At 75.1% G+C, this 50,070-nt stretch carries 27 protein-coding genes; 14 read left to right on the top strand and 13 right to left on the bottom strand.

Annotation, left to right across the window (positions count from 1 at the left end; all coding sequences use genetic code 11):
- Together SNR22_RS03360 and SNR22_RS03355 are read right to left on the bottom strand one after the other, a co-directional pair.
- Nucleotides 1-1,125 (bottom strand): beta-ketoacyl synthase N-terminal-like domain-containing protein (locus tag SNR22_RS03360; protein WP_413775580.1); only part of this gene is annotated, 1,125 nt, incomplete at its 3' end.
- Nucleotides 1,126-1,142: 17 nt separating this feature from the next.
- Nucleotides 1,143-6,701 carry an SDR family NAD(P)-dependent oxidoreductase gene (locus SNR22_RS03355; protein WP_413775579.1) on the bottom strand — a complete coding sequence of 1,853 codons (5,559 nt, stop codon included), beginning with the start codon at nucleotides 6,699-6,701 and terminating at the stop codon, nucleotides 1,143-1,145.
- 279 nt (nucleotides 6,702-6,980) lie between these two features.
- Here SNR22_RS03355 and SNR22_RS03350 point away from each other — a divergent pair, with 279 nt between their 5' ends.
- The gene (locus SNR22_RS03350; protein WP_320064922.1) at nucleotides 6,981-7,739 is read left to right on the top strand and encodes a thioesterase II family protein; all 759 of its coding nucleotides are present in this window, start codon (nucleotides 6,981-6,983) and stop codon (nucleotides 7,737-7,739) included.
- A 75-nt stretch (nucleotides 7,740-7,814) separates the two neighbouring features.
- On the opposite strand, the gene SNR22_RS03345 is transcribed toward SNR22_RS03350, so the two are convergent.
- The 3 genes from SNR22_RS03345 to SNR22_RS03335 are packed head-to-tail and all read right to left on the bottom strand — an operon-like array spanning nucleotide 7,815 to nucleotide 25,312.
- Nucleotides 7,815-8,702, bottom strand: a complete 888-nt coding sequence (locus SNR22_RS03345; RefSeq protein WP_320064921.1) for an SAM-dependent methyltransferase — start codon at nucleotides 8,700-8,702, stop codon at nucleotides 7,815-7,817.
- A gap of 27 nt (nucleotides 8,703-8,729) precedes the next feature.
- A complete protein-coding gene (locus tag SNR22_RS03340; protein ID WP_320064920.1) occupies nucleotides 8,730-10,319 on the bottom strand; it encodes a bifunctional 3-(3-hydroxy-phenyl)propionate/3-hydroxycinnamic acid hydroxylase in 1,590 nt (529 codons plus the stop codon).
- Nucleotides 10,316-25,312, bottom strand: a complete 14,997-nt coding sequence (locus SNR22_RS03335; RefSeq protein ID WP_320064919.1) for an SDR family NAD(P)-dependent oxidoreductase — start codon at nucleotides 25,310-25,312, stop codon at nucleotides 10,316-10,318. Before SNR22_RS03335 ends, SNR22_RS03340 begins: the two co-directional genes overlap by 4 nt.
- A gap of 223 nt (nucleotides 25,313-25,535) precedes the next feature.
- Here SNR22_RS03335 and SNR22_RS03330 point away from each other — a divergent pair, with 223 nt between their 5' ends.
- The 3 genes from SNR22_RS03330 to SNR22_RS03320 are packed head-to-tail and all read left to right on the top strand — an operon-like array spanning nucleotide 25,536 to nucleotide 28,029.
- Nucleotides 25,536-26,378, top strand: a complete 843-nt coding sequence (locus SNR22_RS03330) for a hypothetical protein (protein ID WP_320064918.1) — start codon at nucleotides 25,536-25,538, stop codon at nucleotides 26,376-26,378.
- Nucleotides 26,359-27,414, top strand: coding sequence for a 3-dehydroquinate synthase family protein (locus SNR22_RS03325; RefSeq protein ID WP_320064917.1), 1,056 nt, complete (start codon nucleotides 26,359-26,361; stop codon nucleotides 27,412-27,414). Before SNR22_RS03330 ends, SNR22_RS03325 begins: the two co-directional genes overlap by 20 nt.
- A gap of 54 nt (nucleotides 27,415-27,468) precedes the next feature.
- Nucleotides 27,469-28,029 carry an SMI1/KNR4 family protein gene (locus SNR22_RS03320; protein WP_320064916.1) on the top strand — a complete coding sequence of 187 codons (561 nt, stop codon included), beginning with the start codon at nucleotides 27,469-27,471 and terminating at the stop codon, nucleotides 28,027-28,029.
- 252 nt (nucleotides 28,030-28,281) lie between these two features.
- On the opposite strand, the gene SNR22_RS03315 is transcribed toward SNR22_RS03320, so the two are convergent.
- The 3 genes from SNR22_RS03315 to SNR22_RS03305 are packed head-to-tail and all read right to left on the bottom strand — an operon-like array spanning nucleotide 28,282 to nucleotide 31,311.
- Nucleotides 28,282-28,980, bottom strand: coding sequence for an HAD-IA family hydrolase (locus tag SNR22_RS03315; RefSeq protein WP_320064915.1), 699 nt, complete (start codon nucleotides 28,978-28,980; stop codon nucleotides 28,282-28,284).
- Between the two features lie 37 nt (nucleotides 28,981-29,017).
- On the bottom strand, nucleotides 29,018-30,151 hold the full coding sequence (locus tag SNR22_RS03310) for a Gfo/Idh/MocA family oxidoreductase (RefSeq protein ID WP_320064914.1): 1,134 nt from the start codon (nucleotides 30,149-30,151) through the stop codon (nucleotides 29,018-29,020).
- The gene (locus SNR22_RS03305) at nucleotides 30,148-31,311 is read right to left on the bottom strand and encodes a DegT/DnrJ/EryC1/StrS family aminotransferase (RefSeq protein ID WP_320064913.1); all 1,164 of its coding nucleotides are present in this window, start codon (nucleotides 31,309-31,311) and stop codon (nucleotides 30,148-30,150) included. The genes SNR22_RS03310 and SNR22_RS03305 overlap by 4 nt, the downstream gene beginning before the upstream one ends.
- 352 nt (nucleotides 31,312-31,663) lie before the next feature.
- On the opposite strand from SNR22_RS03305, the gene SNR22_RS03300 reads away from it, so the two are divergent.
- The 10 genes from SNR22_RS03300 to SNR22_RS03255 all read left to right on the top strand — a co-directional run bounded on the left by SNR22_RS03300 (nucleotide 31,664) and on the right by SNR22_RS03255 (nucleotide 43,227).
- Nucleotides 31,664-32,095 carry a type II 3-dehydroquinate dehydratase gene (locus tag SNR22_RS03300; protein ID WP_320064912.1) on the top strand — a complete coding sequence of 144 codons (432 nt, stop codon included), beginning with the start codon at nucleotides 31,664-31,666 and terminating at the stop codon, nucleotides 32,093-32,095.
- 181 nt (nucleotides 32,096-32,276) lie between these two features.
- The gene (locus tag SNR22_RS03295) at nucleotides 32,277-32,630 is read left to right on the top strand and encodes a DoxX family protein (RefSeq protein ID WP_320064911.1); all 354 of its coding nucleotides are present in this window, start codon (nucleotides 32,277-32,279) and stop codon (nucleotides 32,628-32,630) included.
- A gap of 5 nt (nucleotides 32,631-32,635) precedes the next feature.
- A complete protein-coding gene (locus SNR22_RS03290; RefSeq protein WP_320064910.1) occupies nucleotides 32,636-33,592 on the top strand; it encodes an ROK family protein in 957 nt (318 codons plus the stop codon).
- A gap of 118 nt (nucleotides 33,593-33,710) precedes the next feature.
- A complete protein-coding gene (locus tag SNR22_RS03285) occupies nucleotides 33,711-34,271 on the top strand; it encodes an NAD(P)H-dependent oxidoreductase (RefSeq protein ID WP_320064909.1) in 561 nt (186 codons plus the stop codon).
- A 354-nt stretch (nucleotides 34,272-34,625) separates the two neighbouring features.
- Nucleotides 34,626-36,914 carry a TRAP transporter permease gene (locus SNR22_RS03280; RefSeq protein ID WP_413775578.1) on the top strand — a complete coding sequence of 763 codons (2,289 nt, stop codon included), beginning with the start codon at nucleotides 34,626-34,628 and terminating at the stop codon, nucleotides 36,912-36,914.
- Nucleotides 36,911-37,921, top strand: coding sequence for a TAXI family TRAP transporter solute-binding subunit (locus SNR22_RS03275; protein ID WP_320064908.1), 1,011 nt, complete (start codon nucleotides 36,911-36,913; stop codon nucleotides 37,919-37,921). The genes SNR22_RS03280 and SNR22_RS03275 overlap by 4 nt, the downstream gene beginning before the upstream one ends.
- 95 nt (nucleotides 37,922-38,016) lie before the next feature.
- Nucleotides 38,017-40,629, top strand: a complete 2,613-nt coding sequence (locus SNR22_RS03270) for a sensor histidine kinase (protein ID WP_320064907.1) — start codon at nucleotides 38,017-38,019, stop codon at nucleotides 40,627-40,629.
- Nucleotides 40,626-41,018, top strand: a complete 393-nt coding sequence (locus SNR22_RS03265; protein ID WP_320064906.1) for a roadblock/LC7 domain-containing protein — start codon at nucleotides 40,626-40,628, stop codon at nucleotides 41,016-41,018. Before SNR22_RS03270 ends, SNR22_RS03265 begins: the two co-directional genes overlap by 4 nt.
- Nucleotides 41,015-42,019: a TAXI family TRAP transporter solute-binding subunit gene (locus tag SNR22_RS03260; RefSeq protein WP_320064905.1), complete on the top strand. Its 1,005-nt coding sequence runs from the start codon at nucleotides 41,015-41,017 to the stop codon at nucleotides 42,017-42,019. The genes SNR22_RS03265 and SNR22_RS03260 overlap by 4 nt, the downstream gene beginning before the upstream one ends.
- Before the next feature lie 203 nt (nucleotides 42,020-42,222).
- Nucleotides 42,223-43,227 (top strand): sensor histidine kinase, encoded by a 1,005-nt coding sequence (locus SNR22_RS03255; RefSeq protein WP_320064904.1) that lies wholly within the window; start codon nucleotides 42,223-42,225, stop codon nucleotides 43,225-43,227.
- Here the strand turns inward: SNR22_RS03255 and SNR22_RS03250 are convergent.
- The 5 genes from SNR22_RS03250 to SNR22_RS03230 form a co-directional block, all read right to left on the bottom strand.
- On the bottom strand, nucleotides 43,206-44,057 hold the full coding sequence (locus tag SNR22_RS03250; protein ID WP_320064903.1) for a S1 family peptidase: 852 nt from the start codon (nucleotides 44,055-44,057) through the stop codon (nucleotides 43,206-43,208). The genes SNR22_RS03255 and SNR22_RS03250 overlap by 22 nt on opposite strands.
- A gap of 123 nt (nucleotides 44,058-44,180) precedes the next feature.
- Nucleotides 44,181-45,179 carry a dTDP-glucose 4,6-dehydratase gene (gene rfbB, locus SNR22_RS03245; RefSeq protein ID WP_320064902.1) on the bottom strand — a complete coding sequence of 333 codons (999 nt, stop codon included), beginning with the start codon at nucleotides 45,177-45,179 and terminating at the stop codon, nucleotides 44,181-44,183.
- Between the two features lie 9 nt (nucleotides 45,180-45,188).
- Nucleotides 45,189-46,667 (bottom strand): vWA domain-containing protein, encoded by a 1,479-nt coding sequence (locus tag SNR22_RS03240; RefSeq protein ID WP_320064901.1) that lies wholly within the window; start codon nucleotides 46,665-46,667, stop codon nucleotides 45,189-45,191.
- Between the two features lie 37 nt (nucleotides 46,668-46,704).
- Nucleotides 46,705-48,906, bottom strand: a complete 2,202-nt coding sequence (locus SNR22_RS03235) for a serine/threonine-protein kinase (protein ID WP_320064900.1) — start codon at nucleotides 48,904-48,906, stop codon at nucleotides 46,705-46,707.
- Complete coding sequence (locus SNR22_RS03230; protein ID WP_320064899.1) at nucleotides 48,903-50,066, bottom strand: hypothetical protein; 1,164 nt, start codon at nucleotides 50,064-50,066, stop codon at nucleotides 48,903-48,905. The genes SNR22_RS03235 and SNR22_RS03230 overlap by 4 nt, the downstream gene beginning before the upstream one ends.
- Nucleotides 50,067-50,070: the final 4 nt, after the last annotated feature.

Genomic DNA, 50,070 nt, shown 5'->3' with positions numbered 1-50,070 from the left:
ATCACGACCCTGACCATAGGTCGCCAACAACGCCTGCGCCTCAATCGGATCACCCAACGACGTACCCGTACCGTGCGCCTCCACCACATCCACATCCACCACCGACAACCGCGCACTCGAAAGCGCCTGCCGAATCACCCGCTGCTGCGACGGACCATTCGGCGCCGTCAACCCATTCGACGCACCATCCTGATTCACCGCACTACCCCGCACCACCGCCAGAACGCGGTGGCCGTGGCGCCGGGCGTCGGAGAGGCGTTCCACGAGGAGCATTCCGACGCCCTCAGACCAGCCGGTGCCGTCGGCGCCCTCGGCGAAGGACTTGCACCGCCCGTCGGGGGCGAGCCCGCGCTGCCGGCTGAAGTCGATGAACGTCTCCAGGGTGGTCATCACGGTGACGCCGCCGGCCAGCGCGAGCGTGCACTCACCGGAGCGCAGCGACTGCACCGCGAGGTGGAGCGCGACCAGGGACGACGAGCACGCCGTGTCGACGGTCAGCGCCGGCCCCTCGAACCCGAACGTGTACGCCACCCGCCCGGAGAGCACGCTGCTGGCCGTGCCGCCGCCGATGAACCCCTCCAGGGTCTCCGGCAGCTCGCCGAGCCCGGCGGCGTAGTTGTGGTACATCATGCCGGCGAAGACGCCGACCCGGCTGCCGCGCAGCGAGAGCGGGTCGATCCGGGCGTCCTCGATCGCCTCCCAGGACGCCTCCAGCATCAGCCGCTGCTGCGGGTCCATGGCGAGAGCCTCGTACGGCGAGACCTTGAACAGCTCCGGATCGAAGTCCCCGGCGTCGTGCAGGAAGCCGCCCTCCCGGGCGTACGTGCTGCCCCGCCGCTGACCCGTCGGGTCGTACGCCCCTTCGGTGTCCCAGCCCCGGTCGGTGGGGAAGCCGGTGACGCCGTCGGACGCGGTGGCGACGAGGTCCCACAGCTGCTCGGGCGAGCGGACCCCGCCCGGGTAGCGGCAGCTCATCCCGACGATCGCGATGGGCTCGTGGCTCCTGGCGTCGACGGCCCTCAGGCGTTCGCTGGTCTCGGCGAGGTCGGCGGTGACGCGCTTGAGGTACTCGCGGAGCTTGGCTTCGTTGGCCATCGGGGTTTCACCTGTCGCGTTGGTCGGCAAGCGGGGCGGTTCACCGGTCAGGAACGACCGAACTTGCTGTCGATGAAGTCGAAGAGTTCGTCGTCGCTGGCTTCGTCGATCACCTGGGCGACGGCGCCAGCGTCGCCGTCCCAGCGGGTGAGCAGCGCCCTGAGCCGCGCGGTGACCGCCGCGCGGGTCTCCTCGTCGGCGGTCAGCTCCGCGAGGGCCTCCGCCGGGGTGGCCTCGAACGCCGCCTCCAGCCGGTCCAACTCGTCGAGGAGGGTGGGCGCGGACCGGCCGGGGCCGAACTGCGCCACCAGGTACCCGGTGAGGGCCTCCGGGGTGGGGTGGTCGAAGACCAGGGTGGCCGGCAGCGACAGGCCGGTGCGGGCGGTCAGCCGGTTGCGCAGGTCCACGGCGGTCAGCGAGTCGAAGCCCAGCTCGGTGAAGGACTGCCCGGCCCCGACCGCCGACGCGGAGGCGTAGCCGAGCACCTCGGCGACCTGGCCGGTGACCAGTTCCTCGACCAGCCGGCGGCGGTCGGAGTCGGCGGCCCCGGCGATCCGGTCGCGGAAGCCTGCGGCCGGGGCGGTGCCGCCCCCGGCGCTGCGCCGGGTCCGGATGCCGGCCAGGCCGCGCAGCGCCGCCGGCAGGTGGTCGACGGTGCGCAGGGTGCGCAGCGCGGCCAGGTCGAGGCGGACGGGCAGCAGGAGCGGCTGCCGGCAGCGCCGGCTGGCGTCGAAGAGGGCGAGCGCCTGCTCGGTGCCGAGCGGGGCGATGCCCTGGCGGGTCATTCGTTCCCGACGGGCGGTGCCCAGCTCCCGGGTCATCCCGCTGCCCTCCTCCCAGAGCCCCCAGGCCAGCGAGGTGGCGGCGAGGCCGGCGGCACGCCGGTGGTGGGCGAGGCCGTCGAGGAAGGCGTTGGCCGCCGCGTAGTTGCCCTGCCCCGGTCCGCCGAGCGGGCCGGCGATCGAGGAGAAGAGCACGAACATCGGCAGGTCCAGGTGCCGGGTGAGGTCGTGCAGGTGCCAGCCGGCGTCGGCCTTCGGGCGCAGCACGGTCTCGGTGCGTTCCGGGGTCAGCGCGGTGACGGTCGCGTCGTCGAGGACCCCGGCGGCGTGTACGACGCCGGTGAGCGGGTGCTCGGCTCCGACGGTGGCCAGCAGCGCGGCGACCTGACCCCGGTCGGCCACGTCGCAGCCGGCGAAGCGGGCCTGCGCGCCGAGCCGGGTGAGCTCGGCGAGGAGGTCGGCCGCCCCGGGGGCGTCGGCGCCGCGCCGGCCGACGAGCAGCAGGTGCCGCACCTTGTGCGCGGTGACCAGGTGCCGGGCGATGATGCCGCCGAGGGTGCCGGTGGCGCCGGTGACCAGCACCGTGCCGTCGGGCAGGAGGTCGACGGCGCCCGTCGGGTCGGGCTCGGCCGGCGCAAGCCGGGGCACCAGCAGCCGCCCGTCGCGGAGGGCGAGTTGCGGCTCGTCGCTGGCCAGGGCGCGGCCGAGCAGGTCCGCGTCGGCGTCGGCGTCGGCGTCGGCGTCGAGGTCGACCAGCACGAACCGGTCGGGGTGCTCCAGTTGCGCCGACCGGATCAGGCCCCAGACGGCCGCGCCGGGCAGGTCGGTCACCTTGCCCGTGAGGTCGGCGGGCACGGCGCCCCGGGTGAGCACGACGAGCCGCCGGGCGGCGAACCGGTCGTCGGCCAGCCACTCCTGTAGGGCCGCGAGGGTCGTGGCGAGCCGGGTGCGGGTCGCCTCGAGGGGGTCGCCCGCCGGGGCGTCCCCGGCGGCGAGCAGCACCAGCCGGGGATCGTGCCGGCCGGCGTCGACGGCCTCGGCGAGCGCGGCCAGCCCGCCGGGCAGCGTGGTGCCGGCGAGGCTTGCGGCGGCGTCCAGCGCGACGATCCCGGTCGCCGGCCGGGCCGGCAGCGGCAGCGCGGTCCAGCGCAGGTCGAACAGGGGCAGCTCGGCCGGGTCGGCGGCGTCGAGCTGGTCTGCGCCGATCGGCCGGGACACCAGCGAGCCGATCCGGGCGACGGGCGCGCCGGTGCCGTCGGCGAGGGTCAGGCAGACCGCCGAGCCGGCCCGGGTGACCCGTACCCGAAGGGTGGTCGCGCCGACGGCGGCGAGCGCGACGCCCGACCAGGCGAACGGAAGTCGGGCCCCGGGCGCCTCGGCGTCGTCGTCGGTGAGGCCGACGACGTGCAGCGCCGCGTCCAGCAGGGCCGGGTGCAGGCCGAACCCGCCGGTGGCGGTGCCGTCCGGGAGCGCGACCTCCGCGAAGACCCCTTCGTCGGTACGCCACGCGGCGCGCAGCCCCCGGAAGGTGGGCCCGTGGTCGACGCCGAGCCGGTGGAGCTGCTCGTAGATCGGCTCGACCGGCACGGCGGTGGCGTCGGGCGGGGGCCACTCGGCCAGCCCCTCCGACGCGTCGGCGCCACCGGGGGCGAGGACACCCTCGGCGTGCCGGGTCCAGTCGGCGCGCGGGTCGTCGGCGGGCCGGGAGTGGATGCTCACCCGGCGACGGCCGTACTCGTCGGCGGCGGCCAGGCCGAGCTGCACCGCCCGGGCGCCCTGCTCGGGCAGGACCAGCGGCGCGGCGAGGGTCAGCTCCTCCAGCGAGTCGCAGCCGGCCCGGGTGCCCGCGTGCAGCGCCATCTCCACCAGCGCCGTGCCGGGCACCACGACCGATCCCCAGACGAGGTGGTCGGCGAGCCAGGGGTGGGTCAGCAGGGAGAGCCGGCCACCGTGGACGCGCGCGTCGTCGGTGGCCGGGACGAGTTCGGTGGTCAACAGGGGGTGCCCGGCGGGGCGTAGGCCGAGGCCGGACGCGTCGAGGCCGGACGCGCCGGCGGCCAGCCAGTAGCGTTGGCGCCCGAAGGCGTAGCTGGGCAGGTCGACGGTGCGGGGTTGGGTGCCGGCCCCGATGAACCAGGCCGACCAGTTCACCGGGGTACCGGTGACGTGCAACCGGGCCAGGGCGGCGACCGTGGCGGTCACCTCGGGCTGGTCGCGGCGCAGCAGCGCCACCTGCCGCACCGGCGGGTCGGTCGGGGTCTGCGCGGCCATCGCGGTCAACGTCGCATCCGGGCCCACCTCCAGCATCGTGGTCACCCCGAGCCGGTGCAGGGCCGCCACGGCGTCGGCGAAGCGCACCGCCTCCCGCGCGTGCCGCACCCAGTACTCCGGCGTGCCGATCTCCTCGCCGTCGACGAGCGCACCGGTCAGGGTCGACACGATCGGCACCCGCGGCGCCCGCCAGGCCAACCCCGCCAGCACCGCGCGGAAGGGCTCCAGCATCGGCTCCATCAACCGGGAGTGGAACGCGTGGCTGACCGACAGCCGCCGGGTGCGCCAGCCCTGATCCGCGCACTCCGCGGCCACCCGCTCCAGCTCCTCGACCGGGCCGGAGAGCACCACCGCGGCCGGGCCGTTGACCGCCGCCACGTCGACCCGCTGCCCGGCCACCTCCCGCACCCGGTCCTCCGCCGCGGCCACCGCCAGCATCCCGCCACCGGCGGGCAACGTCTGCATCAACGAACCCCGCGCCGCGACCAGGGCGCAGGCGTCCTCCAACGACAGCACCCCCGCCGCGTACGCCGCGCTGACCTCACCGATCGAGTGCCCCGCCAGGTAGTCCGGCCGCACTCCCCACGAGCAGACCAGCTCGTACAGGGCCACCTCCACCGCGAAGAGCCCCGCCTGGGTGAACACCGTCCGGTCCAGCAGCCCCGCCGGCCCGTCGCCCGCCTCGGCGAGGACCACCTCCCGCAGCGGGCGCGGCAACCTGCCCTCGAACCCCGCGCAGACCCGGTCGAACGCCTCGGCGTACACCGGGAACCGGTCGTACAGCTCCCGTCCCATCCCCGCGCGCTGCGCACCCTGACCGGTGAAGAGCATCGCCCGGCGGCCCGCGGCCACCTCGCCGACGATGACCCCGGCCATGGAGGCCCCGTCGACCAGGGCGTCCAGCCCGGCGAGCAGGTCGGCGCGGTCCGCGGCGACGATGACCGCCCGGTGCTCCAGCGCCGCCCGTGACGTGGCCAGCGACCACGCCGCGTCGGCCGCCGGCAGCGCCGGGTCGGTGCCGACGAACTCGGCCAGCCGGGCCGCCTGCGCGGCCAGCGCCTCGGCCGAGTGCCCCGAGACCAGCCACGGCAACACCGGCGGGGCCACGTCGCCGGCCACCCTGGTCCCCGCCCCGGCCGGCGTCGCCTCGGGCTCGGCCGGCGTGTCCTCCGGCTCGGCCTGCTCGACGATGACGTGCGCGTTCGTGCCGGAGATACCGAACGACGACACCGCCGCCCGGCGCGGACGATCCACCGTCGGCCACGGCCGGGCCGCCGTCACCAGTTCGACCGCGCCCGCGTCCCAGTCCACCTTCGACGACGGCACGTCCACGTGCAGCGTTGCCGGCACCACGCCGTGCCGCATCGCCTGCACCATCTTGATCAGCCCGGCGACGCCGGACGCCGACTGGGTGTGCCCGATGTTCGACTTCACCGACCCCAGCAACAGCGGCGTCTGCCGGTCCTGCCCGTAGGTGGCCAACAGCGCCTGCGCCTCGATCGGGTCGCCCAGCGTCGTGCCCGTGCCGTGCGCCTCCACCACGTCCACGTCGGTGGGCGACAGGCGGGCGTCGGCGAGCGCCTGACGGATCACCCGCTGCTGGGACGGGCCGTTGGGTGCGGTGAGGCCGTTCGACGCCCCGTCGGAGTTGACGGCGCTGCCCCGCACCACCGCCAGCACCCGGTGGCCCAGCCGGCGGGCGTCAGCCAGGCGCTCCACCAGGAGGACGCCGATGCCCTCGGCGAGGGCGGTGCCGTCGGCGGCGTCGGCGAACGCCCGACACCGCGCCGAGGCCGACAGGTTGTCCTGCCGGGTGAAGTCCACGAAGATGGCGGGTGTCGACAGCACACTGACGCCGCCGGCCAGCGCGAGGTCACACTCTCCCGAACGCAGGGACCGCACGGCCAGGTGCAGCGCCACCAGCGACGACGAGCAGGCCGTGTCCACGGTCACCGCCGGCCCCTCGAACCCGAACGCGTACGCCACCCGGCCGGAGCTGATGCTGCCCGCGCTACCGAGGCCCAGGTAGTCGCTGACGCCGTCGGGGACGTCGGTGGCACCGCCGGCGTAGCCGCCGTGGGTCAGGCCGGCGAAGACGCCGACCCGGTCGCCCCGCAGCGGGGTGGGATCCACCCCCGCCGACTCGAACGCCTCCCAGGACACCTCCAACAGCAGCCGCTGCTGCGGGTCCATCGCCAACGCCTCGCGGGGCGAGATGCCGAAGAAGCGGGGGTCGAAGTCCCCGGCGTCGCGCAGGAAACCGCCCTCGCGGACGCAGGACGTGCCGGGGCGTTCCCGGTCCGGGTCGTACAGCTCGGCGAGGTCCCAACCCCGGTCGGTGGGAAAGCCGGAGATCGCATCGCCGGAGGCAGCCACCAACTCCCACAGCCCGTCGGCGGACTCGACGCCGCCGGGAAAGCGACATGCCATTCCGACGATGGCGATCGGCTGCTGGGCCTCGTCCTCGACGTCGCGGAGCCGTTGCCGGGTCCGGCGCAGGTCGGTGGTGACCCTCTTCAGGTACTCCCGGAGCTTCTCTTCGGTGTCCATCAACCTGACCCATCGCGGTGGCCGGCGGAGACCTGACGTAGGCGACGGTACGAATGCGCGAATTCCTCAGGCCAGATCGGTTCTACGTCCTTTGCACAATTCAGCCGAGAGCCACGGGTCCCCTCTGCGGGGGAAAGTTATGGCCTGGCTATGAGCTGCGACAACCCCTAACCCCCGCGGCCGTCCCCTAGGGGTGGCCGCACCCGGTGGATCCGATTAGCGTCCGTTTGACCACACCGGTGTCGCCGAATCGCGCACCACCGCTGGAAGGACCGCGTGAGAATGACCGACTCAGACAACGGCCTGTGGGTGCGCCGGTTCCATCCGGCTCAGGCCGGGGCTCGGCGGTTGGTGTGCCTGCCGCACGCCGGTGGGTCCGCGAGCTTCTACTTCCCGGTCTCCCGGGCGCTCTCGCCGGCCGTCGAGGTCCTCGCCATCCAGTACCCGGGGCGGCAGGACCGCCGCCACGAGCCGTGCGTCGACAACATCCCGGAGCTGGCCCGGCAGGTGTTCGAGGTGCTCCGGCCCTGGCGGGACGAGCCGCTGGCGATCTTCGGACACAGCATGGGCGCGAGCCTCGGCTTCGAGGTGGCGCGGCTGATGGAGGCGGAGAGCGGTACGCCGGCCGCGCACCTCTTCCCGTCGGGGCGGCGGGCACCGTCGGCCTCCCGTAACGAGACGGTGCACCTGCTCGACGACGAGGGCCTGCTGGCCGACATGAAGAAGCTCAGTGGCACGGAGGCTGCGGTGCTCGGCGATCCGGAGCTGCTACGCGCCGCGCTCCCGGCGATCCGCAACGACTACCGGGCGGCGGAGACGTACGAGTACGTGCCGGGGCCGAAGCTGAGCTGCCCGGTGACGGTCTTCACCGGCGACGCCGACTTGAAGACGACGATCGACGAGGCCCAGGCGTGGGAGCGGCACACCACCGGCCCGTTCGCCCTTCAGGTCTTCCCGGGCGGGCACTTCTTCCTGGCCCAGCACCAGCCGGCGATCCTGCGTACCCTGTCGACGGCGCTGGCCGGCACGTCGGCCCGCTGACCGGCGGCGCTGGCGCGACGATCGACGTGGCCCCCACCGCCGGCGAGGTGCCGGTGCGGTGGGGGCCGCCGGGTGTCACGCCTTGTGCGCGACGGCGATCACGTAGTCGAGCAGGCCGATCTCCTTCTTGATCAGGGCCTCGTCGCGCCAGTGGTTGGCCATGCCCTTGACCGCGCTGGCCTCGGCCTCGGCCCGGAACGCCGGGTCGCTGGGGCGCTGCGACTGGAACAGCCGCCAGCCCTCCCAGGTGTGGTCCTGGATGGACTGCACGTCGACGGTGGAGAACCCGGCGGCGGTGAGCTGCTCGGCGTAGACCGTGCGGTCGTGCCAGTTCTCGTCCGGGATGCTGAACTTGATGAAGCTCAGCGGGCCCGAGTTGATCGACATCCGGGTGGTGTCGTTGCTGAGCGGGATGATGTCGGCGGTGGCGAGGGTGCCGCCCGGCTTGAGCACCCGCAGCGCCTCGGCGAAGAAGGCGCTGCGCGGGTAGAAGTGGAACGCCGACTCCAGCGCCACCACCCGGTCGAAGGTGCCGTCGGCGAAGGGCAGTTCGGTGGCGGTGCCGAGCTGGAACTCGGCCTGCTCGGCGACGCCCTCCCGCCGCGCGCGTTCCTGGGCCTGCTCGACATGCCGGGGGGTGACGTTGATGCCGTGCACCTTGGCCACCCGGCGCTCGCGCAGCCAGGCGAAGTCCTGGTCGCCGTAGCCGAAGCCGACGTCGAGGACGGTGTCGTCCGGCTTGAAGCCGGCGGCGTCGGCGAGCTTCATGGCCAGGGCCTCGCCGGCCACGTCGATGCTGGTCGTCCCCTCCTCCCAGTAGCCGACGTTCATGTACCGGGTGGTGCGGGCCGCGAACTCCACCTTCGGGGACTGGATCTCGTAGAAGCGGCGGACCCGGGTCACCGGATCCTTGGTGGTCATGGTGCGGATGACCCGCCCGAGGGTGCGAAGGTTTTCCAACATGTCAGCTCCTTGGGAGACAGCGGGTGGTCAGGGTTGCAGTGCAGGGGCGACGACCTGCTGACGCAGCTCGTTCACCAGGGTGGCCGCGCCGTCCGGTCCGGCCGCGACGCCGAAGACGTAGAAGTCGGGGCGAACCAGGAGGGCGTCGGCCCGCACGCCGGAGAGGTACGCCAGGTAGCCGCCGTCGAGATCGGTGACGGTGACCGGGCCGTTCCCGTCGGCCGGGGCTGCGTCGGCCGGGGCGGCGTCGGCGGCCCGGACGGCGACCCAGCGGGCGCCGAGGCCGTCGAGAAAGGCCACGTCGGCCGGGACGAGCGCGGCCGGGACATCCCGGGTGAGCAGCACGAAGCCGGTGCCGACGACCTCGTCGAACCAGCCCGTCCGCCCGTCGGCAGCCACCCGGCCCTGGTGCGCGGGGGCGCCGGCGTGCGGGGCCGGTGCGCCGTCCGGACCCCGGCACAGCACACCGTCGACGATCGCCTCGCGCAGCGACCGGGCATGCTTCTGCTGGGTACGCCGGCGCAGCGCAGCCAGCATCACCGAGTCCCGGCCGGCGGCCTTCTTCGGGTCGGTCTCGCAGATCACCTTCCCGGAGTCGATGGACATCCGGATGGCGTGCTGCACGTGCGCCCGCCGTTCCACCTCGTACGTGTCGAGCAGCGCGTCGTCGGCGAGCCCCCGGCGCACCAGGTCCAGCTTCCAGGCCAGGTTGATCACGTCCCGGAAGCCGGAGCTCATGCCCTGGCCGAGGAAGGGCGGCATGACGTGCGCGGCGTCCCCGGCGAGGAACACCCGGCCGGAGCGCCACGTGTCGGCGTAGCAGGCCTGGGTGGTGTAGACGCCGTACCGGTCGAGGCGGGCGGTGTCCGGGGTGATGTCGAACAGGCCCAGCAGCCGCCAGACGCTGGCTTCGCTGCGGAACTCCTCCAGGCTCTCCTCCGGCACCCGCATGAACTCCCAGCGCCGGTGATCCGGCCCGGCGGACACGGCGGTGCGGGGGCGGGCGGGGTCGCAGATCTGGAGGTTGTTGGGCTTGAACACGACCGGCTCGTTGAGCACCACGTCGCAGACCAGCCAGTCGTGGGTGAAGCCGAGGTCGGTGACGCCCGTACCGAGCCAGCGGCGGACGAAGCTGTTCGCGCCGTCGCAGCCGAGCACCCAGGAGGCGGTGAAGACCTGGGCGGTTCCGTCGGCCGCCAACGCGGTCACCTCGACCCGGTCGCCGTGGTCGGCGAGGTCGGTCACCTCGACGCCGCGCAGCACCTGCACCCCGGGCAGTTCGGCGCCCCGCTCGGCGAGCCGATCCTCCAGCCCGGGCTGGTAGAAGGAGATCGAGTCGGGCCAGCCGCCGTCGGGGACCTTGATGTGCAGCAGGGTCCGCCCGAAGCCGTTCTTCCAGGTGTACTCGCCGGAGGGCTCGATGACCGGGTCGAGGCGGTCGCCGACGCCGCAGGCGGCGAGGATGCGGCTGGCCTCGCCGTCGTAGGAGACCGCGCGGGGCATGTTGTACGGGGTGGCCCACTTCTCCACCACCCGCACCGTGAAGCCGCGCTGGGCGAGCAGGATCGCCGCCACCTGGCCCACCGGGCCGTAGCCCACGATCAGTACGTCGGTCATCGCCGTTCCCCGTCTGTCCATCTCGGGCCCGGCATCTCCAGCCCGAGTTCCGTATCGATCAGGCTGAAGATCTCGTCGTCGCTGGCCTGGTCGAGGTCGAGGTCCTGGTCGGCCTCGCGTACGGACGCGCCGCCGCCGGTGGCCCGCCACTTGGCGATCAGCACCTCCAACCGCGCCGCGACCTGCGTGTGCAACTCCGCGCCGACCACCGTCTCGGCCAGCGAACGTTCGAGGCTCTCCAGCTCGGCCAGGATCGCCGGCGCCGCCTCCCCGCCGTCCCCGACGAGTTGGGCGCACAGGAATCCGGCCAGCGCGGTCGGGTCCGGGTAGTCGAAGATGACCGTCGCGGGCAGCCGCCGGCCGGTGGCCTCGGTGAGCCGGTTGCGCAGCTCGACGGCGGTCAGCGAGTCGAAGCCGATCTCGTTGAACGCCTGGGCGGGCCGGATCGCGTCCGAGGTGGCGTGACCGAGCACGGCGGCGGCCTCGGCACGAACCAGGTCGAGCAGCAGCCCCGCCTGCTCCTGGCCGGTGAGCGCCCGGAGCCGGCCGGCAAGGTCCTGGCCGGCGGCGGCGGACTCGGCGTGGGCCCGGGGCCGTTCCCGGCGGACCAGCCCGCGCATCAGCGCCGGCACGGTGGCCCGGTCGGCCAGGTAGGCCACGTCGACCCGGGTCGGCACCAGGTGCTCCTCGGGGTTGGCCAGCCCCGCGTCGAACAGCGCCATGCCCAGGTCGGAGGGGATGGCGAGTTGGCCGTCGCGGGCGGTGATCCGGCCGGAGACGCGGTCGAGCTTGGCCGTCAGCGCGCTCTCCTGCTCCCACAGCCCCCACGCGTACGACTGGGCGGGCAGCCCCGCGCCGCGCCGGGACCGGGCCAGCGCGTCGAGGTACGCGTTGGCGGCGGCGTAGTTGCCCTGGCCGGGCACGCCGAACACCCCCGCACCGGAGGAGAAGAGCACGAACCCGGCGAGGTCGAGGTGCCGGGTCAGCTCGTCGAGGTGCCGGGCGGCGTCCACCTTGGGCCGGAAGACGGTGTCGACGCGCTGCGGGGTGAGCGCGGTGACCACCCCGTCGTCGAGCACCCCGGCGAGATGCACCACGGCGGTGAGCGGGTGCCCGGCCGGCAGACCGGCGACGAGTCGGGCCACGGCGTCCCGGTCGGCGACGTCGGCGGCGACCACGGTGACCACGGCACCGAGGGCGGTCAGCTCGGTGGTCAGCTCCGCCGCGCCTTCGGCGTCGGGGCCGCTCCGGCTGGCCAGGACCAGGTGTCGGGCCCCGTGGCCGGTGACCAGGCGGCGGGCCACCAGCCCGCCGAGCAGGCCGGTGCCGCCGGTGACCAGGACGGTGCCGTCCGGGTCCCACGCCACCGGCATGGTGAGCACCACCTTGCCGATGTGCCGGGCCTGGCTGACGTACCGGAACGCGTCGGGGGCCTGCCGGACGTCCCAGGCGCGCACCGGCAGCGGGGCGAGCCGACCGGCGGCGAAGAGGCCCATCAGCTCGACCAGCATCCGCTGGATCTCGTCGGGGTCGACACTGGTCAGGTCGTACGCCTGGTAGGCCACGCCGGGGTGGTCGGCGGCGACCCGGTCGGGGTCGCGCAGGTCGGTCTTGCCCATCTCGACGAACCGGCCGCCGCGGGGCAGCAGTCGCAGCGACGCGTCGACGAACTCCCGGGCGAGGGAGTCGAGGACCACGTCGACGCCCCGCCCGCCGCTGGTGGCGAGGAAGTGGGGTTCGAAGTCGAGGGTGCGCGAGGAGGCCAGGTGGCTGTCGGGCACGCCCATCGCCCGCAGGGCCGGCCACTTGCCGGGGCTGGCGGTGGCGTACACCTCGGCGCCCAGGTGGCGGGCGAGCTGCACGGCGGCCATGCCGACGCCGCCGGCGGCGGCGTGCACCAGTACCGCCTCGCCGGCTCGCAGCCCGGCCAGATTCACCAGCCCGTGGTATGCGGTGAGGAACACCACCGGCATCGAGGCGGCCTGGGCGAACGTCCAGCCGTCGGGCATCGGCACGAGCAGCCGGCGGTCGGTGACCGCGACCGGGCCGAAGCAGCCGGCGAAGACGCCGAGCACCCGGTCGCCGGGGCGCAGGTCGGTCACCTCGGCGCCGACCTCGGTGACCATGCCGGCCGCCTCGCCGCCGGGCGGGCCGGGGTCGCCCGGGTAGAGGCCGAGGGCGTTGAGCACGTCCCGGAAGTTGAGCCCGGCCGCCCGGATCCGGACCCGCACCTCGCGCGGGCCCAGCGGCGCGTCAGCGGCGTCGGTGGGGACCAGGACGAGGTTGTCCAGGCTGCCCCGGGCCGGCACGTCGAGCCGCCAGGCGGGCACGCCCACCGGCGGGGTGAGCGTCGCGGCGTCGGAGAGGCGGGCCAACCGGGGCGCGTACGGGGTTCCGCCGCGCAGTGCCAGCTGGGGCTCCCGGGTGGCCAGCACGACCGCCAGATCATCGGCGGTGGGCGGGGTGTCGGTGTCGAGCAGGACGAACCTGTCGGGGTGCTCGGACTGGGCGGAGCGCACCAGCCCCCAGGCGGTGGCGGCCTCGGGGTCGTCGACCTCGGCGGGGCTGTGCACGCCGACCGCGCCCCGGGTGAGCAGGACCAGCGGGGTGCCCGCCCAGCGGGGCTCGGCCAGCCACCCCTGCACCAGGGCGAGCGCCTCGACGGCGACGGCCCGGGCCCGGTCGGTCGGGCCGGCCTCGGGTGCGGCGGGGCCGCCGAGAGGGGCCAGGACGGCGTCGGGCTCGGAGGCGCCGTCGTCGACGGCCCGCCCGAGCGCGGCCGGGTCCCGGTGGTGCGGGAACGCGCCGACCGCCCGGCCGAGCGCCACCACCCGGGCCGGTACGACGGCTTCCTGCGCGGCCAGCGGCTGCCAGTCGAGCCGGAAGAGCGCGTCGGCGACGCCGGAGTCCCGGGCGCCCAACTCGGCCCGGGAGATCGGGCGCATGGCGAGCGAGCCGACCTCCGCCACCGGTGCGCCGGCGGCGTCTGCCACGGTGAGCGTGAAGGCGTGCGGGCCGGTCCGGGCCACCCGTACCCGCAGGGTCGTGGCCCCGGCGGCGTGCAGGGTGACCCCGTTCCAGACGAACGGCAGCAGCAGCCGGTCCGCCCCGGCGTCGGCGAGGCCGCCGAAGTGCGCGGCGTGCAGGGCTGCGTCGAGCAGGGCCGGGTGCAGGCCGTACCGGTCGGCCTCGGCGCGCTGCGCGGAGGGCAGTTCCACCTCGGCGTACACGTCGTCGCCGTCGGTCCACACCGCGCGCAGCCCCTGGAACGCCGGCCCGTACCCGTAGCCGTCGGCGGCCAGCCCGGCGTAGAAGCCGGAAAGGTCGACGGGGCGGGCGTGCGGCGGCGGCCAGGCCGCGAGCCCGGCGGCCGGGGCGGCCTGGTCGGCGGAGAGGGTGCCACTGGCGTGCCGGGCCCACGTGCCGTCCGCCGGGCTGGCGGCCAACCGGGAGTGCACGGTGACCGGGCGACGTCCGTCGGCGGCGGGCGCGCCGACGGCGACCTGCACCTGGGTCGCGCCCCCGGCCGGCAGCGCCAGCGGGGCCTCGATGACCAGTTCGTCGAGCGTCGGTACCCCGACGGCGTCGCCGGCGTGCAGGCAGAGCTCGACCAGGCCGGTGCCGGGCACCAGCACGGTCCCGCCGACCTGGTGGTCGACCAGCCAGGACGGGTCGGTGGCGGCGAGCCGGCCGGTGAACAGGTGCCCACGCGCCTCGGCGAGCGTCACCGAGGCGCCGAGCAGCGGATGCCCGGCAGCGGTCAGGCCGGCCGCGCCGACGTCGCCGGGGCCGGCCAGTCGGCGCGGCCAGTAGCGACGGTGGGCGAACGCGTAGGTGGGCAGGTCGACCCGCCGCCCGCCGGCCAGCGCAGGCTGCCAGTCCACCGGCACGCCGTGCACGTGCAGCTGGGCGGCGGAGTGCAGGAACCGGCTCAGATCGCCCTGGTCGCGCTGCACCGAGCCGACGACCAAGGTCGGTCGCTCGCACCCGGCGAGGGTCTCGGAGATGCTGAGGGTGAGTACCGGGTGCGGGCTGCACTCGACGTACGTGTCGTGGCCCTGCCCGGCGAGCGCGCGGACCGCCCGCTCCAGCTCGACGGTCTGACGCAGGTTGCGGTACCAGTAGTCCGCGTCCATCTCGGTGCCGTCGAACCAGCACAGGTCGGTGGTGGAGAAGAGCGGCACTGCGGCCGGGCCGGGGGTCGTCCCGGCGAGCAGCTCGGCCAGCTCGGCGCGGATCGGCTCCACCCGGGACGAATGCGAGCCGTAGTCCAGGTCGATCGCCCGGACCCGGACCTGCTCGGCGGCCAACTCGGCGAGGAAACGCTCGATGGCCGCCGGCTCGCCGGAGACCGTCACGGCGCTCGGCCCGTTGACCGTGGCCACCTCGACCCGGCCGCCGAACCGGGCGATCCGTTCCCGGGCCACGTCGGCGGGGAGCGCCACCGCGGCCATCGCCCCGGTCCCGGCCAGCATCCGGATCGCGCGGGCGCGCAGCGCCACCAGCCGGGCCGCCTCGGGCAGGGAGAACACCCCGGCGACGCAGGCCGCGGCGATCTCGCCCTGGGAGTGGCCGACCACGGCGTCGGGGCGCACGCCGTAGGAGCGCCACAGCTCCGCCAGCGACACCATCATCGCGAACAGCGCCGGCTGTACCACGTCGTCGCGGTCGAGTCCCGGTGCTCCGGGCACCTGGCGCACCACGTCCAGCAACGACCAGTCGACGTGCGGTCGCAGCGCCGCGTCGCAGGCCGCCATCCGCTCGGCGAACACGGGTGCCTGCGCCAACAGGTCCCGTCCCATGCCGGCCCACTGCGAGCCCTGGCCGGGGAAGACGAACACGATCCGCCCGGTCGGCCCGGCCTCGCCCCGGACCAGGTCGGGATCGGGACGGCCCTCGGCGAGCGCGTCGAGGGCCGCGCCGGTGCGCTCGGCGTCGGCGCCGACCAGCACCGCCCGGGTGCCGAACTCGGCCCGGGTGGCGGCCAGCGACCAGGCCACGTCGAGGGGCCGCTGGTCGGCATGCCCGGCGAAGTGGGCGCGCAGCCGGCGGGCCTGCCCGGCCAGTGCCTCGGGGGTACCCGCGGACAACAGCCAGGGCAGCACGCCGGGTTCGGCGGGCAGGTCGGCGGGTGGGGCGGGCTCCGGCGCGGCCACCGCCTCGACGACGACGTGGGCGTTGGTGCCGCTGATGCCGAACGAGGAGATCCCGGCCCGCGCGGGCCGGTCCGACCGGGGCCAGGGGCGGGACTCGGTGAGCAGCTCCACCGACCCGGAGTCCCAGTCCACCCGGGAGGTGCGCCGGGACGCGTGCAGGGTGCGGGGCAGCCGGCCGTGCCGCATGGCGAGGACCATCTTCAGCAGCCCGGCGACACCGGCGGCGGCCTGGGTGTGCCCGAGGTTGGACTTGACGGAGCCGAGCAGCAGCGGCGGGACGTCGGCCGGGCGCTGGCCGTACGTGGCGAGGATCGCCTCGGCCTCGATCGGGTCGCCGAGCGGGGTGCCGGTGCCGTGCGCCTCGACGGCGTCCACGTCGGCGGGGGTGAGCCCGGCGGCGGCCAGCGCGGCCCGGATCACCCGCTCCTGGGAGGGCCCGTTGGGGGCGGTGAGCCCGTTGGACGCGCCGTCGGAGTTCACGGCGCTGCCGCGCACCAGCGCGAGGACGGGGTGGCCGCGGCGGCGGGCGTCGGAAAGCCGCTCCACCACCAGTACCCCGACCCCCTCGGACATGCCGAAGCCGTCGGCCTCCTCGGCGAACGCCTTGCACCGGCCGTCGGCGGCGAGGCCGCGCTGGCGGCTGAACCGGGTCAGGCCGGCGGGGCTGGAGAGCACCGACACGCCGCCGGCCAGGGCCAGGTCGCAGTCGCCGGAGCGCAGCGCCTGCGCGGCCAGGTGCAGCGCCACCAGGGACGCCGAGCAGGCGGTGTCCACCGTGACGGCCGGCCCCTCCAGGCCGAGGGCGTACGCGACCCGGCCGGAGAGCACGCTGGCGGCGGTGCCGGTGAGCAGGTGCCCCTCGTCGGCGCTGTTCTCCCCGTCGTCGGAGGTGACGCCGGGTGTGTCCGGGTCGGCGTAGTCCTGGCCGTGGGTGCCGGCGAAGACACCGGTGCGGCTGCCGCGCAACGTGCCCGGGTCGAGCCCGGCGCGCTCCAGCGCCTCCCAGGAGGTCTCCAGCAGCAGCCGGTGCTGCGGATCCATGGCCAGCGCCTCGCGGGGGCTGATGCCGAAGAACGCGGCGTCGAAGTCGGCGACGCCGGTGAGGAAGCCACCGGAGCGCACGTACGTCCGCCCGGGGGTGCCGGGGGCGGGGTCGTAGAGGTCGGGCCAGCCCCGGTCGGTGGGCAGGTCGCCGATGACGTCCCCGCCGTCGTCCAACAGCCGCCACAGCTCCTCGGGGGAGCCGATGCCGCCGGGGAACCGGCAGGCCATCGCGACGATCGCGACGGGCTCGTCGAGGGCGACGGTGGTGGCGTCGGCCACCTCGGTGGCGGTGGTGCCGAGCAGCCGGGCGTGCAGGTGTGCGGCGAGCAGCTCCGGGGTGGGGTGGTTGAACACGGCGTGCGGGGCGAGCCGAACGCCGGTGACGGCGGAGAGCCGGTTGCTCAGCTCCACCGCCATCAGCGAGTCGAAGCCGAGGTCCCGGAACGGCCGGCGCGGCTCGACCCGCTCACCGCCGGCGTGCCCGATGACGGTGGCGCACCGGGTGCGGACCAGGTCCAGCAGCAGGGCGGCCCGCTCCGGCTCGCCGAGGCCGGCCAGCCGATCGGCGAACCCGGCGGCCGACGCGGGCGCCGGGTCGGCGTTCACGGCCCGGCGGGGCGGTGGGGGCAGCAGCGCCCGTAGCAGGGCGGGCACCTCGCCGGAGGCGCGGACGGCAGCCAGGTCCAGCCCGATCGGCACCAGCGTGGGCCGGTCGGCGTGCAGCGCGGCGTCGAGGAGGGCCAGGCCGGCGGCGGTCTCCAGGGGTCGGGTGCCGCCCCGGGCGAGGCGTGCCAGGTCGGCCGGGGCGAGCCGGCCGGCCATCCCGTCCGTCTCGGCCCACAGGCCCCAGGCCAGGGCGGTGGCGGGCAGGCCCCGGTCGCGGCGGTACCCGGCGAGCGTGTCGAGGAACGCGTTGCCGGCGGCGTAGTTGCCCTGGCCGGGGCTGCCGAAGGTGGACGCCGCGGAGGAGAACAGCACGAACGCGGCCAGGTCGAGGTCGGCGGTCAGCTCGTGCAGGTGCCACGCACCGTGCACCTTGGACCGCAGGGCCCGCTCCCAGCGGGCCTCGTCGAGGCCGGTGAGCAGCGCGTCGTCGGTGGCCCCGGCGGCGTGTACGACGGCGGTCAGGCGATCGGCCAGCGGGGCGAGCACCTCGGCCAGCGCAGCCCGGTCGGCGACGTCGACGGCGACCACCCGGACGGTCACCCCGGCGTCGGTGAGGGCGGTCATCCAGTCGGCGTGCCGGCCGGTGCGGCTGAGCAGCACCAGCGTGCTGACGCCGTGGGCGGTGGCGAGGTGGGTGGCGACCTGCCGGCCGACTCCACCGGTGCCGCCGGTTACCAGCACCGTGCCGCCGGCCAGCGCCGGCAGCGCGGTTCCGGCGGGCGGGTGCTCGACCCGGCGGAGTCGGGGCAGCAGGGTCCGACCGTCGCGGACGGCGACCTCGGGCTCGTCGGCGCCGGCGGTCAGGGCCGACCGCACCGTGGCGTCGTCGGTGGAATCGAGGCGCAGCAGCAGGAAGCGGCCGGGGTGTTCGGCCCCGGCGACCCGGACCAGCCCGGCGACGGGGGCGTGCACCGGGTCGCCGTCACCGACGGCGAGGGCGAGCCGGGTGTTGCCCGCGCGGGGATCATCCAGCCAGCGCTGGAGCACGCCGAGGGTGGCGAGGCCGACGGCGTGCGCCCGGTCGGGCACCGGCCGGCCGGGGTCGCCGTCGCCGACCCGCAGCACGAGCAGCGGCGGCAGCGGGCCGTCCGGCGGCGTGCCGTCGGCGAGGGTCCAGGCCGGCACCGGGGTCGCGGGGACGGCCGCGGGGAGCCAGTCGACGGCGTACAGGCCGGCCGGGGCGGGGTCGGCGGTCGACGCCGGGGCGTCGGCCGGCGGTGCCATGTTCCGCAGCACCACCCGCTGCACGTCGAGCACCGGCGCGCCGGCGTCGTCGACGGCGCTCAGCGTCACCGCGTCCGCTCCGGCGGGGGCCAGGCTGACCCGCAGGGCGTACGCCCCGGTGGCGTGGACGCGCACCCCCGACCAGTCGACGGCCACCAGCCGGGCGGCGGGGTCGGTGCGGGCGGGGGTGAAGTCGGCCAGCGGGAGCAGGCGCAGGGCAGCGTCCAGCACCAGCGGGTGCACGCCGTACCGCTCGGTGTCCGGGTCCTGGTCGCCCTCCGGCAGGCGTACGTCGACGAAGAGCCGGTCCCCCGCGACCCACGCGGCCCGGGCCAGCTCCCCGGCGAGCGCCCGGCGCTGCGGGGTGGTCAGGTCGACGGGCCGGGCCCCGGCGGGCGGCCACGCCGCGACGGTGGCCGGGGCGGCATGCGGCTCGGCCGGGGCGAGGACGGCGTCGGCGATCTCCCGCCACGGCCGGCCGTCGGCGGCTCGGAGGTGACAGCGTGCCACCCGGCGCAGGTGCTCGTCGGGCGCGCCGACGGTGACCTGGACGTCGACGGCCAGTTCGGCGGGGAGCGGCACCGGCTGGGGGACGCGCAGTCGCTCCACGGTGGGCAGGTCGAGGAGCCCACCGACGTGGGTGAGCATGTCCAGCAGGGCGGTGGCGGGTAGCAGCGCCGGCGCGTCGTCGCCGGGTGCGGCCAGCCACGGGTGGGTGGTCGCGGCGAGCCGGCCGGTGTAGACGACCTGCCCGGTGCCGGCGATCGGCAGCACCGAGCCGAGCAGCGGGTGCCCGACGTCGGCCAGCCCGACATCGGCGGGGCCGCCGGCCACTGCCGAGTAGGGCAGCCAGTAGTGCCGGCGCTGGAAGGCGTAGGTGGGCAGATCGACCCGGCGGTGCGGGCCGCGGCCGGTGAGGGCGGCGGTGTCCACGGCGACGCCTCGTACATGCAGCCGCGCCACGGCGGCCAGCAGCGCGTCCGACTCGCCGTCGACGGCCCGCACGGCGGGGACGAAGGCCAGCTCGTCGGCGTCGTCGGCGAGGCAGTCCTGGGCCATGGCGGTGAGCACGCCGCCGGGGCCGACCTCCAGGAACGTGGTGACCCCCTGCTCGCGCAGGGCGCGCATCCCGTCGAGGAAGCGGACGGTGCCCCGCACGTGGGCCACCCAGTGGTCGGGCGAGCAGAGCCGGGCCGGGTCGACCGGTTGACCGGTCAGGTTGGACACCACCGGCAGGTGTGGGGTGCGGTAGGTGAGGCCGGCGGCCACCGCGCGGAACGCGTCGAGCATCGGCTCCATGCGCGGCGAGTGGAACGCGTGCGACACCCGCAGCCGGTTGGTGCGCCGTCCGGCGGCGCGCAGGGTGGCCGCGACGGCCAGCACTGCGTCGGCGTCACCGGAGAGGACCACGCTGGTGGGGCCGTTGACGGCGGCCAACCCGACCCGGTCGGTGAGGTGGCCGGCGACCTCGGCCTCGGCGGCCTCGACGGCGACCATCGCGCCGCCGTCGGGGAGCTGCTGCATGAGCCGGGCCCGGGCGGCGACCAGCGTCGCCGCGTCGGCGAGGGAGAACACCCCGGCCACGTGCGCGGCGGCCAGCTCGCCGACGGAGTGGCCGAGCACCGCGTCGGGGCGCACCCCCACCGACTCCAGCAGCCGGTACAGGGCCACCTCGAACGCGAAGAGCGCCGGCTGGGTGTAGACAGTCCGGTCGAGCAGGCCGGCCAGGTCGCCGTCGGGGCCGGCGGCGACGACGTCCGCGACGGGGTGCGCGGCGTGCCCGGCGAGGGCGCGGTCGAGTTCGACGCAGGCCGCGTCGAAGGCATCGGCGAAGACGGGGTACGCGGTGCGCAGCTCCCGGCCCATGCCGGCGCGTTGGCTGCCCTGCCCGCCGAAGATCAGGCCGAGCCGGCCGTCGACGACCCGGCCGGTCAGCACGGCGGCGGTGTCGGGGTCCGTGGTGCCCCGGGCCAGCGCGGTGAGCCCGGCCCGGGCGGTGTCCGGGTCGCCGGCCAGCACCACGGCCCGGTGCTCCAGGGCGGCGCGGGTGGTGGCCAGGGCGTGTCCGACGTCGCCCGGGTCGGTGCCCGCGCCGGGGCCGTCGAGCCAGCCCAGCAGGCGGGCCGCCTGGTCCCGCAGCGCCTCCCCGGTGGCGGCGGAGAGCGGCCACGGCACGGGCGGCCGGCACTCCTGCGGGTCGGTGTCGCCGCTCTCCGCTCGGGCGGCCCGGTGTGCCGGCTCCGGGTCGACGGTGTCGCGCGCCGGCTCCGGGTCGATGGGAACCGCCTCGACGATGACGTGGGCGTTGGTGCCGCTGATGCCGAACGACGACACCCCGGCCCGGCGGGGCCGGCCAACCTCCGGCCACGGGCGGGCCTCGGTGAGCAGCTCCACCGCGCCGGCGGACCAGTCCACCTCGGAGGTCGGGGCGTCCACGTGCAGGGTGGCCGGCAGCGTCCCGTGCCGCATGGCGAGGACCATCTTGATCACCCCGGCGACACCGGCGGCGGCCTGGGTGTGGCCGAGGTTGGACTTCAGCGAGCCCAGCCGCAGCGGTTCGGCGGTGCCACGTCCCGCCCCGTACGTGGCGAGCAGCGCCTGTGCCTCGATGGGGTCGCCGAGCCGGGTGCCGGTGCCGTGCGCCTCGACGGCGTCCACGTCGGCGGTGGTGAGGCCGGCGGCGGCCAGCGCCCGGCGGATGACCCGCTCCTGGGCCGGGCCGTTGGGGGCGGTGAGCCCGTTGGACGCGCCGTCGGAGTTGACCGCCGAGCCGCGCAGCACGGCGAGGACGGGGTGCCCGTTGCGCCGGGCTTCGGAGAGCCGTTCCAGCAGCAGCACGGCGACGCCCTCGGACCAGCCGGTGCCGTCGGCGCCCTCGGCGAACGCCTTGCACCGCCCGTCGGGGGCGAGGCCGCGCTGCCGGCTGAACTCGACGAACGCCTGCGGGGTGCCCATCACGGCGACGCCGCCGGCCACGGCGAGGGAGCAGTCCCCGGCGCGCAGCGCCTGGGCGGCCAGGTGCACCGACACCAGCGACGACGAGCAGGCCGTGTCGACGGTGACCGCCGGCCCCTCGAGCCCGAGCGCGTACGCGACCCGTCCGGAGACGACGCTGCCGGCGGTGCCGACCCCGAGGTACCCCTCGGTGCCGGGCGGGGCCTGGCGCAGGTTCGCGGCGTAGTCGTGGTGCATGACGCCGGTGAAGACGCCGGTGGCGCTGCCGCGCAGCGAGGTGGGGTCGATGCCGGCCCGCTCGAACAGCTCCCAGGAGGTTTCCAGCAGCAGCCGCTGCTGCGGGTCCATCGCCAGCGCCTCGCGGGGGCTGATCGCGAACAGGGTGGTGTCGAAGTCCGCCGCGTCGGGCAGGAAACCGCCGACCCGCACGTACGAGGTTCCCGGCTGGTCGGCGTCGTCGGAGAACAGGTGCGCGAGGTCCCAGCCCCGGTCGGTGGGGAACCCGGTGAGCCCCTCCCGGCCCTGGTCGACGAGGTCCCACAGCTCCTCGGGGGAGGCGACCCCGCCGGGCAGCCGACAGGCCATGGCGACGACGACCACCGGGTCGTCCAGGTTGGACAGCTCGGCCGGCTGGTCGGCGGCGGGCGCCGGGGGCAGGGTCGCGCCGCGCAGTCGGGCGGCCAGCCGTCGGGCGAGGGCCTCGGGGCTCGGGTGGTCGAAGGCGGCGGTGGCGGAGAGCCGTACCCCGGTGGCCCGGGCCAGCCGGTCGCGCAGCGCGACCGCGTCGACGGAGGTGAAGCCAAGTTCCTTGAAGGCCCGGGACGGGCGGACCGCCGCCGGTCCGGGCAGGGCGGCGACCTCGGCGGTGACGGCGCGAACCAGGTCGAGCAGGATCCGGTCGCCCTCGGCGGTGGTCAGCGCGGCCACCCGGCGGCGCAGCTCGGCGGCGTCCTGCTCGTCGCTGCGGCCGGTGCCGGCGGGGCGGGCCGGCCCCCGCCAGGCGGGGTGCGTCGCGCCGGCCGGGTGGACGAGCAGGACGAGGTCGTCGCCGTCGTGCGCGACGTCGAACGCGGCGAGGTCGGTCCGGGCCGGGGCGACCGACGGGCACGGGTCGGTCCCGGTCGGGGCGTCGGCGTCGGCCGTCGTGCCGACCAGCCGGGCGGGGAGGCCGGCTGCCTGGCGGCGGGCGACCAGGGTGTGCAGGGCGCCGACGACCGCTGCCGCCCGCTCCCGGCCGGCCGCACCCAGCAGCAGGGCCGCCGGGACGGCGACGGTGAACGCGGTGACGGCGGCATGTCGGGCGCGGGCGTCCAGCGCCTCGGCGCGGGCGAGCAGCCGCGCGGCGGCGGCGGGGTCGCAGAGTTCGGCGTCGGACGGGCAGAGGAAGACCGCGCCGACCGGCTCGTCGCCGACCTCGGCGGGGACGACGGCCCCGGCGGAGCACGGCGCGGTGATCGCCGCGCCGGCGGCGGTCAGCTCCGCGACCAACTCGGCCAGGTCGGTGTCGCCAGGCAGGCCGGCGGGGAGCAGCCCCAGCCGGTGGGCGCCGTGGGCGGACACCAGGTGTCGGGCCAGCGCCGCCCCGGTCGCCGTGTCCGCCCCGACGACCAGGGTCGGTGCGGCCGGGTCGACCACCTTCGCCGGCCGCGCCGGCATCCGCGCGGGTGCCGGCCCGAGGACCGGGTGCCGGGCGGCTCCGACGCGGAGGGCGACCTGCGCGGCGCCGGCATCCACGGCGGCTGGCAGCAGGGCGAGCGACGACGCGTCGGCGTCCCGGTCGACCAGCACGATCCGGTCCGGGTGGGCGGCCTGCAGGCAGCGGCCCACCGCCCAGGCCACGGTGGCCGCCGGCACCAGGTCCGGGTCGTCGGCCAGCTCCGGGGTGGACGCGTCCACCGCACCGGTGGTCAGCAGCACCACCCGGGTGGCGGCGGATCGGTCATCGGCGAGCCAGTCGCGCAGCCGGGCAGCGAGCTCCGCCGTAGCGTCGGCGTCGGCAGCGACAGGGCGGTCCGCCGTGGCGTCGGCGTCGGCAGCGACAGGGCGGTCCGCCGTGGCGTCGGCGTCGGCAGCGACAGGGCGGTCCGCCGTGGCGTCGGCGTCGGCAGCGACAGGGCGGTCCGCCGTAGCTTGCGCCGGGGCGGCGTCGGCGAGCAGCAGCACGACGTCCGGCGCGTCGGCGTCCCGGCGCAGGGCGGACAGGTCCGGGTGGGCGTCGAACCGGTCCCCCGCCGACGCCGCGCGCAGCGGCCCGACCAGCGCCGCGCCGCCCGCGCCGACGACCGCCCAGCGGCGGGCCGGGGCCGGGCCGGCAGGGTCCGGCGTGACGACCGGCGGTACGGCGGTGAGGTCCAGCGGCTGCCAGCTGACCCGGCTCAGCGTGTCGTGGTGTCCGGCGTTGACGGCGCGCAGCCGGGCCGGCCGGTCCAGCAGTAGCCGGCGGGTGACCTTGCCGGACGCGGTGCGCGGCACCTGCCCGATCTCGTACAGCTCGTCGGGGACCTTGTAGTAGGAGAGCCGCTCCCGGCAGGCCGCGTAACCGGCGGCCGGGTCGAAGCCCTCGGGTCCGGGGACGACGAAGGCCACCGGCACCTCGCCGAGCACGTCGTGCGGCTTGCCGGTGACCGCCACGTCGGCGACGCCGGGCACCGACCGCAGGGCGTCCTCCACCTCGGACGGGTGGATCTTCTCCCCGCCCCGGATGATCATCTCCTGGTGCCGGCCGGTGACGAAGATGTTCCCGTCGGCGTCGCGCCGGGCCAGGTCGCCGGTGCGGTACCAGCCGTCGCGCAGCGCGGCGGCGGTGACCTCGGGAAGCCCGTGGTAGCCGAGCATCACACTCGGCCCGCGCACCCACACCTCGCCCTCGGCGCCGGTCGGGGCGTCCAGGCCGGTCTGCGGGCTGACCAGGCGCACCTGGACGCCGGGCACGGGCCGGCCGCAGGAACCCTCGACGCGGGGCAGGTCCGGCCGGGTGACGGCGATCGACCCGCAGGTCTCGGTGCTGCCGTACGCGTCGAGCAGCGGCGCGTCGAAGACCTCGTCGAACGCCCGACGCAGCGCGCCCGTGGTGATCGCCCCGCCGACCAGGCACACCCGCAGGGCCGGGGCCCGGAAACCGGTCTCCCGGGCGGCGGTGACCAGGTGGTGGTACATGGCCGGCACCCCGGCCAGCACGGTCGCCCCGTCCTCGGCGACGGCGTTCAGCACGTCGTCGGCGGAGAAGCCGTCGATGAGCCGGGCGGTGGCCCCGACGGCGGTGACGCTGAGCACGCAGCCGATGTGCGAGAGGCTGTGGAACAGCGGCAGTGGCCAGACCACCCGGTCGTCGGGGGTGAGGCCGGGAATCGGCACGTAGCAGGAGGCGACCGACCACAGGCAGGTGCGTTGGGTGGACAGGACGCCCTTGGGCCGACCGGTGGTGCCGGAGGTGTAGAGCATCCAGGCAACCTCGTCGAGGCCCAGGTCGTCGCGGGCGTCAACGCCAGGGTCGGCGTCGGCCAGGTCGCGCCACGCGGCCACGCCGTCGGGCGCCGGGGCGTCCCCGGTGACCCAGACCCGCAGGCCGGGCCGGTCCGCGCGCAACCGCAGCACCTGGTCGAGGTGCTCCGGGCCGGTGACCACCAGCACCGCGCCGGAGTCGTCCAGCAGGTGGGCCAGTTCCGCGTCGGTGCTGCTCGGGTTCAGCGGCACGCCGACCGCGGCGGCCCTGGTGACGGCCAGCCACGTCTCCACCGTCTCGACCCGGTTGCCGAGGCAGAAGGCCACCCGCTCGCCCCGGCCGACCCCCGCCGTCGCCAGGTGCCCGGCGAGCCGGCCGGTCCGCGCCTCCAGGTCGGCGTACCCGACCGCGCGGCGGTCGTCGCGGAAGGCGACCTTGTCCCCGAACTCCTCGGCGTGGGCCTTCAGCAGACCGGGCAACGGTTGGACCAGGTCGCTCCGAAGCATGTCACCACATCCGTCCGTCGGCGAGAGTCCTCATCCGCGGCGTAGACCTCGCTCGCCGTAACGGCCCAAGTCTTCCGAGCGCCCTGCCGGTCACCTACCCCTGTCACCCCCTAAGTCGTCCCCAGTTCCGACCGCCGATCGGTTAACGGAACGGGCCGCAGGCCGATGATGGAGCGACCCCCGCAGACCGTCGTGCCCGTGCCCCCACCCGCCGCCAGTCGAGGTGCCGTCGTTGGAACGCTCGTGGTTCTTCGCCCACCTGGCCGTGCCGGCCGACGGGCACCCGGACGCCCGGATGGCGGAGTTGCTCGCAACGGTGGTCGCCGGGCTGGTCGCCGCCGTCCGCCGGGCCGACCCGCCGGCGGACTGGTTCTTCGACCCGATCATCGGCCCGGCCGGGTCGCGGCTGCGCCTCGGCTTCCACGCGACCCGCGCCGGGCTCGACGAGGTACGGCGGCGGCTGTCGGTGGCGGACCGCCGGTCCGCCCTGGACATCGACCCGTACGTGGTGCGCGACGCCGCCCGGGGCGGCGCGCTCGCGCAGGCGGGCAGCGACGTGGCCCTGGCCCTGCTCGGTGGGGGCGTTCCCTGGCTGGCTGGGGTCGAACTGCCGCTGACCGTGGCGCACCTGCGGCACCTGACCGGGCTGGTGCCGGCGGCCGACCAGCCGGCCTTCCTGTTCCTGCACTGGCAGGACCGCAGCCGGCTGCTGACCGGGGCCCGGCGGCGGGATCTGGCCGCGCGGGCGGACGCCGGGGCGGAGAAGATCGTCCTGACAGCCGGCGACCTGCCGCTGACCGCTGAGATCGCCGCAGCCTGGCGGCGGTACCTGACCCGGGTGGCGGACGTCGCCGGCCGGGACCAGCCGACCGGGGCGACACCGCGCGGCTTCCTGCTGGCGCACCACGCCCAGCTCACCCACGAGCGGTGGGGCATCAGTCCGGACGTCGACGCGCTGGCCGCGCTGGCGCTGCGGCTGACCATGGTTCGGGCCCGCCCGGGCGCCACCGCGCCGGTTCCCGTATCGCAGAGGAGACAGCAGCCGTATGCAGCCGACCCGCAGTGACAGTCCCGACCGGATCGCCGCCGACGCCGCCGAGCCGGTCCGGATCGAGGTACCGCTCGGCGAGCGCGCGTACCCGGTGCTGATCGGCCCCGGGGTACGCCACCGGCTGGCGGCGGAGGTGGCGCGGATCGGCGCGCGGCGGGTCGTGGTGGTCTCGGCCCGGCCGGCGCGGTGGACGCCGGACCCGGGCGTGCCGCACCGGGTGGTGCCGGCCCGCGACGGCGAGCACGACAAGAACCTGGCCACGGTCGAGCAGCTCTGCCGGGCGTTCGCCGATTTCGGGCTGACCCGGGCCGACGCGGTGGTCTCCTGCGGCGGCGGCACCACCACGGACGTGGTCGGGCTGGCCGCCGGGCTCTACCACCGGGGGATCTCGGTGATCCACCTGCCGACCTCCCTGCTGGCGCAGGTGGACGCCAGCGTCGGCGGAAAGACGGCGGTGAACCTGCCGGAGGGCAAGAACCTGGTCGGGGTCTACTGGCAGCCACGGGCGGTGCTCTGCGACACCGAGCACCTGACGACGCTGCCGGAGCGGGAGCGGCGCAACGGCTACGGGGAGATCGCCCGGGCGCACTTCATCGGCGCGGGCGAGCTGCGGGACCGGCCGGTGGCGGAGCAGATCGCCGCCTGCGTGGCGCTGAAGGCGCGGGTGGTGGCCGCCGACGAGCGCGACTCGGGGCTGCGGCACATCCTCAACTACGGCCACACCCTGGGGCACGCGCTGGAGCGGGCCACCGACTTCGCGCTGCGGCACGGCGAGGCGGTCGGCGTCGGCACGGTCTTCGCGGGCCGGCTGGCCGGCGCCCTCGGTCGGATCCCGGCGGGCCGGGTGGCCGAGCACCACGAGGTGGTGGCCGGGTACGGCCTCGACACCGCCCTGCCCGCCGGCCTCGACCACGACGAGCTGATCGCCCTGATGCGGCGGGACAAGAAGGCCACCGCCGGGCTGTCCTTCGTCCTGGACGGCCCGACGGGGCCCGAGCTGGTCGCCGACGTCCCGGAACCCGCTGTCCGCAGCGCCCTCGCCGGGATGTAAGGGAAGGGCACCTTGGCCCGGAGGACTGAACCGTTGAGGGCAGGATGGCTCCTCATGACCGACTACACCCGCCTCCTGGCACGCATCGCCGCGAGGGCTGAAGCGGATGAGCCGATGACACCGCACTCCGATGGCCTGCCCGACGCACTGCCTCAGAGCGGGATCAGCACCGCCGAAGAGCGACTCGGATTCACGCTGCACCCCTTGCTGGCGGCAATCTACGGGGGCTTCGCGAACGGTGGTTTCGGGCCGGACTACCAGCTGTTCAGTCTGACGGACGGACCAACATCCGAGCAGGCCGTCGATCACTACCTTGAGGCCCGAGCCACTCACGCGGGCACCGAGTGGGCCTGGCCGGAAGGCGTACTTCCGATCTTGACGTGGGGTTGCGGCATGTACGCGTGCGTCGACTGCCGAAGCGACCAGGGAACCGTGCTCCTCTTCGAACCCAACCCGGGTGATCCCGATGCCGCCTGGTGGATCGACTCACCCAGCCTGGCGGCATGGTTCGAGCACTACGTGCAGGACACCGGCTGGTGGATCAAGGCCGAAAACGGCGAAGACCTCGACGACATCCCGCTATGGCCGGACGCCAGAAGCCGCGCAGCCAACTGAGTGAAGCCGACCAATCCCCGCCCCGCCCCCGGGGATCATGGAGTGAGCGCCATCGCTGCCGGCGTGTCGTGACGCTAACTCCATGATCACCGCGACTCGGGTGGGGGCGGGGGTGGGCCCTGCTGCCGGTCGCGCACCGGGTCGCACCCTGGGTGGACGGCCGCGCGGGCACACCACGGTCGGTCATCGGCAACGGGTGGGTGGTTGACCGAACCGGTAGGGGCGCGGTTGCCCCTCGGGCGCGGCGGCGGGTCAGGGGACGAGGGCCGCCGGGCAGTACGCCAGCAGGTCGCCCGGCGCGTGCGCGACCACGTCCGGGCCGGCGGCGAGCAGGGCCGCGACGTCTCCGCCGTGCCAGGTGGTGGCGACCGTGGTGGCACCGGCGTCCCGGCCGCTGAGCAGGTCGATGACCGCGTCGCCGACCATCATGGCCTGCGCCGGCGCGACGTCGAGGTGGCCGAGCGCCTGAAGCACGATGTCCGGGGCGGGCTTCGGTCGGGCCACCTCGTCGGAACCGATCACCTGGTCGAACAGGCCCAGCACGCCGAGGGTGTCGAGCAGCGAGCGGGCCCGGGGGCCGCTCTTGCCGGTGGCGATCGCCATCCGGATGCCGCGGGTGTGCAACTCCTCCAGGGTCTCCCGGACACCCGGGAACAGCGGCACCAGGTGGGCCATCCGATAGCTCTCCCGGACGAACGGCTCCTCCATCTCCAGCGGCAGCCCCATCAGCCGCATGATGTCCGGGAAATACCGGCCCATGTGCCGGTTGTACTCCTCGAACGGCGCCGGACCGTCGCCCACCACTTCGGCGTACGCGATGCTGAAGGCCTCGCGCATGACGGCGGAGCTGTCGACCACGACGCCGTCGAGGTCGAACACGACCGCGCGGATCGGGCCCCGCCCCGCCACGGCCGGGAGGGTCGCGTCCACGTTGGATGGTGGTTGGCTCATGGCTGCTCCCCGGTGCGAGTGAGGTCGCCGGTGGTTCTCACCGGTCGCGTTGGCCCGCCAGCGCGTGCTCCCGCTCCGGCCGGGTGGGCCGGGCGCAGCGGTAGATCCGTTCGATGATGTCGATGGTGCGGTGTGCCTCGGCGACGGCCGCGCCCCGGCTGACCGGCGCGGCGAGCAGTCCGGGCAGGGCGTCGAGTTGGCGGTCGTACTCGCCGCCGATCGGCTCGGCGGGCAACGGCAGCCGGACGGTCTCCCCGTCGCGGGTGCGGGTGAGCACCGGGGTGGGCTCCCGGTTCGGGCTGAACCCGAACGTGCAACGTAGGGTGGCCGACCCCGCGGCGCCCTGCACGGTGATCGTGGTCCGGTCGAGGGCCTCGTGGGACGCCCAGCAGGCGTGCAGGGCGATCGACGCCCCGTCGGCGGTGAGCAGGAACCCGCGGGCGGTGTCCTCGACGTCCCCGCGGGCCCGGCCGCCGGGCCCGGCGTCACTGCGCCAGGCGGCGTGGGCGGCGCTGTCGTTGACGAAGTCGTCGGAGACGCTGCCGATGACGTGGGTGACCGTGGCCGGGCCGAGTATCGGCAGCACCGTGTCGAGCAGGTGCCAGCCGAGGTCGACGAGCGCGCCGCCGCCGGAGAGGTCCCAGCGGGTGAACCAGCCGCCCGCGTCGGGCACCCCCCGGGCGCGGACCCAGGCCACGTCGACGTGCCGGATCGGGCCGAGTTCACCGGCTGCGTCGGCGAGTGTCCGGACGTCGGCCCGCCACCGGGCGGCGCTGCCGGCCAGCAGCACCGCGCCGCCGGCGCGTTCGGCGTCGGCGAGCAGGTCGGCCTCGGCGGAGGTGAGGCAGACGGGCTTCTCGAGGAACACCGGTACGCCCCGGCGCAGCAGCCGGGCGGCGACGGTGGCGTGCAGGTGGTTGGGGACGGCCACCACCACCAGGTCGACCGCGCCGACGGGCAGGTCATCGACGTCGGCGTACGCGAACGGGACGCCGTGGGTGTCGCGGGCGGCGTCCCGGGCGGCCGGCTGCGGGTCGACCAGTGCGGTGACCTCGAAGGCCGGGTGTGCGGCGAGCCGGGGCAGCCAGATCTCCCGCCCGGCCCAGCCGAGGCCGGCCACCGCGACCCGGACCGGGCGGTCGGGCTCGGCGGCCGGGGGCAGCGCGGTCATTCGGCGAGGATGTCGGCCAGCACAGCGGCGATGTCGTGCATCTGCTGCTCGGTGCCGAGCAGGGTGCGGTGGTGCAGCCAGACGCAGTCGGAGTGGATCTGCTCGACGTTGGGGCAGCGGGCGGCGAGCGCCTCGACGGTCTCGTCGGGGGCACCGGCCTTCCAGAAGCCCTCGCACCGGTAGATCGCCCGGAACGCCACGAACGCCGGGATACCCCGGGCGATGAGCGCGTCGACCACGGCGCGGCGGCGCTCGATGGTGATCCCGGGGACGCGGAACATGGCCATGTAGTGCGGGTTGCGGTCAGTGCGCGGGTCGCAGGTCTGCGGCACCACGCCGGGGATCTCGGCCAGCAGGCCGGCCAGCAGCGGCCAGCGCTGCTCGCGTACGGCGATCTGACCGTCCAGCCGGGCGAGCTGGGCGCGCAGCACGGCGGCGGTGAACTCGCTCATCCGGTAGTTCGAGCCGGTGGTGCGGTGCAGGTAGTCCCGGTCGGTGCGGGGCCGGCCGCAGCTGTGCAGGAGGAACGCCCGCTCGCGGGTCTCCTCATCGGGGAAGAGCACGGCGCCGCCCTCGCCGGCGGTCATCAGCTTGCCGTTCTGGAAGCTGAACGCGGCGACCGAGTCGAGCGCCCCGGCCCGCTTTCCCTGCCACTGCGCACCGTGGGCGTGCGCGGCGTCCTGGAGCAGCGCCACCCCGGCGTCGGCGGCGACCTTGTCGAGGGCGTCCATGTCGGCGAACTGGCCGGCCATGTGCACCGGCATGACGACCTTCGTGCGGTCGGTGATCGCGGCGGCGACGGCGGCCGGGTCGACGCAGTAGGTGTCGAGGTCGACGTCGACCGGCACCGCGACCGCGCCGAGGCGCTGCGCGGCGAGCGACGACGAGATGAAGGTGAAGGCGGGGACGATCACCTCGGTGCCGGGACCGACGCCAAGCACCTCCAGGGCGACCTCAAGGGCGTGGGTGCCGTTGGTGACGGCGAGCGCGTGCGGCGTGCCGTGGTACGCGCCGAACTCCGCCTCGAAGGTGTCGACCTCGCTCCCGCCCATTCGCCACCACTGGCCCTGTTCGAGGGCGCGGATCAGGCCGGCTCGTTCCTCGTCACCGAACTGCGGCCACTCGGGGAACTCCGGCACCGTCGACGGCTGACCACTCATGACTTCCCACTTCCCATCCCAGGACGACCAGCGGTTCCCGGCCGGCGCGCGGCGGCTGCGCGCATCCCGCGGACCCGCGCTCGACGGCAGGCCCGTGTCGGTCGGCCGGTCGAGGCGGGGACGCCGCCGTCGGAGCGGACAGCGTCATCGGCTCGCGGTGGACGCTAACCGACCCGGCAGGAGGCTCACCTCCCCTAACGGCCCCTACCCACCCCTTAGTTCGATGGCGTGCCGACGACAGTCCATGCGGTCGCTGGCGACGGCGTAGTAAGACTGCGGGGAATCTGTCGCCGGCCCGGCCTGGCCGCCCGCCCGAGGTGGCCGTCCAGGGTCGTTCCCCGCGAGGTGAGCTATGTCCGACGTGCTCCTGTTGAACGGTCCGAACCTGGGCATCCTCGGTCGCCGCGAGCCGGAGATCTACGGCACCGACACGCTCGCCGACATCGAACGGGCGGTCGGCGAGGAGGTCGCGGTGCGGGGCTGGCGGGTGGTCGCGGTGCAGCACGACTGCGAGGGCGCGCTGGTCCGCGCGGTGCAGGAGCACTACGACACGGTGGGAGCGATCGTGAACCCGGGTGCCCTGATGATGGCGGGCTGGAGCCTGCGCGACGCGTTGGCCAACTATCCTCGCCCGTGGATGGAGGTCCATCTGTCCAATGTGTGGGCCCGGGAGAGCTTCCGGCACGACTCGGTGCTCGCCCCGCTGGCCAGCGGGATCATCGTCGGGCTGGGCTCGCTGGGTTACCGGCTGGCCGCCCGCGCTCTGGTCGCCAAGGTCGAGTAGGGCGACGCCGGCCCGAACCGTCCGGGATAATCACCGCCGGTGGCCCGGCGTGTCGCCCCACGACGAACGGCCGCCGGGTCCGACCACCCCTGGGCCGCGAGCCCGGCCCGACCGACCGACCGCCCGACCGCCCGCCCGGCCGACGGGGCCGGAGCGGACTGCCTCCCCCGAAGGAAGTCACGTGCTAACCCCCCTCATCACCCTCACCGTCATCCTGGCCGTCGTGTTCTCGGCCACCGGCGTGCTCAAGCTCGTCGGCCAGCGACGGATGTGCGAGCAGATGGACCACATCGGCGTCTCGGCCGGCCTCACCAAGGTCGTCGGGGCGCTGGAGCTGGCGGCGGTCGTCGGCCTGGTCGTCGGGCTCTACTGGTCGCCGGCCGGGATCGCGGCGGCGGTGGGCCTCGTCCTCCAGATGATCGGCGCGGTGGTCTACCACCTGCGTGCCCGGGACCCGCTCTCGGTGGCGCTGATGCCCCTGCTGTTCGGGGTGGCCGCCGCCGCGGTCGCGGTGCTGCACGTGCTCAGGGGCTGACCGCGGTGCCCGGGCAAAGCGGCGTCGGTGTCCTCGGGGTCGACATCGGCGGCACCAAGGTCGCGCTGCGCGCGGAGGAGGTCGACGGCGACGCCCCGGCGACGCCTGCCGGCGCGGCCACGGCGGAGCGGGGCACGAGCCCGGGCGCGTACGAGCGGATCCTGACCTGGCCCGGCGGCGGCGTCGAGGCCGACGTGGCGGCGCTGGCCGGCGCGGTCGGCGCGCTGCGCGCGACGTCCGGGCTGCGGTTCGCCGCCGTCGCGGTGGCGATGCCGGGCACCACCGACCCGACGGGGCGGGTGACCGTGTGGCCGGGCCGGCCGAGCTGGGCCGGGCTGCGGCTCGACGAGACGCTGCGCCGGATCTTCCCGGGCAGTCGGACCGCCTGGGCCGACGACGGCGACCTCGCGGCGCTCGCCGAGGCCCGGCACGTCGGCGCGGATGACGTCGTCTACCTCGGTGTCGGCACCGGGGTGGGCGGGGGCGTGGTGCTCGGCGGCCGGCCGCTGCCCGGGACGGGGCGGGGCTCGCCCGAGGTCGGTCACCTGATTGTCGCCGTCGACGGGCCGCGCTGCGACTGCGGCCGGCACGGTTGTCTCCAGGCGATCGCCTCCGGCCCGGCCACCCTGCGTCGGGCCGGCGCGCTCCGGGGCGCCGAGGTCACGTTCGCCGAGCTGCGTGACGGGCTGGAGCAGGACCGGCCGTGGGCTCACGACGCGGTCCGCCCCAGCGGTACGGCCCTCGCGGCGGCCGTGGTGAGCCTCGGCGAGCTGGTCGACCCGTCGGTGGCGGTGCTGGGCGGCGGGTTCGCCGCCGGGCTGCCCGGCTTCGTCGGGCTGGTCGAGCGGGAGGTGGCCCGGCTGGCGCGGCCGGGTCGACCGGTGCCGGCCGTCCGGGCCGCCGCCCTGGGTGGGCTCTCCTCGCTGCACGGTGCCGTGGCACTGGCCCGGAACCTGTGCTGACCGGCGCACCGACCGCTCGGTCGGACCCGCCGCCGCACCGGCCGGCAGCACCGCCACCGACGCCCGACCCCGCCCGTCCAGGGCCACGTCCAGGGTCAGCTACCCGAGAGGAACCAACATGATCAGCATCGGTGTCATCATCGGCAGCACCCGGCCGGGCCGCAAGGCGGAGGCGGTCGCCCGTTGGGTCCGGGACATCGCCGCCCAGCGGGGCGACGTGACCGTCGAACTGGTGGACCTCGCCGACCACGCCCTGCCCCGCCTGAACTCGCCGCTGCCACCGTCGATGGCCCCGTCGACCGATCCGGAGGTGCGTCGGTGGGCCGCCCGGATCGCGGCGTTCGACGCGTACGTCTTCGTCACCCCGGAGTACAACCACTCGGTGCCCGGGGTGCTCAAGGACGCCATCGACCACCTGTACCCGGAGTGGACGAACAAGGCGGCCGGGCTGGTCAGTTACGGCGTGCACGGGGGCGCTTCGGCCGCCGAGCACCTGCGGCTGGTCCTGGCCCAGGTGGAGATCGCCGACGTCCGCTCCCAGGTGTCGCTCTCCCTGGTCACCGACTTCGTCGGTTTCCAGCACTTCCGGCCCGGTCCGGCGCAGGCCACGGCCGTCGGCGGGATGCTCGACCAGGTCGTCGCGTGGGGCGGAGCGCTGCGCGGCCTGCGTGGGCGCTGACCGCCCCGCAGCGACCGCCGGTTTCCGAGTCTTTCTCGCAAATCTTGTGGTCCGGAAATCGTTGACGCGGCCCGCCGGGTAGCACCGCGGCCGGACCGGGCAAGGTGCGCTTCCCCCGCGCCGGGCCGACCACGATGCCGCGCCGGCCAGGACGCCGCGCCGGACCGGCCAAGACGCTACACCGAACCGCCGCGCATTCAACAGACCAATTAGGCAACTCATTTAAGGTTTAGCAAAGAGTAAACGTTGTAAAAGGGCGCTGATGAGGACCGCGTGACCTCTTTTGCATCACGCTTACGTAAACGTCGTCGACAATATTCCTATCGATGCCGAATAGGCGTAGCGTGCCGCTTCGTGTCATCGTCTGACCGATCATCCGACGGGTCCACGCCGAGCGGCCCCGAGCCGTCCGGCGGCCCGGCCCGCCTCGCCGGCGCCACGGTGGAGCGGCTCGCCCCCCATCCACCAACAGTCGACACGCCGCCTCCCGACGAGGAGGTCACCCACCGGATCAGCGGCGACGGGGTGGCCCGGGCCACCCGCGAGGCCCAGGAACTGGCCGCCCAGTTCGAGGAGGACCAGCCCGGCCGGCAACTCACCGGGCCGGTCGGCGTGCTGCTCGGCGCCGCCTCGCTGGCCGTCGCGCTGCTCAGCCTCTGGCAGGTCTTCCGACCGCTGTCACAGGGCAGCAAGTTCTACCTGATCATCTTTCTCGCGGGGGTGCTGCCGCTGGTCTTCCTGGCGTACCCCGCCGGGCTGCGCCCCCCGCGAGCCCTGCGCCGGCCGGCGGCGGACCCGACCCCGGGCTCGCCGGCGGCGGGCCCCGACGAGCCCCGGGTGACGCCGGCCGGGCAGCCCAGCGGGCTGGACTGGGCACTCGCCGCGCTTGCCCTGATGGTCTGCCTCTACCCGGTGCTACCGCTGCCGGTGGCCAGCGGAGGCAGCGGCGGATACAACGCGTTCCTCGACCGACAGGGCCTGCTCTCCCCGGTCGACGTGGTGCTGGGCACGCTACTGCTGGTACTGCTGCTGGAGGCGTGCCGGCGGGCGACCGGCTGGGTGCTGCCCGTGGTCTGCCTGGTCTTCCTCGGCTACGGCTACTACGGCGGGCTGTTCCCCCAGTCCTGGCCGGTGGCCCACGCCGGGCTGGACTTCACCCAGCTCGTCGACGCGTTCTACAACTCCGACAGCGGTTTCTACGGCACCCCACTGGACGTCGCCGCCTCGTACATCGTGCTGTTCACCATCTACGGCGCGGTGCTGGACCTCTCGGGCGCGGGCCGGTTCTTCGTCGAGTTGTCCGCCGCCGCATTCCGCCGCTCCCGCACCGCGGCCGGGCGCACCGCCGTGGCGTCGGGGTTCCTGCTCGGCACGGTCTCCGGCTCCGGGGCGGCCACCACGGTCAGCATCGGCGCGGTGACCTGGCCGATCCTGCGCCGCGCCGGGTACCCGGCCGAGCGGGCCGGCGGGATGCTCGCCGCAGCGGGCGTCGGCGCGATCCTCTCCCCGCCGACGCTCGGGGCCGCCGCGTTCATCATCGCCGAGTACCTGGGCGTGTCGTACCTGCGGGTGCTGGTCTGGGCGACCATCCCGACGGTCCTGTACTACCTGGGCATCCTGCTTTCCGTCGAGATCGACGCCCGGCGGTTCCGGGCCCGGCCGGTCAGCATCCAGGCGATCTCCCCGTGGCGGCTACTGGCCCGGTCCGGGTACCACTTCGCCTCGCTCTTCGTCATCATCGGCTGCCTGGCGGTGGGGCTCTCGGCCACCCGCGCGGTGGTCTTCGCGACCCTGCTCGCGGTGGCGCTGTCCTTCCTGGACCGCGCGCACCGGCTCACCCCGGCCCGGCTGGTCGCCGCCGGAGTCGCGGGGGTACGCGGGGTGCTCGCCGTGGCCGCGGTCTGCGCGGCGGCCGGGATCATCACCGCCACCACCACCAAGACCGGCCTCGGGCCACAGGCCGCCGCGCTGCTGGTCGGCGGCGCCAAGGCGGTCAGCACCGACCCGACGGTGGTCATCCTGCTCACCGCCGTGCTCGCCGCCGTCGCGCTGACCCTGCTGGGCCTGGCCGTCCCGGTCACCGCCTCGTTCGTCATCGGCTGGGTGATCATCGGGCCGGCGTTGCTCGACCTCGGGGTGGCCGCACCCGCCGCCGCGATGTTCGTCTTCTACTTCGCCGTGCTGTCGGAGGTGTCGCCGCCGACCGCGCTCGCCGCGGTCGCCGCCGCCGCGGTCACCGGCGGCCGGCTGGTCCCCACCATGTGGCAGACCCTGCGGTACGCGCTACCGGCGTACCTCGCGCCGATCGCGTTCGTGATCACCCCGAACGGGCTGGGGCTGCTCGCCACCGGCGGTCCGGCCCGGATCGCCTTCGCCACCGCCGCGTCCGCGCTCGGCGTCGCGGTCCTCGCCGTCGCCGCGGGCGGCTGGCTGCCCGGGGTCGGCCCGGCCGGCGCGCCCGAGCGGGTCCTCGGCGCGCTGGCCGGGCTGACGCTGCTCTGGCTCGAACCTGTCCCCGTCGCGATCGGCGCCGCGCTTGCCGCCGCCACCGTGGCGGGTTGTCTGTTCCGACGCAAAATCGCCACCCAATCCGGCGAACCGCGGGCCGGGAGACCGGCTCAACTGAAGGAGGAACCCACGTGAGGCGCACCAGCGCACGACTCGCGGCCGTCGCGAGTACGCTCGCACTCGTCGCGACCGGCTGCGGCGGCAAGCAGGACGGCGCCGCCAAGGACGACACGGCCAGCGAGATAACCTGCACCGTCGACAAGGACACCCGGATCGGCATCGCCACCGGCAACGCCACCGGCGTGTACTACGTCGTCGGCAACGCCCTGGCCAACCAACTCTCCGGGGCCACCGGAGGCAAGCTGACCGGCACGGCCGCCGAGACCGGCGCGTCGGTGCAGAACATCGAACAGCTCGTCGCCGGCAACTACGACGTCGCGTTCTCGCTCTTCGACACCGCCGTCAACGCCGCGCAGGGCAAGGGCAGCTTCACCGCCCCGCAGCCGGTCGAGGCGCTGGCCCGGATCTACGACAACTACACGCAGGTCGTGGTGCGGGCCGACGCCGGGATCAACTCGGTCGCCGACATGGCGGGCAAGCGGATCTCGACCGGCTCGCCCAAGTCCGGCACGGAGGTGATCGCCAATCGGCTGCTCACCGCCGCCGGCCTCGATCCCGCCAAGGATGTCCAGGCGCAGCGGCTGGACCTCACCAAGACCGTGGACGGGATCAAGGACGGCAGCATCGACGGGCTGTTCTGGTCCGGCGGGCTGCCGACGGGCGGGCTCACCGACCTCTTCACCACCTCCGGAGACAAGGTGAAGTTCATCGATATCAGCCCGTTGCAGCCGAAGCTGGCGGAGCTGAATCCGGCGTACCAGCCGGGGACTATCAGCAAGGACACCTACAAGACGGCGACCGACACCCCGACGGTCGTGGTGCCGAACGTTCTGCTGGTCCGCAAGAACCTGGACGCGAACGTCGCCTGTGCGGTGACTAAGGTTCTGTTCGACAAGAAGGACGCACTTGCCCAGGCCAGCCCGGCCGCCGCCGGCATCAGCCTGGACACCGCCCGTCGCACCGCCCCGGTGCCACTGCACCGGGGCGCCACCAACGCGCTGACCGCTCTCGGCGCGAGCTAACCCCCGTCGCCGGGCCCGGCCACCGCACCGGGCCCGGCGATGCGCACCCAATCCACCCCCACCGCACCACCACCCCCACCGCCCCGGAGGCCCGCGTGCCCCAGCCCGGCACTGCTGACGTACGCCGGCACAACCGGCCCACGGACCGGACCAACCGGTTGTGGTCGGTGCGGACCCAACTGGTCGCGCCGATCCTGATCGCCACGGTCGGCCTGCTCGTACTCGGCACCCTGCAGACCCGGACGGCTCTGGCCGCCACCGCCGACGCCGAGCGGGCCCGGGTGCTCGCGGGCACGGCCACCGCGACCGTACGACTCGTGCACGAGCTGGAGCGGGAGCTCGCCGAGACGGTCGCGCTGCGCCAGCGCGGCGGCGCGTCCGGCCGGCAACTGGTCAACGCGCAGCGTCAGCGGGTCGACGCGGCTGCCGAGCGGTACCGGTCGGCCCGCGACGACGCCCGGCGGGCCGCCCCGACGCTGGTCGGCGCACTGGACGGCGCGGACGGCCAACTCGCCCAGCTCGACGACGCGCGAGGGCTCGCGCTCGGCGCCCGCCCCGCCGACCAGCTCTACGTGAGTCTGGTCGAGACGCTGCTCGGCGTCGCCGACGCGCTCCCCGCCCAGCTACGCGACACCGACCTGGCGAACGCGGCCCGCGAGGTGGCCGCCGTCGCCGCCCAGGAACACTTCGCCGCACTGGAACGGGACCTGCTGCGGGCCATCTTCTCCCGGGGCGCGCTGGCACCGGGCGAACTGGCCCGGGTGGCCCAGCTACGCGGGGCCCAGGAACAGCGGCAGGCGGAGTTCTCCCGGATCGCCAGCCCCGCCTCGGCGGCCGTCTACAACCGACTGCTCGACGGCCAGGACGTCGCCACCGCCCGCCGGATGCGCGACGGCGCCCTGGGCGCGGACACGGCGCCGGAGGCGCTGGGGGCCGACGGCGACGCGTGGTACGTGGCGCAGAGCGGGGTGATCCGCCGGTACAACCTGATCAGCCGGGGCCTCTCCGAGCAGTTGGACCGGCAGGCGGCCGAGCTGGCCAGCACCGCCTGGCGGGACGCCCTGGTCAGCGCCGGGGTCACCCTGGCCGTGGCGGCGCTCTCCTTCGCCGCCGCGAGCCTGCTCGCGGTGCACACCAGCCGCCGGCTGCGCCGGCTGCGGGTGGCCGCGCTGGCCATGGCCCACCGGGAACTGCCCGACCGGATCGCCTCCATCGCGGCCGGTGGCGTCACCACCGGGCGGCCGACGATCGCGAACCCGGCCGACAGGCTGCCCGCCGGGCAGGCCGACGAGAAGGGGTCCGCGCTCGACCTGGCCGCCGGCATCGCCCGGGGACGCGACGAGATCGCCCAGGTGGCGGACGCGTTCGACACCGTCAACCGGTCGGCGCTACGGCTCGCGGGGCAGCAGGCGGAGCTGCGGGTCGACATGACCCGGATGGCGGAGGCGCTGGCCCGGCGGATCCGTACCCTGATCACCCGGCAGCTTCGGCTGCTCGACGAGTTCGAGCGGGAGGAGACCGACCCGGACGCGCTGGCCCGGCTCTTCGCCCTCGACCACCTCGCGGCCCGGCTGCGGCGCAACGGGGAGAACCTGCTGGTGCTGGCCGGCGGCGAACCCGGGCGCGGGCAGCACGGCGCGCACCTGATCGCCGACGTGGTGACGGCCGCCGCCGCCGAGATCGAGGAGTACACCCGGATCGAGGCGGACCTGCCGCTGGCGGCCATCGACGCGTCGGTCGTCGGAAACCTGGTGCACCTGCTCGCCGAGCTGCTGGAGAACGCCACGGCGTACTCGCCGCCGCACGCGATGGTGCGGGTCGACGGCCGGCGCGTGATCGACGGTCTGGTCCTGCGGGTCCACGATCGGGGCATCGGGATCAGCGCGAACCGGCTGGCCGAGATCAACGAACGGCTCGACACGCCGGGCACGCTGTCCAGCGCCGCAGCGGGCAGCATGGGACTGCACGTGGTCGCGCACCTGGCCGCCCGGCACCACATCCGGGTGTCGCTGCACAGCGGCGGCGGGGGCACCACGGCCACCGTCGAGGTCCCGGAGACCGCCCTCACCCTGGCGGAGAAGGTGGTGACCCGGCCCGTCCCCGCCCTCACCGCCCGACAGCCGGCGACGCCGTCGGCACCGGGGCGGCCATCGATGCCGGAGACCTGGTTCTCCCCCGGCCGTACGGCTGCCGGGCCGCCGCCGCCCTGGTCGCCCGAGCCGGTCGCCGGGCAGCTCACCGCGGTCTCGGCCCTGGCGCGTTCCCAGCACGCCCCGACGGTGGCGCTGCCGGTGCTCGGGGCGAAGCCGCACTCCGCATCGGCCGGGCCTGCCGGGATGCCGGCCGGCGGCGGCATTGCGTGGGGCGGGCCGACGTGGGGCGGCGGCGCGGCATGGCGCACGCGCACGGCCCCGGGTGCGGCCGGCCCGGCACCGGGCAGCGCGGCATGGGGCACGGCCCCGGGTGCGGCCCCGGGTGCGGCCGGCCCGGCACCGGGTCGTCCGGCGCCGGGCGGCGCGGCGCTGCCGCAGCGCGTTCGGGGCAGCCAACTGGCACCGTCGCTGCCCGACCCACAGCCGGCCCGGCGGCAGCCGGACGACCTGCTGGACCCGGAACTCGTCCGGGCCCGGCTCTCCGCACTGGCCGAGGGCGTCGCGACCGCGATGCGCCGCAGCCAACAGAGCGACCCCACCAGGAGAACCTCATGAATCCGCAGCCGAGCACCGGTCTCGACTGGCTGTTGGCCAGCTTCGCCACCCAGGTTCCCGACGTCGCCCACGCCCTCGCCGTCTCCGGCGACGGCCTCAAGCTGGCCTCCTCCCCGGGCCTCTCCGCCGACCAGGTCGACCACCTGTCCGCCGTGATCAGCGGCCTGGCGAGCCTCACCGTCGGCGCCGCCCGGTTCATGAACGCCGGCCGGGTACGCCAACAGATCGTCGACATGGACGGCGGTGTCCTGCTGGTGATGGCCGTCGGCGACCGGGCGCTGATCGGTGTGCTGGCCTCGCCCGGCTGCGACCTGGGCCAGATCGGCTACGAGACGGCGATGCTGGTGCAACGGGTGGCCGAGGCCCTCGAACCGGTGGCCCGGTCGTGACCGCTCGCCCCGCACCGCCGCGCCACGGGCGGCCCCGTCGGATGCTCGCCTCGCTGGTCGCGCTCTCGGCCGTCCTGCTGGCGTCCGGCTGCGGCAGCGACGCGGCGCCCCGGCCGACGCCCTGGCACGAGGGGCGGATCTTCCTCGCCACCGGCAACACCACCGGCGTCTACTACCAACTCGGCGGCGGGTTCGCCGACCTGATCAGCCGATACCTGCCCGGTTACGAGGCGCGCGCCGAACCGACCGGGGCCTCGGGAGAGAACATCACCCGGGTCACGAGCGGCGACATGGAGATCGCGTTCAGCCTGGCGGACACCGCCGCGGACGCCACCGCGGGGCGGGATGCGTTCCAGGGCCGTCCGCAGCAGGTACGCGCGCTGGCCCGGGTCTACAGCAACTACACCCACGTGCTGGTGCGCGCCGATACGAAGATCACCCAACTGTCCGACCTGCGGGGCAGGCGGGTCTCCACCGGCTCCCCCCGCTCGGGCACCGACGTCATCGCCGGCCGGCTGCTCACCGCTGCGGGAATGGACCCAAACAGGGACGTCGACCGGGCCCGACTCTCCCTGCCGGACACCGCCGCCCGGATGCGGGCCGGCACCCTCGACGCGATGTTCTTCTCCGGCGGGCTGCCCACGCCGGGCATCACCGACCTGCTCGCCGCCGCCCCGGGAAAGTTCCGGTTCCTGCCGATCGCCGACCTGATCGAGCCGTTGACCGCCGTGTACGGGCCCGTCTACACCACCGCCGACCTGCCCGCGAAGGCGTACGGGACGCCGGCGGCGGTGCCGACGGTGACGGTGGCCAACATGATCCTGGTCAGCGTCGACATGCCGGACAAGCTGGCGTACGACCTGACGACGCTGCTCTTCGCACACCAGACCGAGCTGGGGGCGGTGCACCCGGAGGGGCGCAACTTCGACCGGATGAGCGCGGCCAACACCGACCCGATCCCGTTACATCCCGGCGCGTCCCGCTTCTACCAGGGCGGATGACCGGGGCGGCCCCGGACAGGCGGGCCTCGGACGAGCATAGACTGACGCCATGAGGCGGCCCGCATGAGCACCGGCGCGCGCTCTGCCCCGCCTACCGGCCACATCTGCTGGCGGCGTGAAGCGTGGCTGACCGCCGTCCCGGGGCTCGTCAACGCCCTGTGCGACGGAGCCACCCGGATCGTCCCGCGGGTGGAGGCGACCCGATGAGGACCGGTGCCGCCGTCGATCACCACGGCTACTTCCACGAGGCGGTCTGCTACGGCTCCGAGGAGGAGTTGCTGGCGGTCACGGTGCCGTTCCTGCTCGACGGGGTCGCCGCCGGCGAGCCGACGGTGGTCTCCTTCGGCCCACGCAACGCCGCCCTGCTCCGGGGCGTGCTGCCCGCCGACTCGGGGGTCACCTTCCTCGCGGGCGGGGACATCCACGCCCGGCCCGCCGCCGTCATCCGGTCCTGCCGGAAGATGCTCGCCGGGCACGTCGCCGCCGGGGCACGGCAGATCCGGATCATCGATGAGCTGCCGCGGGTCGCGCTCGGCGCGACCTGGGACTGGTGGGCGCGGTACGAGTCGGCGATAAACCACGCCTACGACGACTTCCCGCTGTGGAGCCTCTGCGCGTACGACACCCGGATCACGCCCGCGTCGGTGCTGGACGACGTGGCCCGGACGCACCCCCGGCACCTCACCCCGGACGGCCGGCACGTGCTGAGCCCCGCCTACGCGGAGCCGACGGAGTACCTGCGGGAGGACCGCCCGGTGCTGCCCGATCCGCTCCAGTCGACGCCGCCGGCGGTCGAGTTGGCCGCGCCCACGGCCGCGCAGGCCCGCGCCGCCGTTCGCGCCGCCGACCGGGGGCTGCTGCCCGCCGCCGACGTCGAGGACCTGGTGGTGGCGGTCAGCGAGGCGGTGACCAACGCGATCCGGCACGGCCAGCCGCCGGTGCGGCTGCGGCTGTGGGTCGGGGCGGACCGGACGGTGGTGACGGTCTCCGACGGCGGCGAGGGGCCGAAGGCCCCCTTCGCGGGGCTGCTGCCGATCACCGACGGCACGGAGGGCGGGCTCGGCCTCTGGATCACCCACCAGTCCTGCAACCACGTCACGTGGCAGCGGGGGCCGGGCGGCTACACGCTACGGCTGACCGCGGGGAACCCGCACGTCACCGCCGGAGGCCGCCCGGCCCTGCCGGCTCAGGGGATGGTCACCCCGTAGGCGGCCAGGATCTCGTTGATCGGCTGGTAGTAGGTGGTGCCGCCGGAGGTGCAGTTGCCGCTGCCGCCGGAGAGGATGCCGATGACCTTGCCGGTGGCCGCGATGTAGAGCGGGCCGCCGCTGTCGCCGGGCTCGGCGCAGATGTTGGTGCGGATCAGGCCGCTGACCGAACCCTGGGCGTAGTTGACGGTGGCGTTGAGGGCGGTGATCGTGCCGCACCGCACGCCGGTGGTGGAGCCGCTGCGGCAGACGGCCATGCCGATGACCGGCGTGCCGGCACCGGTGATGGTCACCGTTCCCGGGTACGTGTAGACGGCGCTCGGGTGGGCGGTCGTCGGGGAGGTGTAGCGCACGATCCCGTAGTCGTTGCCGGGGAAGCTGGTGCCGGTGCTGGAGCCGAGGAGCGTCGTGCCGGCGCCGTCGGCGTACCAGGTGGCGGCGGCCGTCGTGCAGTGGCCGGCGGTGACGAAGTAGTACGTGCTGCCGCTGCGGACGTTGGCGCCCAACGAGCAGCGACCGCCGCCGCCGTAGACGGCCTGTCCGCCGGCGATCAAAGTGCTGAGCCGGCCCGGCTCCCGGCGGACCACCGCGCCGGTCCCGGAGAGCCGGGTGTGCAGCCCGGCCAGTTCGCTGTCGTTCACCGTGTCGTCCACGGCGACGGTGGTCCGGCCGGTTCTCGGGTCCACGGTCCAGGCGGTGCCGACCGGGCCGGCGGCGGGCAGGGCGGCCGGCAAGACGGCTGGGGCGGCGGTGGGGGCGGCGGTGGCGGCCGCCGGCGGTGCCAGCAGGGGGACGGCGAGCAGGAGGGCGAGCAGGGGGAAGCGACGCATCCAGAGCCTCCGCACATCGGTGAACGTGGATTCCATACAGCATCCGCGCTGCGCCCACCCGGTTCAATACGTCGAGATGCTTCGATGCAGTCCGCCTCTGGCGGATCACCGACACCGCAGCGGTCAGCGGCCGATGTCGGCGTACCGGGCCTCGGTGGCGTCCTTCTGCGGCCCCCACCACCACTCGTTGCGCCGGTACCAGTCGATGGTGTCGGCGATCCCGTCGGCGAGGTCCGTGTGCCGGGGCCGCCAGCCCAGCTCCCGTCGGATCTTCGTGCTGTCGGTGGCGTACCGCAGGTCGTGGCCCGGCCGGTCGGGCACCACGTCGAATTCGTCGACCGGGCGCCCGAGCAGCGACATCGTCAACTCCAGCAGGGCCCGGTTGCTCCACTGTGCGTCCGAGCCGATCAGGTACGTCTCCCCCACCCGGCCATCGGCGATGATCCGCAGGATCGCGTCGTTGTGGTCGTCGACGTGGGTCCACTCGCGGACGTTCTCCCCGGTGCCGTACAGCCTCGGTCGCCGCCCCCGCAGGACGTTGGTGATCTGCCGGGGCAGGAACTTCTCGACGTTCTGGTACGGGCCGTAGTTGTTCGTGCAGTACGAGAGGGTGGCCCGCACCCCGTACGCCCGCACCCACGCCCGGACCAGCATGTCCGCCGCCGCCTTGGTGGCCGAGTACGGGCTCGACGGGTCGTACCGGCTCTCCTCGGTGAACCGCTCCGCGCCATCCAGCGGGAGGCTGCCGAACACCTCGTCGGTGGAGATGTGGTGCAGCCGACGATCGTGCCGTCGCACCGCCTCCAGCAGCACGAACGTGCCCTCCACGTTGCTGCTCAGGAACGGGCGCGGGTCCTGCAGCGAGTAGTCGACGTGGGACTCGGCGGCGAAGTGGACCACCACGTCGGCGTCGCGTACCAGGCCGTCGACCAGATCGGCGTCGCAGACGTTGCCGTGCACGAACCTGATCCGGTCGGCGACCTCGGCGAGGTTGGCGCGGTTGCCGGCATAGGTGAGCGCGTCGAGCACCGTCAGGCGGCCATCCGGGTAGGCCGCCAGCGCCCGTCGGACGAAGTTCGCGCCGATGAAGCCGGCGCCGCCGGTGACCAACAGGTGAGCCATGAAGTGATCCTAATCGATCCCTGGCGACGGCGCGGGCCCAATGGGTGACTCGTGGTGGGCCCCGCACTCCCCGCAGTACGGGCGGGTGTGCACCTCTGCGCAGTGCTCCCACGGGGGGACCCGCTGCTCGGGTGCCGGATAGGGCGAGGGGCCCGACCGGTCCGGCGCGGGCTCCGGCCCGCCGGACACCCAGGAGGACGTCTGCGGCGCGACCACCGCGGAGTACTGCCAGCGCCGCAGGTCGACGCCGGGCTTGAGACGCACCTCGCCGACGGCGGCGTCCGTGATGTCCACGATCCGTTCGAGCTGCCGCAGCTTGTCGTCGTGGCCGCCCGCGCGGGCCAGCGCCACGGCCCGGCCGAGGTGGTGCTCCGCTTCGGTGAGCCGGCCGACGCCGGCGGCAGCCAGGGCCAGCCGCACCTCCTCGGCGTACCCCTGCTGGTGGGTGTAGTGCGCGACGGTCTCGTGCACCCGGGAGAACAGCTCGATCTCGTCGGTCCACTGCACGTCGACGGGCACCTCGTCGCCGTCCGTGGCCCCCTCGACCCGCACGCTCAGCCAGCCGGCCCGCCGCCGCGCCTCCGGGTTCAGCGCGTCGACCTCCAGCGCCACGTGGTAGTCGCGCCGGTCCGCCGGGCTCCACGCGCCGAGGGGGAAGTCGGTGCTGCGGTCGTCGGCGGGGACGCCCCTGGGGGTGAGGTCGGCAATGGTCGGGTAGACCTGCTTGACGAAGCGGATCCGGGCCAGCGCGCTGGTACGTACCCGCAGGCGGGCGTCGGCGGTGCGACGGGTCAACGCGCGGTCCAGCACGGCGGCGAACTCGGCGGCGAGCCCGCCGAGGTCCTCCACCGGCACGACCGGGTTCGCGCCGAGCGCGTCGGCGATGCCGAGCAGCTCCGGCCCGTCCCAGTCGTGCACCCCGTCCGCCGAGCCGATGGCCCGGCAGTCCACGGTGAACCGGCCGGCGCAGGCATCCACCGCCGCCTTCAGCTCGGCGGCTTGCTGGGACTCGTTGCGGCCGTCGGTGAGCAGGATGGCGTGCCCGATCGCGTCGGGCCGGGTGCCGAGCAGGTCCCGGGCCAGCAGCAGCCACCTGCCGATGGCGGTGCCGCCGTGCGGCGACGCCTTGCGCACCGCGCGCCGGGCCACCGCGCGGGTGCTCTCGTCGGCGATGGCGAGCCGGCGCTGCCCTGGGTAGATCATCGCGGCTCCGCTGGTGCCCTCCACCACGGCGAACGCCACCCCGTCGGGCAGCGCGTCGACGGCCGCGAGGGTGGCCGCGCGGGCGGCCCGCATCTTGGCCTGCGGCGTGCCCATCGAGCCGGAACAGTCGAGCAGGATCACCTCGGCGAGCCCGTCGTGCCGCACGTCACCCCCGGCCGGCCCGGCCCGGACGGCGGCGACGACGTCGACGATCCCGCCGTCGGCCGGCAGGTACTCGCTGTGGTGCGCGGTCAGGTCAAGCCGCAGCCCGTCCGGTGCGCTCACGCGGGGCTCCTTTCGTCGTCGTTCCCGTCGGCCGGGGTCACCACCAGGTCACCGGCCGGTACGCGTTGGCAAGGTCCACGAGCGCGATGCGCTCCTGCCGGTCGCCGGTGTGCCCGGCCAGGGACCGGCAGGTGCGTTCGAAGACGCGGCGCAGGGTGTCGGGGTCCAGCCGGTGGCCGAACAGGCGCCGGTCGGCGTACCGGGGGTCGTCGAGGTCGCTGCCGAGGGCGATCCGCAGGATGTACGCCTCGACCAGGTCGCGTTCGGCGAACGCGGGCAGCTTCTCCACGACGGCCGCGGCGTCGAGCGCGGCGTCGAGCCGGTGGCCGTCCTCCGGCGCGTCGAGCAGCATCCGCACCGCGCAGGTCACCGCCACCGTCGAGGCGCGGGAGGACTCCGGCACCGTGAGCAGGACGGCCGCCGCCGCGCGGGGGCCCTCGGTGACGAACAGACAGCGGGCCAGCCCGAAGGCCGCGGCAACCACCCCCTGGTCGGTCTCCCACACCCCCCGGTGGTGCGCAGTCGCCGCGGGATGGTCGCCGGCCACCTCGCAGGCCACCGCGTACGCCAGGCGGGCGGAGACCTCGCCGGGCAACCGCCCGTACACCAGACCGAACAGGTCCCGGGCAGCCTCGCTGTCGCGCTGCACCAGGGCCACCAGGCCCCGGTGCCACCAGAGCGACCAGTCCCGCAGGTCGTCGGGGAAGTCGGCGAGCAGCAGCCCCGCCTCGTCCGCCCGGCCGGCGGCGAGGTGGGCCCGCACCATCCGGTAGGTGACCGCCGCCGTGTGCTCGGGCGCGGCGCCGAGGAGGGCAATCAGCTCGGCGGGCTCGGCCGGGCCGAGCGAGGCGAGGAAACCGGCCGCCGGGTCGTTGCCGTCGACCAGCGGCATCGGCAGGCCGAGCGCGATCTCCACCACGTCGAGGGCGTCGGCGTCGGCGTGCAGCGCGAACGCACACGCCGCCGGGCTGAACAGCGTGGACCGGGTGGGTCGGGGGATGCCGTCGGCCGCCGAACGTACCTGCCGCCGAACGCCCCTGACCTGTTCACGCATCTCGGCGGCGGAGCCGAACCGGTCTTCGGGTTCGACGGCGGTGGCCCGGGCCAGCAGCCGCGCGAACGGGTCGAGCCGCGCGGGCAGCGGCAGCCGCAGCAGGTCCTGCCCCACCGGCAGGGGGCGCAGGTCCGCCGAGCTGACCGCCAGGGTCAACGCGGCGAGGGTACGGCCGACGGTGTAGATGTCGGAGCGGACGCTCGGCCCCGCCGGGCCGAGCCGCTGCACCTCGGGGGCCTCGAAGCCCGCCGTGCCCCAGGGCGGGCTGACGGTGTTGTCGATCCGCCGGGCCGCGCCGAAGTCGACGAGCTTGAGCGGGCCGTCCAGGCCGTACCCGCCGATCAGCATGACGTTCTCGGGCTTGAGGTCGCAGTACAGCCAGCCCCGGTCGTGCAGGTACTCGAAGGCGTCGAGGATCTGCACGGCGTACCCCAGCGCCTGCGGCACGTCGACGGCGGCCGGCCCCCGGTCCGGGCCGATGGCGCGGCGGGCGTCCTCCAGGGTGCCGCCGTTGACGAACTCCATCACCAGGTACCCGACGCCGGTGTCGGGCTCGGGGCGCAGCGCGTGCGTGATCGTGACGATGCGGGGGTGGTTGAGCGCGATCAGCGCCTGCCGTTCCGCGACGAACGCCGCCGCGGCCTCCCGGTCGGAGGGATTGCGCTGCCCCTTCAGCACCCGCCAGCTGCCGTCCATGTCCTCGTCACGGGCGAGGAAGACCCAGCCCACGCCACCGTGCCCGAGGCAACCCTCGATCCGGTACCGCCCGGCGCGCACGTCGCCCTTGGCCAGCGGCGGGGTGAACGAGTAACGGGTGCCGCAGTTGGGGCAGTACCCGCTGACCCGGGGCACCCTGCGCCGGCAGGTCGTCTGCGGGCAGTAGCGGGAGTGTTCAGGCACGGCGGGCTGGGGCAGCACCGCCTCCAGCGGGTCCCGGGCCCGGGCCGTCGGGATGAGCGCCGGGTTCTCCCACGGGCGGGACCGGGGGCGCCACGGGTCGCGCGGCGCCGGGACGGGTGGGTGGGCGGAGGCCGACGGCTGCGGATCGACCGCCGACGGACGCGCCGACAGACCCGCAGCCGGCGCGATGCCGTCACACGGGTGGCCCCACAACCGGCAGAAGCCGTCCTGGTCCACCGTTCCGGGACAGTTGCGTTCCACGCAGGAGCGTATTGCGGACGTCATCGCGTCACCTCGTTCACGGCCTGCTGGTAGGCGCGGACCGCCCGGCTCGCGGCGGTCACGGCGAAGCCGTCGGAACGCAGCCGGTCCCGTGCCTCGCGGTAGCTCTGGTCAAGGTCGGGGTGCTCGGCCCGGTCCTCGTCGGCGGCGCGCTGCCGGTACGCCTCCAACCGTCCGCTGAGTTCCAGGTGGCACCGGCCGCGCAGCCGCCGTCGGGCGGCGTCGACCAGGTCGGCGGCCCGGTCGAGGGCGGCCGCCAGTTCGTCGCCGCCGGAGCCCGGGCTGCCGGCGGGTGGCTCGGCCCGGGCCACCTCGGCCCGGGCGAGCAGCCCGTCGACGTCGAGCGTGGCCACCGGGATCCCGCCCTCGCCCAGTCCCTCCCGGGTCGCCTCGGCCACGAGCCGCCGCAGCCGCTCCACCGCCGAACGCAGCCGCCGCTCCCGGGCCGGCAGCCGGTCCGGGTCGTCGTCGGCCGGGGCGACCGCCCGGCGCACCGTGGCCAGGTCGTCCGCCAGGCCGGCCAGGCCCTCCCGCCAGGGACCGGGGCGACCGCATCCCACCGGGTCCGTCGCGGCCTCCCGCTCCAGCTCGGCGAGCCGCGACGCGGGTACGTCCAGCAGCGCCGGGTCCCGGCCGGCCAGCGCGGCCCGGTGCCGCAGCTCCGCAAGCTCCCTACGCAGCCGGTCGAGGTCGGCCTCCACGAACCGCACCGCCACCCGGTACGCGTCGACGAGCCGACAGATCGTGCCCCGGCGTTCCCGGGCCGCCCCGACGATCTCGTCAAGGGTCAGCCGCTCGACCCGGGGAGCCTCGCCCGTCACGGAGGTGAACGTCACCTCGATCGGGTCGGTGAGCAGCCGGGCGAGGAGCGGGGCGTCGCGCCCTTGCGCCGGGCTGGGCGCGTCGTCCGCCGGACCGGGACCGGGGTCCGCCGGACCGGGTGCCTCGGCCGCCGGACCAGGTGCCTCGGCCGCCGGGTCGATGGCCAGCGACAGGCAGCCGAGCGCCCGTAGCTCGTCCCAGGCCGCGTTCTCCGTCCCGGCGGTGACACCGGTGAGCGGGAGTCGGAACTCACTCATGATCAACGTCTGCGTCTCCAGCAGCCACTCGGACGTCAGGTCGTGCGCGGCGCGCACCGCGTCGAGCCGGCCGCTGTCCGACATCACG

Origin of the sequence: Micromonospora sp. RTGN7 (genome assembly GCF_033804645.1) — a bacterium.
Lineage (GTDB): Bacteria > Actinomycetota > Actinomycetes > Mycobacteriales > Micromonosporaceae > Micromonospora.
The sequence above is the reverse complement of the archived record's forward strand: the minus strand, read 5'-3'. Positions and strand labels throughout refer to the sequence as shown.

Bases quoted from the DNA above. Each gene is read 5' to 3' on its own strand.
- SNR22_RS03310 (WP_320064914.1), bottom strand. From the start codon at position 30,151: ATGACCGCGCTGCCCCCGGCCGCCGAGCCCGACCGCCCGGTCCGGGTC.
- SNR22_RS03235 (WP_320064900.1), bottom strand. From the start codon at position 48,906: ATGACGTCCGCAATACGCTCCTGCGTGGAACGCAACTGTCCCGGAACG.
- SNR22_RS03350 (WP_320064922.1), top strand. From the start codon at position 6,981: ATGACCGACTCAGACAACGGCCTGTGGGTGCGCCGGTTCCATCCGGCT.
- SNR22_RS03250 (WP_320064903.1), bottom strand. From the start codon at position 44,057: ATGCGTCGCTTCCCCCTGCTCGCCCTCCTGCTCGCCGTCCCCCTGCTG.
- SNR22_RS03300 (WP_320064912.1), top strand. From the start codon at position 31,664: ATGTCCGACGTGCTCCTGTTGAACGGTCCGAACCTGGGCATCCTCGGT.
- SNR22_RS03305 (WP_320064913.1), bottom strand. From the start codon at position 31,311: ATGAGTGGTCAGCCGTCGACGGTGCCGGAGTTCCCCGAGTGGCCGCAG.
- SNR22_RS03325 (WP_320064917.1), top strand. From the start codon at position 26,359: ATGCAGCCGACCCGCAGTGACAGTCCCGACCGGATCGCCGCCGACGCC.
- SNR22_RS03315 (WP_320064915.1), bottom strand. From the start codon at position 28,980: ATGAGCCAACCACCATCCAACGTGGACGCGACCCTCCCGGCCGTGGCG.
- SNR22_RS03340 (WP_320064920.1), bottom strand. From the start codon at position 10,319: ATGACCGACGTACTGATCGTGGGCTACGGCCCGGTGGGCCAGGTGGCG.
- SNR22_RS03345 (WP_320064921.1), bottom strand. From the start codon at position 8,702: ATGTTGGAAAACCTTCGCACCCTCGGGCGGGTCATCCGCACCATGACC.
- SNR22_RS03320 (WP_320064916.1), top strand. From the start codon at position 27,469: ATGACCGACTACACCCGCCTCCTGGCACGCATCGCCGCGAGGGCTGAA.
- SNR22_RS03255 (WP_320064904.1), top strand. From the start codon at position 42,223: ATGAGGACCGGTGCCGCCGTCGATCACCACGGCTACTTCCACGAGGCG.
- SNR22_RS03265 (WP_320064906.1), top strand. From the start codon at position 40,626: ATGAATCCGCAGCCGAGCACCGGTCTCGACTGGCTGTTGGCCAGCTTC.
- SNR22_RS03285 (WP_320064909.1), top strand. From the start codon at position 33,711: ATGATCAGCATCGGTGTCATCATCGGCAGCACCCGGCCGGGCCGCAAG.
- rfbB (WP_320064902.1), bottom strand. From the start codon at position 45,179: ATGGCTCACCTGTTGGTCACCGGCGGCGCCGGCTTCATCGGCGCGAAC.
- SNR22_RS03230 (WP_320064899.1), bottom strand. From the start codon at position 50,066: ATGTCGGACAGCGGCCGGCTCGACGCGGTGCGCGCCGCGCACGACCTG.
- SNR22_RS03335 (WP_320064919.1), bottom strand. From the start codon at position 25,312: ATGCTTCGGAGCGACCTGGTCCAACCGTTGCCCGGTCTGCTGAAGGCC.